The sequence below is a fragment of the Pantoea sp. GD03673 genome (assembly GCF_029844725.1).
Lineage (GTDB): Bacteria > Pseudomonadota > Gammaproteobacteria > Enterobacterales > Enterobacteriaceae > Pantoea.
The window spans coordinates 1-56,194 of sequence record NZ_JAOCKJ010000013.1 but is presented as its reverse complement, the minus strand read 5'-3'; the positions used below and the strand labels follow the sequence as shown (position 1 = coordinate 56,194).

Below are 56,194 nucleotides of genomic sequence, written 5' to 3'. Positions count from 1 at the left end.
GTCTGGTTCTTGATAAAGTAACCTATCCCCAGAATGACCAGCCAGACCGGAATCAGCCAGACAGAGATCGCCATGCCCGGCGTGGTTGCCATCAGCACCAGAATCGCCGCCAGGAAGATCAGGCAAATCCAGTTACCCGCAGGATAGAGCAGCGCTTTAAAGCGGGTGGTTACGCCCTGCTGATCTTTCTTACGGCGGAACTTGAGGTGCGCCAGGCTAATCATCGCCCAGTTGATCACCAGCGCGGAGACCACCAGTGACATCAGCAGGCCAAACGCTTCACCTGGCATCAGGTAGTTGATCAGCACGCACAGCGCCGTGGCCACAGCCGAGACCAGAATGGTTAACACCGGCACACCACGACCGTCGACTTTCAGCAGCGCTTTTGGTGCATTGCCCTGCTGGGCCAGACCAAACAGCATGCGGCTGTTGCAGTAAACGCAGCTGTTATAGACCGACAGGGCCGCTGTCAGAATCACCACGTTCAGCGCATTCGCCACCATGGCATCGCCTAATTCGTGGAAGATAAAGACAAACGGGCTGACTTCTGACGTAACACGGCTCCACGGCATCAGAGACAGCAGCACCGCCAGCGAACCAATGTAGAAAATCAGGATACGCCACAGCACCTGGTTGGTGGCTTTTGGAATGCTCTCTTCCGGGTTATCTGCCTCTGCAGCGGTGATACCCACCAGCTCCAGTCCGCCAAACGAGAACATGATAATCGCCATGACCGCGACAAGACCGCCGATGCCGTGCGGGAAAAATCCGCCCTGTTCCCACAGGTTGCGTACGGTCGCCTGCGGACCTGCGTGACCGCCGAACAGCAGCCAGCCACCGAACAGGATCATACCGATTACCGCGACCACTTTGATAATGGCGAACCAGAACTCCATCTCACCAAACACTTTCACGTTGGTCAGGTTGATGGCGTTGATCATCACGAAGAAGATGGCGGCTGAGGCCCAGGTTGGAAAGTCTGGCCACCAGAACTGGATATATTTACCGACGGCGGTAAGTTCTGCCATCGCAACCAGCACATAAAGCACCCAGTAGTTCCAGCCTGAGGCGAAACCGGCAAAGTTACCCCAGTATTTATACGCGAAGTGGCTGAAGCTGCCTGCAACCGGCTCCTCAACCACCATTTCTCCCAGCTGGCGCATGATTAAAAAGGCAATAAAACCGGCAATCGCATAACCCAGAATAACGGCCGGTCCGGCGGATTCAATGACCGATGCGCTGCCCAGAAACAGCCCGGTTCCCACTGCACCACCCAGCGCGATGAGCTGAATATGGCGGTTCTTGAGACCACGTTTCAGCGCTTCGCCTTGCTGTTGTTCCATACAAACCTCGTGATGTTTTTATTCTTCGTTCGCAGCGCAGTCCGCTGTAATGAAGTAGTTACAATAACGTATTGATTATTTTACGGTATCCGGCGTGATGAATGCTGCCCGCTGCTACCCTGGCGACAAGAATAGTGATAAGCGAATCGCTTTGCACCTGCTTTCGCCTTTCGTGCTAAGAGTTGGCTGAAAAAACGCCGTCGCCGTCACGTCTGTCCCTGCAAACTTCTGCCATGAAATGCCATTAATGACGAATAGCATTCACTTATGGTTACCGCTGCGCCCGGGCACTGAGCGGGTGTAAGGTTTGGTAAAAGTGCATTTATTTAACATTTACAAGAACGCGGATTTTTCATTTTTTTAACCGCGAGTTAGCGCCAGCACAGGCTTGCAGGGGAGGGGAATGTCGCAGACACCATATAGACACAAGGTGAATACTTTGTTACTTTACCGGCACCTCTTTGCAATTGGTATTACCAATTTACTCCGGACGATTGGTTTAATAAGAAGGGATGATGGCTTACAGTAAGATTCGCCAACCTAAGCTCTCCGACGCTATCGAGCAACAGCTCGAATCCCTGATCATGGAAGGGACCCTGCGTCCGGGGGAGAAGCTGCTCCCTGAGCGCGAACTCGCCAAACAATTTGATGTCTCACGTCCGTCTCTCCGCGAAGCTATCCAGCGCTTAGAAGCTAAAGGATTATTGCTGCGCCGACAGGGTGGCGGAACGTTCGTACAGGAGAATCTCTGGCAAAGCATGAGCGATCCCCTTGTTGAGCTTCTTGCCGACCATCCGGAATCACAGTTTGATCTGCTGGAAACACGTCATGCCTTAGAAGGCATCGCCGCCTATTACGCGGCACTGCGCGGCACCGAGGAAGACCTGCTGCGCATTCGCGACTGCCATGTCAATATCCAGCAGGCGCAGGACAGCGGCGATTTAGACGCCGAAGCGGACGCAGTGATGCAGTATCAGATCGCTGTCACAGAAGCAGCCCATAATGTCGTGCTTTTACATTTGCTACGCTCAATGGGCCCTATGCTGGAACAAAACGTCCGTCAGAATTTCGAATTGCTCTACTCGCGCCGGGAAATGCTGGCAAAAGTGAGCGGTCACCGCGCCAGAATCTTTGAGGCGATTGTGGCCCGTGAGCCAGAAAAAGCGCGCGAGGCTTCACACCGTCACCTGGCGTTCATAGAGGAAATCTTGCTGGACAGAAGTCGGGAGCAGAGCCGTCGAGAACGCTCCCTGCGTCGTTTACAGCAACGTAAGGAATAACGTGCGACAAAGATCGTACGGACATGTGCGACGAGCCTGCCTGCAACTGCTTTAACAGGCTCCCGATTATTCAACGTATTAGACACAGATAAGGAACACACCCATGTCAGAACGTTTACACAATGACGTGGATCCGATTGAAACTCGTGACTGGCTACAGGCGATCGAATCGGTCATCCGTGAAGAAGGTGTTGAACGTGCACAGTATCTGATTGATCAGGTACTGGGTGCAGCCCGCAAAGGCGGCGTAAAAGTGGCTGCAGGATCGTCTGCAATCAGCAACTACATCAACTCTATTGCCGTTGAAGATGAACCCGATTATCCGGGCAACACCTCTCTTGAACGTCGTATCCGTTCCGCAATTCGCTGGAACGCCATCATGTCGGTGCTGCGCGCATCGAAGAAAGATCTGGAACTCGGTGGTCACATGTCCTCCTTCCAGTCTTCCGCGACGATTTATGAAGTGTGCTTTAACCACTTCTTCCGCGCGCGCAGTGAGAAGGATGGCGGCGATCTGGTCTATTTCCAGGGCCACATCTCACCAGGCATCTATGCCCGTGCGTTCCTTGAAGGTCGCCTGACTGAAGATCAGATGAACAACTTCCGTCAGGAAGTTGACGGCAAAGGCCTCTCTTCTTATCCGCACCCGAAATTAATGCCGGAATTCTGGCAGTTCCCGACCGTATCAATGGGTCTGGGTCCATTGTCAGCGATCTATCAGGCGAAGTTCCTGAAATATCTGGAACACCGTGGCCTGAAAGATACTTCAGCGCAGACCGTTTACGCCTTCCTGGGTGACGGCGAGATGGATGAGCCAGAATCCAAAGGGGCGATCACCATCGCAACCCGCGAAAAACTGGATAACCTGGTCTTCATCATCAACTGCAACCTGCAGCGTCTGGATGGTCCGGTAACCGGTAATGGCAAGATCATCAACGAGCTGGAAGGCATCTTTGCCGGTGCTGGCTGGGAAGTGATTAAAGTCATCTGGGGCGGTCGCTGGGATGAGCTGCTGCGCAAAGATACCAGCGGCAAACTGATTCAGCTGATGAACGAAACTGTTGACGGTGACTACCAGACCTTCAAATCCCGTGATGGTGCCTATGTGCGTGAGCACTTCTTTGGCAAATATCCGGAAACCGCGGCGCTGGTTAAAGATTTGTCCGATGATGAAATCTGGGCACTGAACCGTGGCGGCCACGATCCGAAGAAAATCTATGCGGCGCTGAAAAAAGCGCAGGATACCAAAGGCAAGCCTGTACTGATCCTGGCGCATACCATCAAAGGTTATGGTATGGGCGACACCGCGGAAGGCAAAAACATTGCCCACCAGGTGAAGAAGATGAACATGGATGGCGTACGCTATATCCGTGATCGCTTCAACGTGCCGGTTGCTGACGATAAAATCGAAGAACTGCCGTACGTCACGTTCGAGAAAGGCTCAGAAGAGCACGCCTATCTGCACGGTCAGCGTGAGAAGTTAGGCGGCTACCTGCCAACGCGTCAGCCGAAGTTCACTGAGAAGCTGGAAATGCCAGCGCTCGAAGAGTTCAGTGCGCTGCTGGATGAGCAGAACAAAGAGATCTCAACCACCATCGCCTTTGTGCGTGCCCTGAACGTGATGCTGAAGAACAAGTCGATCAAAGATCGTCTGGTTCCGATTCTCGCCGATGAAGCGCGTACCTTTGGTATGGAAGGTCTGTTCCGTCAGATTGGTATCTACAGCCCGAACGGTCAGCAGTACACCCCGCAGGACCGCGAGCAGGTTGCTTACTACAAAGAAGACGAGAAAGGCCAGATTCTGCAGGAAGGGATCAACGAGCTGGGCGCAGGTTCATCCTGGCTGGCTGCGGCGACCTCTTACAGCACCAACAACCTGCCGATGATCCCGTTCTACATCTATTACTCGATGTTCGGCTTCCAGCGTATCGGCGATCTGATGTGGCTGGCGGGCGACCAGCAGGCACGCGGCTTCCTGGTCGGCGGTACCTCCGGTCGTACGACGCTGAACGGCGAAGGTCTGCAGCATGAAGATGGTCACAGCCACATTCAGTCTCTGACTATCCCGAACTGTATCTCTTACGATCCTTCTTACGCTTATGAAGTCGCTGTCATCATGCATGACGGTCTGGTGCGTATGTATGGTGAAGCGCAGGAGAACGTGTACTACTACATCACCACGCTGAACGAAAACTACCATATGCCAGCCATGCCGCAGGGCGTGGAAGAGGGTATCCGTAAGGGTATCTACAAGCTGGAAACGGTAGAAGGCAGCAAAGGCAAAGTGCAGCTGCTGGGCTCAGGTTCTATCCTGCGTCACGTGCGTGAAGCAGCGCAGATTCTGGCGAAAGATTATGGTATCGGCTCTGATGTCTACAGCGTCACCTCGTTCACCGAACTGGCACGTGATGGCCAGGATTGTGAGCGCTGGAACATGCTGCATCCGACAGAAGAAGCCCGTGTACCTTACATCGCTCAGGTGATGAACGACGCGCCTGCTGTCGCCTCAACCGACTACATGAAACTGTTCGCTGAACAGGTTCGTAGCTACGTCCCGGCCAGCGATTATCGCGTACTGGGTACTGATGGCTTTGGTCGCTCTGACAGCCGTGAGAATCTGCGTCATCACTTCGAAGTTGATGCATCTTATGTGGTGGTTGCCGCGCTGGGTGAGCTGGCTAAACGCGGCGAGATCGAGAAGAAAGTGGTGGCCGACGCGATCACCAAATTCAATATCGATGCCGATAAAGTTAACCCGCGTCTGGCTTAAGAGGTAATAGAGTAATGGCTATCGAAATTAAGGTACCGGATATCGGGTCTGACGAAGTTGAAGTCACCGAGATTCTGGTGAAAGTTGGCGACAAGGTGGAAGCCGAGCAGTCGCTGATCACCGTGGAAGGCGACAAAGCCTCAATGGAAGTGCCGTCGCCACAGGCTGGCGTAGTGAAAGAGATTAAGATCTCTACCGGTGACAAAGTTGAGACTGGCTCACTGATCATGGTGTTTGATGCTGAAGGTGCTGCTGAAGCGGCACCGGCACCTGCCGCAGAGAAAAAAGCGGACGCGGCGCCTGCGCCAGCCGCTGCTGCGGCGACGGCCAGCAAAGAAGTGGCTGTTCCCGATATCGGCGGTGATGAAGTTGAAGTTACTGAGATTCTGGTTAAGGTTGGCGACAAAGTCGAAGCCGAACAGTCACTGATTGTGGTGGAAGGTGACAAAGCGTCAATGGAAGTTCCGGCTCCGTTTGCGGGTGTGGTCAAAGAGATCACCATTGCGACCGGCGACAAAGTCAGCACCGGTTCAGCCATCATGGTCTTTGAAGCAGAAGGCGCAGCACCGGCCTCTGATGCGAAGCCAGAAGTGAAAGAAGAAGCGGCATCGGCCCCGGCCGCTGCGGCGGGCGCAAAAGAAGTTAACGTCCCGGATATCGGTGGTGATGAAGTTGAAGTCACTGAGATCCTGGTTAAAGTTGGCGACAAAGTTGACGCTGAGCAGTCACTGATCGTGGTTGAAGGCGATAAAGCCTCAATGGAAGTCCCTGCGCCGTTTGCGGGTACGGTCAAAGAGCTGAAAGTCGCGACCGGCGATAAAGTCAGCACCGGCTCACTGATTATGGTGTTCGAAGTCGAAGGTGCGGCTCCGGCTGCTCCTGCGGCAGCGAAGCAGGAAGCTGCACCGGCGCCTGCTGCCAAATCTGAAGCGAAAGCCGCGGCACCCGCTGCAGCGAAAGCAGAGAGCAAAGGCGAGTTCGCAGAGAACGACGCTTACGTTCACGCGACGCCGGTGATTCGTCGCCTGGCGCGCGAGTTCGGTGTTAACCTGGCGAAAGTCAAAGGGACTGGCCGCAAAGGCCGCATTCTGAAAGAAGACGTGCAGACCTACGTGAAAGACGCCGTGAAACGCGCTGAAGCAGCTCCGGCTGCAGCAAGCGGCGGTGGTCTGCCAGGTATGCTGCCATGGCCGAAAGTTGATTTCAGTAAGTTTGGCGAAATCGAAGAAGTCGAACTGGGCCGTATCCAGAAAATTTCTGGCGCGAACCTGAGCCGTAACTGGGTGATGATCCCGCACGTTACGCATTTCGACAAAACCGATATCACCGATCTGGAAGCCTTCCGTAAGCAGCAGAATGCGGAAGCAGAGAAGCGTAAGCTGGATGTGAAGTACACCCCTGTGGTGTTCATCATGAAAGCGGTCGCGGCGGCCCTTGAGCAGATGCCTCGCTTCAACAGCTCGCTGTCTGAAGATGCGCAGAAGCTGACGCTGAAAAAATATATCAACATCGGTGTGGCGGTTGATACGCCAAATGGCCTGGTGGTTCCGGTCTTCAAAGACGTGAACAAAAAGGGCATTACCGAGCTGTCGCGTGAACTGATGGCCATTTCCAAAAAAGCGCGTGACGGTAAGCTGACAGCGGGCGACATGCAGGGCGGATGTTTCACCATCTCCAGCCTTGGCGGCCTGGGAACCACACACTTCGCGCCGATTGTTAACGCGCCGGAAGTGGCTATCCTGGGTGTCTCTAAATCGGCGATGGAGCCGGTGTGGAACGGTAAAGAGTTTACGCCGCGTCTGATGATGCCGATTTCTCTCTCCTTCGACCACCGCGTGATCGACGGTGCTGATGGTGCGCGATTCATCACCATTATCGGCAATATGTTGTCTGACATTCGTCGTTTAGTTATGTAAATGTAAAGAAGGCCGGCGGATGCCGGCCTTCCTTTAACGATTCGTCGCGCCGCGGTTGGCAGTTTGTTAACAATTCTGTAAACTCTTGCGGTGAAAGTCCCGGTGGAACAAGGGCATTATAAGAACGTCTGACCCGCCGGATATCAATTAAGAGGTCATGATGAGTACAGAGATTAAAACCCAGGTCGTGGTACTTGGGGCAGGTCCTGCAGGTTACTCTGCAGCCTTCCGTTGTGCGGATTTAGGTCTGGAAACCGTACTGGTAGAGCGTTACAGCACCCTGGGCGGTGTTTGTCTGAACGTCGGTTGTATCCCATCTAAAGCGCTGCTGCACGTTGCTAAAGTGATTGAAGAGGCGAAAGCCCTTGAAGAGCACGGCATTGTGTTTGGCCAGCCATCTACTGATATCAACAAGATTCGCAGCTGGAAAGAGAAGGTTATCAACCAGTTGACTGGCGGCCTGTCAGGTATGGCAAAGGGTCGTAAGGTCACTGTGGTTAACGGTCTCGGCAAATTCACCGGTGCTAATACCCTGGTGGTTGAAGGAGAAGGCGGCGCGACCACTATCAACTTCGATAATGCCATCATCGCTGCGGGTTCACGCCCAATCGAACTGCCATTTATTCCACACGAAGATCCGCGTGTCTGGGATTCTACCGATGCGCTGGAACTGAAAGAAGTGCCGAAGCGCCTGCTGGTTATGGGCGGCGGCATCATCGGTCTGGAAATGGCGACGGTGTATCACGCGCTGGGTTCAGAGATTGATGTGGTTGAGATGTTCGACCAGGTTATCCCGGCTGCGGATAAAGACGTGGTCAAAGTCTTTACCAAAAAAATCAGCAAGAAATTCAACCTGATGCTGGAAACCAAAGTGACCGCCGTTGAAGCAAAAGACGATGGCATTTACGTTTCTATGGAAGGCAAGAAAGCACCAGGCGAAGCGCAGCGTTATGACGCCGTGCTGGTAGCCATTGGTCGTGTGCCGAACGGTAAAGGTCTGGATGCGGGTAAAGCGGGCGTGGAAGTGGACGATCGCGGTTTCATCCGCGTCGACAAGCAGATGCGCACCAATGTGCCACACATTTATGCCATCGGCGACATCGTTGGTCAGCCAATGCTGGCGCACAAAGGTGTGCATGAAGGTCACGTTGCGGCAGAAGTGATCTCGGGTCTGAAGCACTACTTCGATCCGAAAGTGATCCCTTCTATTGCTTACACTGAGCCAGAAGTTGCCTGGGTCGGTCTGACCGAGAAAGAAGCGAAAGAGAAAGGCATCAGCTACGAGACGTCTACCTTCCCGTGGGCTGCCTCTGGCCGTGCTATCGCTTCTGATTGTGCAGACGGTATGACCAAACTGATTTTCGACAAAGAGACGCACCGTGTAATCGGTGGCGCAATTGTCGGCACTAACGGCGGCGAGCTGTTAGGCGAAATCGGTCTGGCAATTGAGATGGGTTGTGATGCGGAAGATATTGCGCTGACCATCCACGCTCACCCGACCCTGCATGAGTCAGTCGGTCTGGCGGCAGAGATCTTTGAAGGCAGCATCACCGATCTGCCTAACGCGAAAGCGAAGAAGAAGTAAGTTTCTGCTGCTGTTAAAGAGAAAGCTCCCGATATGGGGGCTTTTTTTTGGTCTGAATTTGGTGGTTGATGTTTTGTGTGTATTTGGGGTGGCAGGGGTAAGATCTGGTGGAATTTTAGTGGATAAAAAAGATTATACTAATCAATAGGATGAATTTATGGTGTTTCCGGCGTAAGCGGGGATAAACCGGAATCACTATGTCTCAGACTGTTTATTTTCAGGTGTTTCCCGCGTAAGCGGAGATAAATCGCGGCCCATAGTTCTGCCAGGGGATCAAAATAGTGTTCTCCGTGCCAGCGGGGATAAACCTGTATGTATTTACGCGGTCATTTTATTACAACTCCCTGCGCCAGCGGGGGCAAATCGACACAGCCTTTCCGGCTGTCATTCTCCCCGTTGTCTTCCCCGCGTAAGTGGGAATAAACCAGTCACCATCAAGGAGGATCCGATTGAGTTCATATGTTCCCCGCGCCAGCGGGGATAAGCCTGTATCATTAAAATCGATATTCCACATCGTAATGTCCTTTTATTGCCTATTCGCTACGAGTGAAACATGACATTTGTAGTTGCCTGGAAAGAAGGCTAAATTAAATTTAGCAACAAAATTTTCACATTATTATTCCACCACATTAAAAATTCATTGAGTTAATTTTATCTTCCTGTCTATCTGTTATAACACTGCCGTCCAAAAAATGAATCTAAATCAAAAAAGATACAAACAAATCTAAAAAATGTTTGATTTTCCTTTTGAAAGTGTATTTTAGGAAAGGGTATAAGGAGTTACATGAATAAGGAATGTTTATGGTATTGGCGAAGGATGATCTTTACCGATATTGGGGAAAGGCAAATTGTGGCAATGAGAACATCCTGACGGAATCTCATTTGTTACCTTATCACTGCCTGGATGTCGCTGCTGTAGCAGCCTACTGGTGGGATCATGCTCCTGCATTAAGAAAACAGTTTACTCAGGGAGAGAGCGAAGCAGAATATCGCGGCTGGCTACTTTTTTTTATTGCACTGCATGATTTGGGTAAATGGGATATACGATTCCAGGTTAAATGCTGGAGTGCCTGGGAAGCATTAAATAGCGCTCCCTCAGGCAAAAATGCGATTGGTAAAACGTGGGATCACGGGCAGGGTGGTCTCTACTGGTTCAGGCAAGATTTTGATGCAGATACGCATTATGACAGCGCTTTTATTACGCACGATGTGCATCCGAAAGAGCAGTGGTTTCCCTGGATGGAAGCCGTCGCAGGGCATCATGGTTATATTCATCAACATATCGATCTTATAGCATCGGAATTAGCGCTGCACTTTCAATTAAAGCCACTGGGAGAGAGAGATAAGCAGGCTCGCCTCGCCTGGCTTGACGCGCTGGCAGTCCTGTTCCTGCAACCGGCAGGACTATCACTTGATGATGATCCGCCATCCTGCTCACCTTTGCTGGCGGGTTTCTGCTCGATATCAGACTGGCTGGGTTCCTGGAGTACTGAAGAGACGTTTCAATTCCAGTCAGCGCCTGAACCTTTGCATGATTATTATACGCGCCGCTATGCTGTTGATGCACCAACAGTAATGCAGCGAAGTGGCTTATTAAGCGCGATTAATCGCTGGGGTGGAATAGCAGCCCTCCTCGATACGGGCTATCAGCCACGCCAGCTTCAGACACTGGTCGATGAGTTACCGGATGAGCCGGGCCTGACAATTATTGAGGCTCCGACAGGGTCCGGGAAAACGGAAACGGCACTGGCCTATGCCTGGCGACTATTAGCCAGTGGCTACGCCGACAGCATCATCTTTGCACTTCCCACCCAGGCAACCGCCAACGCGATGCTTAACCGGCTGGACAAGCTGGCTTCAACGTTATTTGATCAGCCTAACCTGATTCTTGCTCACGGCAACTCCCGCTTTAGCACCGATTTTAGAGCCATTAAATCACGTAGCCAAAGTGTGCAGGAAGAGGAAGCCTGGGCTCAATGCTGCGAATGACTGAGTCGTAGTAATAAACGCGCTTTTCTGGGACAAATTGGCGTCTGCACCATCGATCAGGTGCTGATTTCTGTATTACCGGTCAGGCACCGCTTTATTCGCGGTTTTGGTGTTACCCGTAGCGTACTGCTGGTTGATGAAGTCCATGCTTATGACACCTATATGCACAGCCTGCTGGAGGAGGTATTACGACAGCAGGCGAAGGCCGGGCAAAGTGCACTACTGTTATCTGCTACTTTGCCTGCATCACTGAAACAGCGCTTACTCAAAACTTACGGTAACTCAGCGACGTCATCCCCATCAGATGAGTATCCTCTGGTCATCTGGCAACATCAGGATCGCCATCTTTGCTTCGATCTCAGCGCGACTCCTGAACATTTACCGCCCGTCGTTCAGCTCAATATTGAGTGCTGTTATCTCAATGAAATGGAGCCGGATGCTGGCCTGCTTGAGCAGATGATCGTTGCCGCTGAGGCGGGCGCTCAGGTCTGTCTGATCTGCAATCTGGTTGATGTTGCTCAGCGGGTTTATCAGCAGTTGCGCGCCAGCACAGCGCTCGAAATCATCCTGTTCCATTCACGCTTCACCTTAATCGACCGGTCTCATAAAGAAGATTTGACGCTGCGCTATTTTGGCGCGTCAGGTGACCGCAGTGTCGGGCGTATTCTGGTGGCGACTCAGGTCGTGGAACAGTCTCTGGATGTTGATTTCGACTGGCTTATAACGCAGCTTTGCCCGGTAGATTTGCTGTTCCAGCGTGCCGGACGACTGCATCGTCATTCCCGTCAGTGCAGACCTGAAAGCTATCAGCAGCCGAAACTGACCGTACTGCTTCCCACCAATCATGATTACGGCAAGAGTCATTACGTTTACACCAATACGCGCGCAATGTGGCGTACTCAACAGCGGCTTGAGCAACTGGGTCAGTCAGCTCTCTGCTTCCCACAGGCATACCGGCTCTGGATTGACGATGTCTATCGTGATGAAACGGACGAGCCGGAACCTGACTGGGTTACAGAGGGACTGGAACGCTTCGAATCTGCTGAACAATCAAAACGTTATAACGCCAGGCTTTCATTGAACCAGGCAACACGCGTAACACCCTTTACCGATGACGATGTCCATATTCGCGCAGTCACTCGTGATGGTGAAATGAGCCTGCCACTCATTCCTTATGTAGAAACTGCCCGTGGAAAGCAGCTTTGCGACAGACAATATCTTAGCCAGCTATCTGAGTTTTCCCTGCCAGAGGCGCTGGCGCTTAACCGCGTTAATGTGCCGGAAGGATGGCAACGGAGATTCAGGCTTGAGCCAGATGACGAGGGTGTGGTGTGGGTAGGTGGAACGTTACACGAAGAACAGTGGATAGCAGAGACGGCTGATTACCGTCTGGTTTATTCAAAGGAAGTGGGGATGAGCATCATCCCCACTTCAACCCAAAAAGATTTGGGAACATTTGACCGCTAAGCACATATACGGTTTATCCCCATGAAGGAGGGGAACAGGTGAAGTCTAGTTGATGTTAAAAGCTGCATCAAGATTTACCTATAAGCATATATACTTCAACTTTTTTTGACTTGGATAGGATAGGTTTCTAATATGCTTAGAAATCCATCACATCGGAAGTGCATCTATGTCTCAAAAAGGCCTGCTAAACCTGTTGAAATGCATAAAAAGTATGACGCTGATTGGGATCACTACTCTGGCGTTGTTGGTTGCTATGATGGCATTGGGAATAGCTTATGTTGCTTTAACGGCCTGAAAACCAGAAGTTTTAATGAATAGTGTAAACATCAGGGAGGAACGCAATGAATTTACTCACGGATCGATGGATCCCGTCTAAACCAGTTACTGGTAATGGCGTTGAGCAGATAAGTTTAGAAACATTGCTATGTGAACCGCAGCTACGATCACTCTCTCTCCCGCGTGATGATATGGAAATGGCAGCCTGCCAGCTCCTGATTTGCATCGTGCAGTTACTCTGGCCTCCAGAGAACAGGGAACACAGTATCCAGCGCATTCAAAAACCGCTAACGAGAGAGGAATTTTTAGCAGGACTTACTGGCTGGGAAGAGAGTTTTGACTTGAACCATCCTGATCATCCATTTATGCAGGTTAAAGGTGTCGTTGCTAAAGAGACCACCGGCATGGATAAGCTCATGGTTGGCCTGACCGGTTCCACCAGCTGCGCCTTTATGAACGAACCCGGGCAGGGTGAGGCACTTTGCGGCGGATGTGCTGCCATCGCCCTGTTCAATCAGGCCGGTAATGCGCCTGGATTTGGCGGTGGTTTTAAGAGTGGTTTACGGGGCGGGGCACCTATAACCACGCTGATTCAGCAGCGGTGCCTGCGCTCCACAATATGGGCTAACGTACTCAACGCTGAGAGCCTGGAAAGGAACTACCCTGACTGGCAGAAACAGCGCTATCAGGCTTTTACCTGGCAAAAACCGATTGTCAGTAATGAAAAGATTCCGGCGCACAGTATCGGCTTGTCACGTGGTCTGTTCTGGCAGCCTGCACATATTGAACTGTCATCCCCCTCATCTGGTGGACAGTGCAGTGCCTGCGGTTCGCTGGTTTATAAACGCTACCAAAGCTTCCTTAAAGCCAAATTTAACTACACCATTGAAGGATTCTGGTTGCATCCTCATTCTCCCAGCGTTGAACAGACGAAAAAGGGAATAGCTGAAAAACGTCACATCGGTTTCACATTATCAATCCCTTGCTGGACACAGGTGGGAAGATTATTAATCTCTCAGCAGTTAGAAAAAAATCAGGAAGGCCGTCGTCCGGCACTGGTAATTGAACAAGCGCGACAGCTTGCCAACGGTAAACCTCTGTATATGAGTATTGGGGGTTATCGTAATAATCAGGCGGCCATAGTTGAGCGGCGGCATGAGGTGATGGTATTCAGCCAGGGCTGGGATCGTCATCACGATGTTATTAATGAGATTATTAATATTGGTCAGGGATATCGGCTTGCACTACGTAAAGCGCTTTATCTTTTTGTTGAGGGAATGAAGGATAGCGAAATTATCGGTTCTGGTATCCCGGTGCATGATGTGACTGAACGTCGTTTTTACCGGGAAAGCGACATCTGTATTACCCGGTTGCTGGCGACGATAAATTATGAACAGCCTTTAAAAGAACTGGAAGCGCTGCATCTTTACCTTTCTGATTTATGTAAAACGTTGTTTGAAACCGCTACCCATCCCTATGCACATCATCTGAAACTGATACAGGCTCTGGCAATTGCCCGTCGCGTATTATTCACACAGTTATCTGCTTTAAAAATGCAAGGAGAGCAAGCTGATGATCCCACCCAATGAAGCTCTAGCGCTATATAAAGCCTGGTCCAGGCTGGATAAGGGCATTCAGGCTAAATTAAGACGTGCTGACTCACCGGATAAATTACTGGGAATCCCTGATTTTTACGTATTAGCCAGCAAGTTTGGCTGGCCTGAAGAACGTTATGCATTGCAAAGAATGATCTATTGCCTTGCCACTGGCGCAATTAAACACAGTGATGATGAATCACTTACCCTGGGTAAGTCGCTGGCACAAAGTAAAAAAATATCATTAATGCGTGTAATGCAGCTTGTCCGGCAGGACTATCCCAACGATATGTTACAGCTAAGACGTATGTTAATTCATGCGGAACCTGTATTGCATTGGCCTGCGCTGGCGGCGCAACTGCAATGGTGGGGTAAACGCGAACGCCGCATGCTCATTGAAAGTTTTGTTCTCTCTTCCCCAAAAAAATAACCGTGTAAGGATACCCGATGAATAATTTTATTAACTTTCATGTTTTGATTTCTCATAGTCCATCCTGTCTTAACCGCGATGATATGAATATGCAGAAGGATGCGGTATTTGGCGGCAGGCGGCGTGTACGCATCTCCAGCCAGAGCCTGAAAAGGGCAATACGCAAAAGCGACTATTACCAACGCCATATTGGTGACTCCAGCATCCGGACTATTCACCTGGAACTGCTGCGGGATGTTGTGCATCAGAAGCTGTCAGAAAAATATCCTGCTGAAGTTATTAACACCACGCTGAGTCTGCTCAGCGGTAAAAATATTACTCATGAGGAAAAAATTGACGGCGGGGCCGTTTCGCCGTGGGTCATGGATGAAATTGACTGGTTTTGTCAGCAAATCAATGCCCCGGAAAACAGTGCACTGGGTACCGATGAAAAAAAATGGGCAAAAGCGTTAAAAGATCAGATCACAGGGTTACGCGCCACACTTGGCAGTGCGGTAGACATCGCGTTAAGTGGCCGGATGGCGACCAGTGGCCTGATGAGCGAGTTGGGTAAAGTTGATGGTGCAATGTCCCTGGCACATGCCATTACTACGCATGTTGTTGACTCTGATATTGACTGGTTCACTGCCGTTGATGATCTGCATGAAGGTACCGGTGCAGCGCACCTCAATACTCAGGAGTTCTCTTCAGGCGTTTTCTACCGTTATGCCAGTCTGAACCTGTCCCAGCTTCAGGAGAACCTTGGCGGTGCCACACGTCAGCAGGTGCTGGAGATTGCTGCTCATCTTGCCCACATGCTGGCAACAGAAATACCAGGTGGTAAGCAGCATAGCTTTGCGGCTTTCAACCCAGCGGACATGGTAATGGTTAACTTCTCTGATTTGCCTGTTTCTATGGCAAATGCCTTTGAAAAACCGGTACCTGCCAGCAAAGAGGGATTCCTGCGTCCTTCCCTTGAAACCTTTAACACCTACTGGACGAAGGTATCTCGTGGTTACGGTCTGGATGGGCCAGCGGCCCAGTTCGTGCTGGATGACGTAGTGCCAGCAGAAAGTGTAAAGCAGATGCCCAATTTGAATGCGCTGAAGCAATGGATAGGTAATAACGGCGAGGTCTGAGATGCAGGATTATTTGATTTTGCAGCTAAGCGGGCCGATGCAATCATGGGGATTGCCGACCTTTGAGGGCATCCGGCCGAGTGCGCCTTTTCCTGGCCGCAGTGGGTTGCTGGGATTACTCGGTGCCTGCCTGGGTATTAAACGCAACGATCACACATCACTGCAAAAGCTTGCCACAGGCACACGCTTTGCCGTTCGTTGTGATAACCATACTGGCTACCACTGCGTAAACATATCCGATTTTCATACCGTTAAGGACGCCAGAGAAAAGCCGGGAAGCCTTAAAATGAACGATACAATTATTACCCGACGTGAATATCTGTATGACGCCAGCTTTACGGTTGCAGTATGGACCCCGGTTTCACAGGCACCATACTATACATTGTCAGACCTTATCGACGCGGTTCAGCGCCCTCGTTATACCCCCTATCTTGGAAGACGGTGCTGCCCCCTTTCCCACCCACTTTTTGGTGCTGTTCAGCAGGCTAAAAATCCTGTTGCAGCTTTAGCTGAAGCGGCACCTGGAAGTGGGGCTATTTACAGTGAGGAGCCATTAACCGGTGATGAACGTTGTTTGTCGGTGCGTGATGAGCCCATCATCGATCTACCCCGACAGTTCGCCAGACGATCGTGGTTTGTGATTCAGGGAGACGACAATGTTCCTGAGTAAAGTGCTTGTCAGCTGGCGCTGGGCTAAAGATCCCTACCAGCTTCATCGCGCGCTCTGGCAGTTGTTTCCTGATCGTCCTCAGGATCAGCGTGACTTTCTGTTCAGAGTTGTAAGCGGTGAAGCCAGACAAGGTCTCAATGTATTGCTGCAATCGTCTCTTTTACCGCAGCAGGCAAAGGCGGCCACGGTGCTGGCAACGAAATCCTTTAGTCCGGTTTTACCGCATGGCAGATATTGCTTCCGGCTGCGAGCCAATCCTATCAGAAGCATTAAAGATGAGCAGGGACGCTTGAATGGCCGAGGGGAAATAAAAACCTGTCGGGTTCCGTTGTCCGGAGATGAAGAGTGCATGAAATGGCTGGTGCGTAAACTGGCTCCTGCAGCACAACTGGAATCTGCTCAGGTGGTTAAAGAACCGGTAGTGCTGTTCCATAAAAAAGGGATGAGCGGCAAAATTCAGACCGTCTGTTTTGATGGCGTGCTCATCATCAGAGACGCAGAGGCATTCGCTTCGCTGATCCACTCTGGCATTGGCCCTGCTAAAAGTATGGGGTGCGGATTACTCTCTCTTGGTCGGGTTTAAAACAAGGATAAAGCGGCGCGCAGCCGCTTTTACAGGATGTAATAATGACTTATGTGCCTCTGGTTCCACTTCCTCTTAAAGACCGTATTTCCCTGATTTTCCTTAAATATGGGCAGGTTGACGTCCTTGATGGTGCCTTTGTATTGGTTGATGCGTCTGGAGTGCGTACTCATATCCCGATAGGTAATGCGGCCTGTATTATGCTTGAGCCGGGAACCCGGATTTCACATGCTGCGATAAAACTGGCCGCGATGGTCGGTACATTGCTGGTATGGGTCGGCGAAGCAGGTGTACGGTTATATGCCTCAGGGCAGCCAGGAGGTGCACGTTCCGATAAGCTCCTTTATCAGGCGCGTCTTGCACTCGATGAAAATCTGCGGCTTAAAGTTGTCCGCAAAATGTTTGAACTTCGTTTTGGTGAAGAGGCCCCGTCCCGACGTTCTGTTGAGCAATTACGGGGTATTGAGGGCGTCCGCGTTAAGGGCATTTATCAGCTTCTGGCGAAGCAGTATGGCATCAGATGGCAGGGACGCCGCTACGATCCTAAAGACTGGGAGAAAGGAGATATTATTAATCAGTGCATCAGCGCGGCGACGGCCTGTCTTTATGGCATTACTGAAGCCGCGGTACTTGCCGCTGGATATGCGCCCGCGATTGGATTTGTGCACAGCGGCAAACCACTCTCATTTGTCTATGACATTGCCGATATCATTAAATTTGAAACTGTTGTACCCGCCGCATTCGAGATTGCAGCCCGCCGTCCCCAGGATGTAGAAAAACAGGTCAGGCTGGCCTGCCGTGATCTCTTCCGTACCAATAAAACTGTCGGCAGACTTATTCCTTTAATTGAGGATGTGCTTTCTGCTGGTGGTATTTCACCTCCACTACCTCCTCAGGACGCTCAGCCAATAGCAATCCCTGAATCGACTCCTTTTGGGGATGCCGGACACCGGAGTGCATGATCATGAGTATGTTGATGATCGTCACTGAAAATGTACCACCCCGGTTAAGAGGCAGGTTGGCTATCTGGTTGCTGGAAGTACGTGCAGGGGTTTATGTGGGTGATGTTTCCCGTCGCACCAGAGAGATGATCTGGCAACAGATTAGTAAGTTATCCGAAACGGGCAATGTCGTAATGGCATGGGCAAGTAATAATGAGTCTGGTTTTGAGTTTCAGACATTAGGTGAAAACAGGCATCTGCCGGTGGAGATGGATGGTATCCGGTTAGTTTCTTTCCGACCTGTTGATAATCAATAAGTTATAGCTCTTTAAAAATGTAGATAATTTGGTGGAATTTTTAATGGTGAAAAAACTATTATAATTCAGTTATATACATTTAGCGTGTTCCCCGCGCCAGCGGGGATAAACCGATACGATCGAGGTTGCCTATCTGGACGGACAGGTGTTCCCCGCGCCAGCGGGGATAAACCTCGATGCGAATGAGTCATGGCACGCTGAAGGCCGTGTTCCCCGCGCCAGCGGGGATAAACCGATTGGCGATTGCTGTCTGGCGCTCTAATGGGAGTGTTCCCCGCGCCAGCGGGGATAAACCGCAAAAGCGGCCAGTGCTGCGGATGTGCCGGTTGTGTTCCCCGCGCCAGCGGGGATAAACCCAGCTCAATGCCATATATCGCCGCGATGCGATTGTGTTCCCCGCGCCAGCGGGGATAAACCGTTAAACGGTCGATCACGGACGTTGAAAACCACCGTGTCCCCCGCGCCAGCGGGGATAAACCGCATTACCGGTGATGACTCTGCAATATTTGGCTGTGTTCCCCGCGCCAGCGGGGATAAACCGGCGATAACACCATTCAGGCCTGTTCCCGGAATGTGTTCCCCGCGCCAGCGGGGATAAACCGTTAAACGGTCGATCACGGACGTTGAAAACCACCGTGTCCCCCGCGCCAGCGGGGATAAACCGCATTACCGGTGATGACTCTGCAATATTTGGCTGTGTTCCCCGCGCCAGCGGGGATAAACCGGGCGACAACCTGAAAATCTGGCGCAATGTAATGTGTTCCCCGCGCCAGCGGGGATAAACCGCAGCCGATGTTAACGGTGATGCATCATGAGTGGTGTTCCCCGCGCGAGCGGGGATAAACCGGATGGAGTGGTGGAACCGCACGAACGCGAGATGTGTTCCCCGCGCCAGCGGGGATAAACCGATGGTTTTTATACCAACAAACTGGATCCCGACGTGTTCCCCGCGCCAGCGGGGATAAACCGGATTTGTTGGTTGCCTGGCAGGATCTGACGTTGTGTTCCCCGCGCCAGCGGGGATAAACCGGTCAGCTGTATTTCTGGGCTGAAAAGTATTTGGTGTTCCCCGCGTCAGCGGGGATAAACCGACAATCGTAATGACCATTCTGGCCTCTGATAAGTGTTCCCCGCGCCAGCGGGGATAAACCGAACTGTCATCGTCGTATCAGTACGTCGCTGACGTGTTCCCCGCACCAGCGGGGATGAACCGGGGAACGTGTGAATCATTGTTTGCGTATAATGGTGTCCCCCGCGCCATCTAAGTTAAATTCCTCCGTTCTGTCACCCACCCACCTGCTTCTCCTGTACCACCCGTTCCACAAACATCTGCGCCAGTGCTGCAATCGCGCTGTTGCCGGGCAGCCTCTCTTCATTGATAGACATCACCAGGGTACTACTGCGTCGGCGGCCCTGAAGCAGCGGCAGGGGACGGAGTTCACCGCTCTTTAAGAGCGCGGCGATATTCTGTTCCGGCAGCCAGCCATAACCTAACTGATGCTGGACGGCTTCAATCGCTGCCGAAAGCGTCGTGAATGACCAGTTCTCCGCCTGATTGCCACTCACCTCGGACTGCTGCTGTTGCTGACGATCCAGAATGGTAATGCAGGGCCAGCGAGCCAGCGTGGCAGCATTAAGCGGGGCGGGTTCACTGTGCAGCGGGTGGTCGCGATGAGCGACGGCGACGAAATCGACACTCATCAGGCTTTCGCCAGCTAACGGCTCATCGCCATATTGCGCCACCAGCCAGAGATCGGCCTGTTGTTCTGCCAGCCGGTCTGGCGTTTCGCTTCGGACAATTTCGCTGAACCAGATGCGCACATGTGGATAGCGTTGCTGAAAAACAGAAAGCACATCAAACAGCACAGGCTTAGGAAAGGTGGCATCTACCATCAAATCGATGCGCGAACGCTCACCCCGTTGCAGGGCGCTGGCCCGGGCTTCAAGAGCGCTGAATCCCTCCAGCAGTGGACGTACCTGAGCAAGTAACTGATGTCCTTCAGCGCTCAGAATGGCACGACGTCCCACCTGCTCCAGCAGTTCCATACCCAGCCGCTGTTGAAGCAGGCCAAGCTGATAGCTCAGTGAAGACTGGCTGCGGTTGTTCCTCTCTGCTGCCAGTGCAAAGCTCCCCTCCCTGACCACGGCGTCGAGCAGATACCACTGTTCCAGCGTTGTTTTGTACATGGTTACTCATCTAAAAATTGAATGATTTAGTGCTAAAAATAGCGTTATTAATCGCTTTTGTAACGCGCAATAATCTTTTCATGGAAAGCAAATGAGGAATTAACCATGAGCACTTTTGATAAACATGACCTGTCTGGCATCGTTGGCAAACACCTGGTTTACACCTATGACAACGGCTGGAATTACGAGCTCTACATTAAAAATGCCAGCACCATCGACTATCGCATTCACAGTGGCATGGTGGGTAATCGCTGGGTTAAAAACCAGCACGTTTACGTCGTTCGTCTGGCGCAGGATGTTTATAAAGTTTCCTGGACTGAACCAACCGGCACCGATGTCAGCCTGGCCGTTAATCTGGCGGATAAAATTTTCCACGGCACCATCTTCTTCCCGCGCTGGGTCATGAACAATCCGGAAAAAACCGTCTGCTTCCAGAACGATCATCTGGAAGAGATGGCAAACTTCCGCGAAGCGGGCCCGGCTTATCCAACTGAAGTCATTGATGAGTTTGCAACGCTGACCGTGATTCGGGATGTGGGCGAAAACAATGAAAGCGTGATTGACTGCCCGCCCGATCAGCTGCCCGCCAATTTTCCGGACAACCTGAAAAATTAAGCATGAACAGAAGAGGCCATGACGGCCTCTTCTGAATGACTGTTTCTGACTTACAGCGTCTGATGTGTCACTGATGAGGACGGAAAACGGATCAATCCGCAAAGGTGTTTATCGGCGGTGATCAGCACAGCGGTTTCAGTGCCAGTTCCGCCATTATCATGGACGGGGAGGGCGATATTGATCGACAACCGGTTCACCCCAGAATGCGCATCGGTTAGTCGCTTAAATGATTAACACCAGCCTCAGCCGGAACGCATCGCGATGATGCCTCTGCATCCCACTCATTTTCCGGGGCCTGAAGTGACAACATCTGTCTTTGCGGATGCTGAAATCTTCAGTGCGAGCAGGGGCGCACAACAGGAGACGCTCTGGCTAAAAGGGCAGCAGAGTTTACCCGCACCTCTGTCCGCGGTGTCATTAAGACGCGGCATAAGGTCAGCAACAGCAAGGCGCGTGCAGCCGATGGTACGAATCTGTCCCGGCCTGCCCGTGAAAGTCTGCCTCGCCCACAGTGCCAGAATTCTGAAAGATCGCGCCGTCTGGCCGGAATCTCTGCAGGAAATGAAAACCAGGCTGTAATCATCTTACGCGTAAATCACACCAGGGGGATGTACTGCCTGGCCTTGATATCTCCCTGAACGCATCTCTGCTGTAAACCCGACGCCCGCGACTTTCTATTCCTGCCAGTTATCTATTTCACTGAATCAATTCACTAAAACTGCGCCAACGCTGACCTGACCCCGCCGCTGTTTCTGTCAGATACGGTACGCTGCAAAGAGACCGGTTCAGCCGGGTCAGCTGGCTGAACCGGTATGATAAGCGGGCAGAATGGACGCAGTTGATTATGTTGTATTTTTGTAAACAGATTAACAAACAGACGAAATCCTGCTATTCTGCCCTCCGCGAAACCGGGCACCTCAACCTGGACGAGAAAGGGAAGTTTGTTCTCCATAAGTGAGCAAGGTGGTCGGAAAGCCCTACATAATGAGAGCGAGGATAACGTCGTGCTAGAAGAATACCGTAAGCACGTTGCCGAGCGTGCTGCCCAGGGAATTGTACCTAAGCCTTTAGAGGCTTCCCAGATGGCCGCGCTGGTTGAACTGCTGAAAAATCCACCTGCGGGTGAAGAAGAATTTTTGACCGATTTATTGGTCAACCGAGTCCCACCTGGCGTCGATGAAGCGGCGTATGTTAAAGCCGGTTTCCTGGCGGCTGTCGCGAAAGGCGAAGCAACCTCTCCTCTGATATCTCCTGAAAAAGCGGTTGAACTGCTCGGCACTATGCAGGGCGGTTACAATATTCATCCGCTGATTGAAGCGCTGGACGATAGCAAACTCGCCCCCATCGCGGCGAAAGCCCTTTCACACACGCTGCTGATGTTCGACAACTTCTATGATGTCGAAGAGAAAGCCAAAGCGGGTAATGAATACGCGAAGCAGGTCATGCAGTCCTGGGCTGATGCGGAATGGTATCTGTCACGCCCTGAGCTGGCTGAGAAGATCACCGTCACGGTGTTCAAAGTCACTGGCGAAACCAACACCGACGACCTCTCTCCGGCCCCGGATGCCTGGTCCCGTCCGGACATCCCACTGCACGCCCTGGCGATGCTGAAAAATGCCCGCGAAGGTATTGAGCCGGATGAGGCAGGCAATATCGGCCCGATTAAACAGATCGAGGCACTGAAAACCAAAGGCTTCCCGCTGGCGTATGTCGGTGACGTTGTCGGAACCGGTTCTTCACGTAAATCCGCCACCAACTCGGTGCTGTGGTTTATGGGCGACGACATCCCGAACGTGCCGAATAAAAAAGGGGGCGGCGTGGTACTGGGCAGCAAAATTGCGCCAATCTTCTTCAACACCATGGAAGATGCAGGCGCACTGCCGATTGAAGTAGACGTCAACGACCTGAACATGGGCGATGTCATCGACATCTATCCGTTCAAAGGCGAAGTCCGCAACCACGAAACCAGCGAACTGCTGGCCAGCTTCGAACTCAAAACCGAAGTGCTGATTGACGAAGTACGCGCCGGTGGCCGTATTCCGCTGATCATCGGCCGTGGCCTGACCACCAAAGCGCGCGAGTCGCTGGGTCTGCCGCACAGCACTGTGTTCCGTCACGCGAAAGATGTTGCGGAGAGCACCCGTGGCTTCTCCCTGGCGCAGAAAATGGTGGGCCGTGCCTGTGGCGTCGCCGGTATTCGTCCGGGTGCGTATTGCGAACCGAAGATGACCTCGGTTGGCTCGCAGGATACCACCGGTCCGATGACCCGTGACGAGCTGAAAGATCTGGCTTGCCTGGGCTTCTCTACCGATCTGGTGATGCAGTCCTTCTGCCACACCGCTGCGTATCCTAAGCCGGTCGATGTGAACACGCACCACACGCTGCCAGACTTCATCATGAACCGTGGCGGTGTCTCACTGCGTCCGGGCGACGGCATTATCCACAGCTGGCTGAACCGTATGCTGCTGCCGGATACCGTGGGCACCGGTGGTGACTCGCATACCCGTTTCCCTATTGGTATCTCTTTCCCGGCGGGTTCAGGCCTGGTGGCGTTTGCGGCTGCGACAGGCGTGATGCCACTCGACATGCCGGAATCCGTGCTGGTGCGCTTCAAAGGTAAGATGGAGCCAGGTATCACCCTGCGCGATCTGGTTCACGCCATTCCGCTGTATGCCATCAAACAGGGTCTGCTGACCGTTGAGAAGAAAGGTAAGAAAAACATCTTCTCTGGCCGTATCCTGGAGATTGAAGGTCTGCCGGATCTGAAAGTTGAGCAGGCGTTTGAGCTGTCCGATGCGTCAGCAGAACGTTCCGCGGCGGGCTGTACCATCAAGCTGGATAAAGCGCCGATTATCGAATACCTGAACTCCAACATCGTACTGCTGAAGTGGATGATTGCAGAAGGTTACGGCGATCGCCGTACGCTGGAGCGCCGCGTTGAAAGCATGGAGAAATGGCTGGCCGATCCTCAGCTGCTTGAGCCGGATGCCGATGCTGAATATGCCGCCGTGATCGAAATCGATCTGGCCGACATTAAAGAGCCGATCCTCTGTGCGCCAAACGATCCGGACGATGCACGTCTGCTCTCTGACGTTCAGGGCGAGAAGATTGACGAAGTGTTCATCGGCTCATGCATGACCAACATTGGTCACTTCCGTGCTGCCGGTAAACTGCTGGATAGCCACAAAGGCCAGCTGCCAACCCGTCTGTGGGTGGCTCCGCCAACCAAGATGGATGCGGCACAGCTGACCGAAGAGGGCTACTACAGCGTATTCGGCAAAAGCGGCGCGCGTATCGAAATCCCGGGCTGTTCACTCTGCATGGGTAACCAGGCACGTGTGGCTGATGGTTCGACGGTGGTTTCCACCTCGACCCGTAACTTCCCGAACCGTCTGGGAACCGGCGCTAACGTCTATCTGGCCTCTGCAGAGCTGGCAGCAGTGGCGTCACTGTTAGGCCGTCTGCCAACACCGGATGAGTATCAGCAATTCATGGCGCAGGTCGATAAAACGGCCAGCGACACCTATCGCTATCTCAACTTCGACCAGCTGGCGCAGTACACCGATAAAGCTGACGGCGTGATTTTCCAGACAGCAGTCTGATTCTTCACCTGGCAGCACTGAACAAGGGGCGATGATTCGCCCCTTTTTTTACGCCTGTGCATGGGGACAGAGACGATCAAAAGCTGGATTTCGCCAGACAGCCTGTAATAATGCGCGACGTGTCACACTTTACTGCGAAAACAGCGCTGACACTCTTGAGAAACGCGACGACGTTAAGAGGAACGGGCGATGGAATATGAATTTTTACGCGATGTGACCGGACAGATTAAGGTTCGTATGTCGATGGATCATGAAGCGGTCGGCCACTGGTTCAACGAAGAGGTGAAAAACGATCCAGGATTGCTGGATGAAGTGGAAGCCGCTATCGAAGACGTCAAAGGCAGCGTGCGTCAGTGGCAGCGCATCGGCAGCGAGTACACCATCCTGCTGGATGAGGAAGAGGTGATGATTCGCGCCAACCTGCTGGCACTGGAAGATGATGGCATGGAGGAGGGGATGAATTACTACGACGAAGAGAGCCTCTCATTCTGTGGCATTGAAGATTTTCTGCTGGTTATCGCCGCTTATCGCCAGTTTGTGAATCAGTACGGCAAGCCTTTACGGTAGTACCGGCCGGGCAATCTGAACCGCCCGGCCTGTTGTTCAACTCAGCGATGCACCGCCGCACATCACCAGCTGCTGGCCGGTGATCGCAGCCGCAGCAGGCGAGAGCAGGAAACCGACCAGCCCGGCCACTTCCTGCGGCTGAATGTAGCGGCCTATCGGTGGCAGACGGGGCGGTGAACTGGCCCGGCCTGGCTGTTGCAGCATCGGCGTTTCGGTGGCGCCAGGCGCGACAACATTGGCCGTAATACCGCGCGGTGCCAGCTCTGCGGCCCAGCTGCGTACCATGCCGATCATTGCTGATTTGGTCGCCACATACTGACTGCGACCTGACGCGCCGCCCGAAGTGCGACTGCCCAGCAGCACAATTCTGCCGCCCGCGCTCATCCGGGGCGCAAAATGATTCGCCAGCTGTTCAGCGGCGGCAATATGCAGTTGCCACAAGCGTGCGCTGATATTCAGATCCAGCTCCCCGAGCGGCGCGGCCTGCATCATCCCCGCAGCATGAATCACCGCCTGCGGCACCGGTAGCGTATCCAGTAAAGCCTGCAGTGCCGCGCTGTCGCTGATATCGATCTGATGGCTCTGCCAGCCCGCTCCAGCCCGGTTTATCGCCGAGCGACTCAGGCCGGTAACCTGCCAGCCCTCATTCAGCAGGTGGTTCACAATCGCCTGGCCGATGCCGGAACTGGCCCCGGTCACCAGCGCCATCCGCTCTGTCATGCATCTCCTCCCTGCACCCACGACTCCCGGACCCGCACATATTTAATGGCCTGGCGATACCAGGTGTAGGCGATATGCAGTTCGCCATTCACGCCCTGTTTGATGCTGGGATAGGAGAACTCGCGGTTGAGTTTCTGCCGGGAGTTATTGGTCATGCAGTAACCGTCGCCTTCGTCCAGATTGCGCTGCAGCGGCCAGCTTTTGCCGCCATCCGTTGAGATAGCCAGCGTCATTGGCGCACGGGGTGCGCCCCAGAAGGCGGTGCGACCGCTATGCACCACCGGCTCGGCGGCAACCGCAACGTCATCGTCCTCTTCATCATCTTCAATTTCGTCATACAGCGACAGACGCCGTTCGCTGGCCCCTTCGGCGCTCATGGCATTGAAAACCAGCGCCAGATGTCCGTTGCGCAGCGTCGTGACCTGAATAGAGGAGTTATTGTTGGGCAGCGACAGCGGCTCAGGTGCGCTCCAGCTTTCGCCCTGATCAAACGAGCGGCTCTGGTAAATGTGATCGGCCCAGCGACTGCGGTAGAGCGCCAGCAGCGAGCCATCATCCAGCAGCGTGACGTTCATATGAACGCAGCCGGTGCTTTCAGGCACGCTGACATCACGCCAGCTCTGGCCTTTATCGTCTGAGATTTTTACCGCGCTGACGTCATAGCTGCCAACCCACTTTTCGCCGGGCTGCGTCAGACAGTAAAACACCGGCAGTAACCAGTTGCCGTTGGGCAGCACGACAATCGGCTGGCGAATAAAGGTGCCGGGCTTATCCAGCAGGGTTTTGATCTCGCCCCAGCGCTTGCCGAAATCGTGAGACTGGCGATAGCGCACAATCGCGGTGTCCTGATTGCCTGATTTCTGCGCTGTCCACAACAGCCACAGCACCTGGTCCGGGTCGAGAAACAGCACCGGGTTCTGCTCTGAACGATCCGGGTCGTCAGAGAGTTTCTGTGCTTCGCTCCAGCGATTACTGCCTGCTGGCAGCCGTGAACACCAGACCGAGATATCCGCAATGCCTTCCTGCGTGCCGCCAAACCAGACGCAAAGCAGATCGCCATCGGGCAGCGGCAGCAGGTTAGCCGCGTGGTTTTGCGGGCAGGAGGAGGGCAGCATCGCAACCTGCTGCGCACTGTCCTGCGGGTGCGGCGCAAGCAGGCCGGTGCGTTCTGCGGTGACGGTTTCCTGAGTCATATTAGGCTCCACTGTTTTGTGCATTGTGTTGCGGTTGAGGCTGCGACTGGCGTGACGGGATACAGCGGTCAATCACCATAACGATGGCTGGCGTGATCAGCGCCACATACATGTTGTCGATACCGAACGGGTTACCCATCAGGAACCAGACGGAAGTGACCACGCAGGCACCAATCAGACCGGCATTGGCACCGCGTGTGCTCTTAAACCACGGCAGGTAGAACGCCATAATCGCCACCACGGTAATCGACAGCCGAATCGCGCGGGTAAAGAAGGAGAGCTTCAGCACTTCCGGGAAGAACAGGACAAACAGCAGCGGGAAGAAGCCGATACCAATTGAGATCCAGCGCGTCACTTTGAATTCGCGCTCCGGGGTCGGCTTACGGTAAGGCACGTAAAAATCTTTCACCACCAGCGAGGCGATGGCCAGCGCAACGGTACCAACGCTGACGAAAATTGAGGCCACCAGCGAGGTGGTGACAATGCCCGCCAGCCACGGTGACATATCCTGCAGAAACACCGGCAGCGCATAGAGGCTCTTAATATCGGGATGCGCAAATTTTGCCGCCACGCCAATCAGCGCCATCGCCAGACCGATAGGCAGGCAGAAGAAGAAGGCGACCCAGGTGGCGCGCTTCGCGGACTTCACATCTTTGGTGGATGAGATTGCCTGGATCACAAACTGCGTACAGAAGATCGACCCCACGGTCCCGATAAGCCAGGCCACAATGGTACTGGCCCCGACGTGACCATCCCACGTCCAGTAGAACGCCGGCATTTTCTCTATCATCGGGGCAACGCCGCCGGTCATCTTCAGCGCCACATAGAGGATGATCAGAATCCCGATGTATTTGATAGCGCTGTGCAGCAGCGTGACCCAGGCCACGCCTTTCATGCCGCCAAACGCAAAGTAAAAGGTACTGACCACTGCGGTAATAAAGGCCGCCTGCGTCAGGTCGATCTTCAGAACGGTAGATATCGCTGCTGCGCCGCTGATGTAGTTACCAACATTCACCAGCAGCAGCGCATAGATCATGATCAGCGAGATAATGTTCTTGGTCGAGCTGCCATATTTCTCCGCGATAGCGCCAGAGATCGTGATCTTTCCGGTGTTATAGATGCGTTTAACCAGAATCAGGCCAAACAGCGGGAAACCAATCGCGGCGCCAATCACCGACCACGAGGCGGCGAAGCCATCTTCAAAGGCCGCCTGTGCGGTGCCGATGGTTGATTTTGCCCCGATATACTCAGACATCAGCATGATGCCGACAATAAAGGCGGGCATGGCGCGGGAGCCTTCCATGAAGTCGCCGCTGGTTTTACTGCGCAGCCGCCAGGTCAGCCAGGTGGTGAACAGGATATAGGCGACCACCATGCCGACGATCAGTAAGGTGCTCTCAGTTGAAAATGCTTTCATCATGACCTCGATTGTTCTGGCAGATGGCGACCATCAGGTTCGTTCTCATCTGACCGATAGGGTACAAAGGCGATGGACGTTATTGCAGATAGTGGTTCACGATTTGACGGATCTGCTGCTGCTCGTCGGCGCTGAACTGCACCGCATAGCGGCTTTCACCGACGTCAAAGCCCTGCAGGCTGACCGCTTTTTTCACGGCGGCCGGTGAGAAACCGATACTGTAGAGCGCGGTACGCAGGCCGGTGACGTTCTCCTGTGCCTGATGCGAACCGGCAATATCGCCGGTACTGAAGCGCGCCCAGATGGCGTTAATCGCTTCGGGAGCCACGTTTGCCAGCCCGGAAATCGACGCGGAGCAGCCGTCAACGAATCCCTGGTGAATCAGTGAGTCGGGACCGTTCAGCACAGCAAAGTGCTCACAGTCGGCGGTGGCCTGCAGAAATCCGCGCAGGCTTTCATAACTGCCTGCTGAATCTTTAATGCCGATGATGTTCGGGTGTGCGGCCAGGGTACGAACGGTCTCTGGCTGCAGGGTATTGCCGGTACGCGCCGGGATGTTGTAGAGGAACAGCGGCACCGTCAGTGCGTCAGCCACGCGCTGATAGTGGTCGATCAGCTCCTGCTGTTTCAGCGGCACAAACCACGGCGTGATCGCTGAGACGGCATCCACGCCAAGGCGGCCAATCTGTTTGCCAAGCCGGATTGTTTCACGGGTCGAAATCTCACCGATGTGCGCCACCACCGGTGCCTGGCCGCTGACTTCATCGACGCAGGTGGCGGTGACGGCAATCTTCTCCTGCTCGTTGAGCACAAAGAATTCGCCGTTGGTGCCGCCGCAGAAGATGCCGTTTCCGGCGCTGATCTGGCGTCTGACCTGCTTACGCTGCCTCACCGGGTCAAAGGCACCTTCACGGTCAAAGGTGGTAACGATGGCGGTCAGTACGCCGTTGATTTTTTTATTCATGACAATCCTCATTACGCCTGGCAGGAAGGGAACAGTGTCAGATAGACGGCACGTACATCGTCGGCGGTGACCGTCATCGGCACGTTTTTCATCAGGCGCTGCACATCCAGCGCCGCCTCCACTAACCCGGGAAGCTGATCCGGGCCGATGCCCAGCGCTTCCAGGCTGGCAGGCAACTGCAGCCGCGCCACCAGCCCGGTGAAGTAGTCGACCAGCGCGTGTGATTTCTCCTCATCGCTTAAACGAACGTCGGCGTCAGGCAGCAGGTCATAGGCCTGAGCGAATTTGCTCACCGCTGCCGGACGGACAAAGCGCATGCAGGGTGCCAGCAGAATGGCGTTGGCGACGCCGTGCGGCAGATGATATTTGCCGCCGAGCGGATAGGACATCGCGTGTACCAGATGTGTCCCGGCATGAGCAATCGCTGCGCCGCCATAATAAGAGGCCCAGAGCATCTCCAGCCGCGCCTGCAGATTCTCTGGCTCGCGCAGGGTGGTTTCGAGACTGGCGAACAGCTTCTTCATCCCAATCAGCGCATAGTTGTCGCTGACCGGGTTGGCGACGCTGGCGGTGAAGCACTCAATCAGGTGGCAAAGCGCATCAATGCCGGTTGACGAGGCGATGTGCGGCGGCATGCTGGTGGTGAGTTCCGGCACCAGCGCCACGACATCCGGCAGCATCACCGGTGAAATAATGCCGGTTTTGGTCTCTTTCTCCGGGATCGCCAGAATCGCATTGGGTGTCGCTTCAGAGCCGGTGCCCGCTGTGGTCGGGATAAGCATTGAGCGGGTGCGGCGCTGCGGTTTTTCGCCTGCCAGCAGTGCGTCCAGCGACGGGGCAGCGTCGATGCAGAGCACGGAAAGCAGCTTCGCCACATCCAGCACACTGCCACCGCCAATGCCAATCACCATGTCGGCCTGGCGCTGCGAGAGCGCTGCCATAATGGCTGCCACATCATGCTGGGATGGCTCCGGCGGGACGCTGTTGACCACGCTGATACGCGGAATCTGATCCCGGAGCTGCCCCATCAGCGCCTGTACCGCCGGAATTGCCTCAATATTCCGGTCAGTGACCACAACCGCTGTCGATATCCCCTTCAGCAGATAGCGCATGTCGTGTAGCGCCTGATAACCGCTGATCACCGTGCTGTTAATGTTCATGTCATACCCTTATTTCTGTCGTGTCTGAGCAGATGATTAAGTTTGCTCAGCGCAATGCGAAGTCAGTCACTCTCTGTGGCTAATTTTATAAGGCATATCGATTTCGATTAATTTGAACTTGCTCACATATAATCAATCATGATTGAATATAATCAAATGCAGTGGCATTAGCCTGACAGGAGTAAGGATGGGCTCATCAAGATGGAAAACCCCGGTACTGGTCATCGCCGATGATTTCACCGGTGCCAACGACGCAGGCAGCGGACTGGCACAGGCCGGAGCCCGTGTGCATGTGTTATTTGGCACCGGGACGCCGTTGCCCGACGAGACGGCAGATGTGCTGGTGATCAGCACTGACAGCCGGGCTGTCAGTGCCAGCCAGGCTGCAGAGCGTGTGACTCAGGCAGTGCAGCATTACGCGGCCCAGCTTCAGCAGGGCTGGCTGTTTAAAAAGATCGACTCCACGCTGCGCGGCAATACAGGTGCTGAAACCGTGGCTGCGCTGCAGGCCAGCGGCAAAACGCTGGCACTGGTGGCACCTGCCGTGCCGCGGCTGGGCCGCACCACGCGCGACGGCAGCGTGTGGGTTAATCAGCGTTTACTGACGGATACCGAATTTGCCAGCGATCCGAAAACGCCGATCCTCAGTGCCCGCGTGATTGATCAGATGCAGATCGACGGCACGGAGATCGATCTCGCCACGCTGCGCAGCGATCGGCTGGATGCGGTATTAGCGGCGGCGCACGGCGTGGTGGTGGTGGATGCTGAAAATGAAGAAGACCTGGCGCGACTCATCGCTGCTGCGTCCCGGCTGGCAGAGAAGCCTCTGCTGGCAGGGGCCGCCGGATTAAGCGATGCGCTGGGCGCAGCGCTCTCTGTTCGCCCGTCGCGGCCCGTGCTGGCCGTGGTGGGATCGATGAGTCATCAGGCCGGGCAGCAGATCGCAGCACTGCGCAGACATCATGCTGTAGAGATTGACGACGTCGATATCCGTCAGCTGTTTCAGCAGCCCGCCTGGCCTGACCGGGCGTGCTGGATCGCCCAGGTGGCGGCTGCACTGCGTGCGGGTCGCCACACGGTGATCCGCACCTGCCAGCATGAATCCCAGCGTCACGAGATCGATCATCTCTGCCAGCAGCACAGCGTGACGCGCCAGCAGCTGGGCGAGGCAATCTGCCAGCAGCTGGGCGACATGACCTTTCACCTGTGCCGGGCACAGCTGCCGCATGCGCTCTATCTGTCAGGCGGCGATGTGGCGATTGCCGTCGCCCAGGCGCTGGGGGCCAGCGGCTTTAAAATTCAGGGTCTGGTGGCGGGCTGTGTTCCGCACGGGGTTCTGCTTAACAGTGAATTTACTCTGCCGGTGATGACCAAAGCGGGTGGCTTTGGTGATGAAAATACGCTGGTAGCAGCCATTGGTTTTATTGAGGAGAAGTCGAGTGAGTAAAATTATTGCGATCACCATGGGCGATCCGGCGGGCATCAGCCCGGAAATCATCATCAAAGCGCTGTCTGAAGGTGAGCTGAACGGCATCCCTGCCGTGGTAATTGGCTGCGCCAGCACGCTGCGCCGCATTATGGCGATGAACATTACGCCTCAGGCCGAACTGCGGGTGCTGGACCGGGTAGCCGATGCGCGTTTTGCACCCGGCATCATTAATGTGATCGATGAACCGCTGGCCGATCCCGACGCGCTGAAACCTGGCGTGGTGCAGAAAGAGGCGGGCGATCTGGCGTGGCGCTGCGTGAAGCGTGCCACTGAGCTGGCGCTGGCGGGCGAAGTGCATGCGATTGCAACCGCGCCGCTGAACAAAGAGGCGATGCACGCGGCAGGCCATCTCTATCCGGGGCACACCGAACTGCTGGCGCACCTTACCGACACCAAAGATTACGCTATGGTGCTCTACACCGATAAGCTGAAAGTCATTCATGTCACGACCCATATTGCGCTGCGTAAGTTCCTCGACACGCTGAATCAGACCCGGATTAAAACGGTGATTGGTATGGCGGACACGTTCCTGCGTCGCGTCGGTTATCAGGCTCCGCGTATCGCCGTGGCGGGGGTCAATCCGCACGCCGGTGAGAACGGCCTGTTTGGCGATGAGGAGATCACCACTGTCGCCCCCGCGATTCAGGCGATGAAAGCGCAGGGAATAGATGTCTCCGGGCCGTGTCCGCCTGACACGGTGTTCCTGCAGTGCCAGGAGGGGCTGTATGACATGGTGGTGGCGATGTATCACGATCAGGGGCATATCCCGCTCAAACTGCTGGGCTTTTATGATGGGGTAAACATCACCGCAGGCCTGCCCTTTATCCGCACCTCTGCGGACCACGGCACGGCATTTGATATCGCCTGGACAGGTAAAGCGAAGTCTGACAGCATGGCGATCTCCATTAAACTCGCGATGCAGCTCGCATAGGGAAATATGAAGGTACAGAGCCGTCTTGACCAGATTATGGATTACCTGAAAAGCCATAATCTGGTGACTGTTGAGCAACTGGTCAGTGCGATTTCCGCCTCACCCGCCACGATTCGACGTGATTTAATTAAGCTGGATAACGAGGGCGTGATCAGCCGCAGTCATGGCGGTGTCACCCTGAATCGTTTCATTCCTGCCCAGCCGACTACGCTGGAGAAAATGCAGCGTAACCTGGCCGAGAAGCAGGCGATTGCGGAGTGTGCCGCCAGCTTTGTCCGGGCGGGAGATGCGGTCGTGCTGGATGCCGGCACCACCATGCTGGAGCTGGCACGTCAGCTTACGCATCTGCCGCTGCGGGTGATCACCGCCGACCTGCACATTGCGCTGTTTCTGTCTGAATTTAAGCAGATTGAAGTGACGATTATCGGCGGCAGGATAGATGATTCCAGTCAGTCCTGTGTGGGTGAACATGGACGGCGGTTGCTGCGCAGCATCAATCCCGATATCGCGTTTGTCAGCTGTAACTCCTGGAGCCTTGAGCGCGGCATTACCACGCCGACCGAGGAGAAAGCGGGACTGAAACACGATCTGCTGGCCAATGCGGCGCGCCGGGTTCTGCTGGCGGACAGCAGCAAGTATGGTTCCTGGTCGCTGTTCTGTGCGTCACCGGTAGATGATCTGACGGATGTGGTCACGGACAGCCGCTTAGATGACGCGGTCTGCCGCACGCTGCGCGAGCGCGGCATTGCGCTGGCCCTGACTGCCTGACACACACGCACAGGCTACCGGCGGTAACCTGTGCGCCTGGCGGTTACTGCGTTTTCAGACCGACAGAGGGGATATTTCTGCCGTAGTAGATCTCACGCATCTCTTTCCACAGCAGATCGGTAATCCGTTTATGCTCCTGCGGGCTGAGATCTTCCGGGCGGGTGTTAAACAGGTAGTGCTTCAGTTCAAACTCTTTCAGCAACATCTTGGTGTGGAAGATGTTCTCCTGATAGACATTCACATCCACCATGTCATACATCGCTTTCATATCGTCAGACATGAAGTTCTGAATGGAATTGATCTCGTGATCGATAAAGTGCTTCATCCCTTTCACATCACGGGTAAAACCGCGCACCCGGTAATCGACGGTAACAATGTCTGATTCGAGCTGGTGGATCAGGTAGTTCAGCGCTTTTAACGGTGAGATCACGCCACAGGTTGAAACTTCAATATCCGCACGGAAGGTGCAGAGTCCGCCTTCCGGGTGGCTTTCCGGATAGGTGTGTACGCAGATATGGCTTTTATCGAGATGAGCCACCACCGAGTTGGGCAGCGGGCCGGGATGCTCGGAGTTATCAATATCTTTCGGATCGATCGGTTCTTCGCTGACCAGAATCGTGACGCTGGCACCTTGTGGCTCATAGTCCTGGCGCGCAATGTTAAGCACGTTTGCCCCGATAATTGAGCAGGTCTCGGTCAGGATTTCAGTCAGACGGTTGGCGTTATATTGTTCATCAATGTAAGCGATATAACCATCGCGTTCAGCTTCAGTATTCGCATAGCAAATATCGTAAATACAAAAACTCAGGCTTTTAGTCAGGTTGTTGAAGCCATGTAGTTTTAGCTTTTGCAATTTCGTTCACCCCCTTAGAAAGGCACGATCAGCACGTGGCCGATAACGCATTCAACAGATATTGCGGCAGGGCAAAGCTGCCGGTATGGATTGCTGGCGTGTAATAACGGCAGGTCAGGCCAGCGGCCTCAAAACGCGCCTGCAGGGTCGCGGTGTCGAGCTGACGCAGCGCCGGATTATCGCTCGCCCAGGCAAAGGTCATGATGCCGCCGTAATAGGTGGGAATCGCCGCCTGATAGAAACTGACATCCGCAAAATAGTGGCTCAGCTTGCGATGGCTGTTAACGGCCTCGTCCTGTTGCAGGAAGCAGACGCCATTCTGCGCGACAAAGATGCCATTTTCATTAAGGGCCGCTTTGCAACCGGCATAAAATTCTGAGGTAAACAGACTCTCGCCCGGACCAATCGGATCGGTGCAGTCGGAGATGATGACATCAAACTTTTCCTGCGTCTGATTAACGAAGTTGACGCCGTCATCAATGACCAGCGTAAAGCGCGGATCGTCATAGGCGCCTGCGCTGTGGTTCGGCAGATACTGGCGACAAAAGGTCACCACGCCTGCATCGATCTCTACCATCGTAATCTTTTCGATTTCAGGATGACGTGACACTTCACGCAGCATTGCGCCGTCGCCGCCGCCGATGATCAGCACGCTCTTTGCCGCGCCGTGGGCCAGCAGCGGAACGTGGGTCATCATTTCATGGTAGATAAATTCGTCGCGTTCGGTGGTCTGCACCACGCCGTCCAGTGCCATTACGCGGCCCATTGCGGCATTGCTGAAAATGATCAAATCCTGATGCGCAGTCTTTTCACGGTACAGCACGTTATCTACCGTGAAATACTGGCCAAAACCGGCATGAAGGGTTTCATACCACGTCTCATTGTGGGCCATGGTGCTCTCCTCTGATGACATCGCCATGAAGATGGGCGGCACATGATAGCTAACACTGACCGTGGTTGCACGGTCAATGTCCGGCAGCAGAGGACAGAGTAATTACCTGACGTAGGCCAGCAGGCTCAGTGAATCGCGGGCCAGTGACTTGCACTTTTTGTCATTGGTGATGGCGATGCCGCTGAGATCGCGATAGCTGTCTTCACCCAGCGCCTTCATGTTGTAGTTGCTGTAGTTGCTTAAATCCCAGCGGTTCTGCTGAGCAAAAAAGACCAGCGCTTTGCGAATCTGCGCGTCCGGTAAATCCTGATAGCCACAATCATTTTTCAGATAAACGAAAACCGCCGTGAGATCGGCCAGATCTTCCGCTTCGGATTCGCTCAGGGCAAAGCTGGTGGAGGAGAAGCCAAGGAGTCCCGTCAGCAGCAGGATCTTGATGCTTTGCTTCATAGTCGTTCTCTTCAATGGATATTGCTCATGACGTTAGCACAGTTATTCTCAGGTTTTCGATTAATTTGGCGCTGTGGGCTGCTGCACCGCCTTTTTTCGTCAGATTCTCACGGCTAACACTTGACCTTCCCATAAGGTCAGGGTTTAGGCTGTGCGCTCTGATGCCACAAGGATGATCACCATGCAACGTCGCCATTTCCTGAAACTCACTGCCGCACTGAGTGCAGCCGGAGCGTTACCGCTCTGGAGCCGTTCGCTGATGGCAGCCACTCGTCCGCTGTTGCCGATTCCGTCACTGCTGGAAGCGGATGCCCGGGGCAGCTACAGCCTCACCGCGATGCAGGGCACCACGCAGTGGAACGGCAAAGCCGTGCCGACCTGGGGTTACAACGGCAGCCTGCTCGGGCCGGTGCTGAAGTTGCAGAGTGGCAAACCGGTGACGGTGAATATCCACAACCGGCTCCGTGAAGCGACCACCCTGCACTGGCACGGGCTGGAAATTCCCGGCGCAGTGGATGGCGGACCGCAGGCCGTGATAGCGCCCGGCACCTCGCGTCAGGTTTCTTTTACCCCTGACCAGCCCGCCGCAACCTGCTGGTATCATCCGCATCTGCATGGCAAAACCGGGCATCAGGTAGCCCAGGGACTCGCGGGGCTGATCCTGCTGGAAGATAAAGAGAGCGGCACGCTGCGACTGCCTTCGCAGTGGGGCGTGGATGATGTGCCACTGATTTTCCAGGATAAACAGCTGACAAACGATGGCAGCCGCATTGATTATCAGCTTGATGTGATGCGTGCAGCCGTGGGCTGGTTTGGCGACATGATGCTGACCAACGGCGTGCAGTATCCGCAGCATGCCGTGCCGCGCGGCTGGCTGCGTCTGAGGCTGCTCAACGGCTGTAACGCCCGCTCGCTGCACGTTGCCGCCAGTGATAAACGTCCTCTGTATGTGATCGCCAGCGACGGTGGCCTGCTGGCTGAGCCAGTGAAGATCGACGCGCTGCCTGTTCTGCCCGGCGAGCGTTTTGAGGTGATGATCGACACCGCCGACGGTAAGGCCTTTGATCTGGTGACGCTGCCAACGGAACAGATGGGCATGACGCTGCCGCCGTTTGATCAGCCGCTGCCGCTGGTGCAGATTCTGCCGCTGCGGGTCATGGCCAGCGCCACGCTGCCGGACAAGCTGGCGACGCTGCCCGCGCTGCCCGCTACGGAGGGACTGAACACCCGCTGGCTGCAGCTGATGATGGACCCGCAGCTGGACCAGCAGGGGATGCAGGCGCTGATGCAGCGTTACGGCGAGAAAGCGATGGGCAAGGGCGGGCATCACGCGATGCCACAGACGCCGGAGAAAACGACGTCAGAGCCGATGGAAAGCATGGATCACAGCATGCACGGTATGACGCAGCCCGCGGGTTACGATTTCCGCAACGGCAACAAAATCAACGGCCAGGCCTTTGATATGACGAAGCCGTCGTTTGCGGTGAAGCTGAGCGAGTACGAGAAGTGGACGATTTCAGGGGAAGGCGATGCCATGCTGCATCCGTTCCACATTCATGGCACGCAGTTCCGTATTCTTTCCGAAAACGGCAAACCGCCCGCCCCGCATCGGCAGGGCTGGAAAGATATGGTGAACGTCGACGGCTGGCGCAGTGAAGTGCTGGTGCGCTTCAACTACGTTGCTGCCGCCGAACACGCTTACATGGCCCACTGCCATCTGCTGGAGCATGAAGATACCGGCATGATGCTGGGCTTTACCGTGAGCTGACTAGGCCTGCTCCAGCGCCAGCCGGATGTCTTCAATCAGATCACCGGCGTTCTCGATGCCAATCGACAGCCGCACCGTGGCGTCAGTGATACCAATACGCTGGCGCACCGCCTGCGGCACGCCGGAGTGGGTGGTGCTGCCAGGATGGCTGGCCAGCGACTCGGTTCCGCCCAGACTCACCGCCTGTTTAAACAGCGACAGCGCATTGAGAAAACGAAACGCCGCAGGCTGGTCGCCGACAATATCGAACGAGAACGTCGATCCCGCGCCGCTGCACTGCTCGCGATACGTTTTCCCTTCTGCGCTCTCCGCATCCAGATAGGGCAGCCAGTGCAGCTTCGCGACCTTCGGGTGATCGCGCAGAAAGGCCGCGACCGCTTCCGCATTCTGCCAGGCTTTTTCCATCCGCAGCGACAGCGTCTCCAGTGAGCGGCTGAGCATCCAGCTTGAGTGCGGGTCCAGTTGCGTGCCGATTGCGCTGCGCAGGGCGCGTACTTTCGCCATCAGCGCTTTACTGCCCATCGCCGCACCCGCAATCAGGTCAGAGTGACCGCCAACATATTTGGTCAGCGAGTAGAGCGACAGATCCGCGCCCAGCGTCAGCGGCTGCTGGAACAGCGGGCCGAGCAGGGTGTTATCACAGGCGATAATCGGTCGTGAACCCTGCTGCTGCTCAATCTCATCGGCAATGCGCGCCATCAGACGGATATTGACCAGGCTATTGGTAGGATTCGCCGGTGTCTCAATCAGAATCACCGCCACGCGGCCCTGGGCCATTGCCTGCTGAGCGGCGTCCCGGACTTTGGCTTCATCATTGCCGTCGCTGAAACCGACAGCCTGAATATCCAGATTGTGCAGCGTCTTGCTGAGCAGCGTCTCGGTGCCGCCATAGAGCGGCTGGGAGTGCAGGATCACCTCACCCGGACGGGCAAAGGTCAGCAGGGCAGTGGAGATGGCAGCCATACCGGAAGAGAACAGCGAACAGCTTTCTGCCTGCTCATAGACCGCCAGCCGGTCTTCCACAATTTCGCTGTTCGGGTGGTTAAAGCGGGAATAGACCAGTCCGCCCGATTTGCCTTCCGGCGGCTCACGACGACCAGAGACGTAGTCAAAGAAATCCCGCCCCTCTTCAGCGCTGTTAAAAACAAAGGTTGAGGTCAGGAACACGGGCGGCTTTACCGCACCTTCAGAGAGGCGGGGATCATAGCCATAGTTCAGCATCTGGGTTTCCGGATGCAGCGGTCTGTCGCCGATATGCGTCTTTTTGCTTGAAGATGAAGTCATTGTGATCTCCGGCCAGCGGCGCGAGTAGGGTAACGATCTGTTGGATAAAGGCTACCACGCAGCAAATCATGCTAGTAAATGCCAGAATGTTCTAAGGTAATGCGCATTTCAGCCAACCGCAGAGCGTAGGCAATAATTTTCGCGACGTAATCGTTTGCTTAGGGTGCGGCACAGCCGTCGTGGCTGCGTCTGTGGTAGACTTCGGGGCTTTTCTGACGTAACCGGGCTGAACGCAATGAAACACACTGTTGAAGTGATGATCCCTGAACAGGCAATCGCCACGCGCATCGCTGAACTGGGCAAAGAGATTAACGAGCACTACCGCGACAGCGGCAGCGATATGGTGCTGGTGGGGCTGCTGCGCGGCTCCTTTATGTTCATGGCTGATCTCTGTCGCGCCATTGATGTGCCGCATGAAGTCGACTTTATGACGGCTTCCAGTTACGGCAGCGGCATGTCCAGCACGCGTGATGTGAAAATCCTGAAAGATCTGGATGAAGACATTCGTGGCAAGGATGTGCTGATCGTCGAAGATATCATCGACTCCGGCAACACCCTGAGCAAAGTGCGTGAGATTCTGCAGCTGCGTCAGCCAAAATCACTGGCAATCTGTACCCTGCTGGATAAGCCCGAGCGTCGTGAAGTTGACGTGAATGTTGAGTATGTCGGCTTTGCGATTCCGGATGAGTTCGTGGTGGGCTTTGGTATCGACTATGCTCAGCACTATCGCCATCTGCCTTATATCGGCAAAGTGGTGCCGCTGGAGTCCTGATTCTGCTCTGACCGCACATTCTTCCAAGGCCTGCACCCGTTGCCTGGTGTAGGCTATGTCGCGCTTTACGCCGCGATTGACTCAGGCCTCGCCGTTCATCTGCAGATTCGCAATGCCCTGACGGTAGCGCTGTTCGAGGATCTCCCGGCTGTTTGCCGTGACATCCAGGTTACGCAGGCAGCCGTCCTGAATGCCGTAAACCCAGCCGTGCAGGGAGACATCCTTGCCACGTTTCCAGGCAGATTGCAGAACGGTCGAGTGCCCCAGGTTATAGACCTGTTCAATAACGTTGATTTCGCACAGTTTGTCCAAGCGCTTATCCGGCGGGAGTTCCCCCAGCAACACGCTATGCTTGTACCAGAGGTCGCGGATGTGCAGCAGCCAGTTGTCGATTAATCCCAGCTCCGGATTATCCATCGCCGCCTGCACGCCGCCGCAGCCGTAGTGGCCGCACACGATAACGTGTTCCACTTCCAGCACTTCGATAGCGTACTGCACCACGGACAGACAGTTCAGATCGGTGTGGATCACCAGGTTGGCAACGTTGCGGTGAACAAAGAGTTCGCCCGGTTCCAGTCCGGTCAGCCGTTCGGCGGGGACGCGGCTGTCAGAGCAGCCAATCCACAGGAAGCGCGGTTTTTGTGCCTGGGCGAGCCGCTCAAAAAAGCTGGGATCTTCTTCAACCAGTAATTTTGACCATTCGCGGTTGTTTCTGATCAGGGTATTGATGTCTGTCATGGCGTTGAGCGACCGGTTACTGCGCAAAGTGCGCGCGCGTACTATATGCCAGGGCCTGATAAATTTAAACGGCATTGCAATGCCATCAAAACAGGGTATGGATGCAGAATGACTTATGCACTGGAACTTTCCCGGCTGACTAAGACCTATCCCGGCGGCGTGCAGGCGCTGAAGGGCATCGATCTTAACGTTGAAGCGGGTGACTTTTATGCGCTGCTGGGGCCAAACGGTGCCGGTAAATCGACCACCATCGGGATCATCAGTTCGCTGGTGAACAAATCCGAGGGCAGCGTGCGGGTGTTTGGCTACGATCTGGAAAAAGATGTCGTGAATGCCAAGCGCCAGCTCGGCCTGGTGCCGCAGGAGTTTAACTTCAACCCGTTTGAGACGGTGATGCAAATCGTTGTAAACCAGGCGGGTTACTACGGCGTTGAGCGTCGTGAAGCCAATGCGCGTGCGGAGAAGTATCTGAAGCAGCTCGACCTGTGGGGCAAGCGCACTGAGCGTGCGCGCATGCTCTCCGGCGGGATGAAGCGCCGCCTGATGATCGCCCGTGCGCTGATGCATGAGCCGAAACTGCTGATTCTGGACGAACCGACAGCCGGGGTTGATATCGAACTGCGGCGCTCAATGTGGGTGTTCCTGAAAGATCTCAATGCCAAAGGCACCACCATTATTCTCACCACCCACTATCTGGAAGAAGCCGAGATGCTGTGCCGCAACATCGGCATTATTCAGAGCGGTGAGCTGGTGGAGAACACTTCGATGAAAGCACTGCTTTCCAAGCTCAAATCAGAAACCTTTATCCTGGATCTGGCACCCCGCAGTCCGCTGCCTAAGCTGGAAGGGTTCCAGTACCGGCTGACCGATACCTCAACACTTGAAGTCGAAGTGCTGCGTGAGCAGGGCCTGAACAGCGTCTTCAGCCAGCTGAGCGCGCAGGGGGTGCAGGTGCTGAGTATGCGCAACAAAGCCAACCGTCTGGAAGAGCTGTTCGTTGGCCTGACGACGCAGGGAAAAACAGGAGCAAAAGCATGACACATTTGTACTGGGTGGCGCTGAAGAGCATCTGGGCCAAAGAAGTTAACCGTTTCGCCCGCATCTGGATCCAGACGCTGGTGCCGCCGGTAATCACCATGACGCTCTATTTCATTATCTTTGGCAACCTGATCGGGTCGCGCATTGGTGAGATGCACGGCTTCAGCTATATGCAGTTTATTGTGCCGGGCTTGATCATGATGGCGGTAATCACCAACGCCTATGCCAACGTCGCCTCGTCGTTCTTCAGTGCCAAGTTTCAGCGCAACATTGAAGAGTTGCTCGTCGCACCCGTGCCGACTCACATTATCATTGCTGGCTATGTCGGCGGCGGCGTGGCGCGTGGTGTCTGCGTCGGTGTACTGGTCACCGCGATTTCGCTGTTCTTTGTGCCGTTCCACGTCCACTCCTGGACGATGGTGGCGGTTACGCTGCTGCTGACGGCGATTCTGTTTTCACTGGCTGGCCTGCTGAACGCCGTCTTTGCACGCACCTTCGACGACATCAGCCTGATCCCGACCTTTGTGCTGACGCCACTGACCTATCTGGGCGGCGTATTCTATTCGCTGAGTCTGCTGCCGCCAATCTGGCAGGCTGTCTCTAAACTGAACCCAATCGTTTATATGATTAGCGGATTCCGTTATGGCTTCCTGGGCATCAACGATGTGCCCCTGGTGTTTACGCTTTCGGTACTGGTTGCCTTTATTGTGGTGTTCTACGGGCTGGTCTATGCGCTGATTCAGCGCGGACGCGGACTGCGCACCTGACATGACGTTGAATGGTAAGAGCCACGCTGCGATTAGGGCGTGGCTTTTTTCTGGCTGGATGAAAAAACTACCCTGACTGTGGTTACGTCTGGTCTTAAAAGTCACCTTAAAACCCGCTTTATCACTCTTTTTTAGCCTCTGAAGCCGCACGCCGCCTCGCTTACATCCTTTCTCACAAAAAGTAACCCTAAGCATTATCTGATAATAATCAGACATCTTCCTCTATCTTAATGATTCTTAACTGTTAAATATTTTTTAAGAATAGCCTTAAGCTCAGGCTGTTGTGTATTTCATTCTGGATTATCAAAATACTGCCGGAATAAGGTTATTCCTCTGCTCAGGGATGAAAAGGTGGGTGTGGGGTGTGTTCAATAAAAAAATGGCATCGAAATCAGTGCCAGATTTTAATAAAAGGCAGGAAAAGATGAATCGTATAACGTGGATCGATAATCTGCGGGGATTGAGTATTCTCGCAATAATTTTTTTGCACAGCACTATTGCCGTACATAATAATGCCGGACATTTTACCGCCTTCAGCAGCCTGTTAAATGAGATGCTGGCACCGGTAAGACTGGGATTAATGTTCTTTGTTTCAGGTCTGTTTGTCGATGCCGGATTAAGAAAAGGCCTGGGTCCTTTTTTTAATAACAAAGTACGCAGTATTCTCTATCCGTTTGTGGTCTGGGTCGCGGTCTACGGCGGGTTAAAGATTCTGTTCAGCTCAATGGCCAATACGCCGCAGTCACCCATGAATATTATTCTCTCCCACCTGACCGGCGGCGGGGATATGACCTGGTTCCTGCACTCGTTATTTATCTTCTTTATTGTGATTATCTTTGCCCGTCATCTGCCGTTTCTGCTGGTCTTCGCCATCTGTATGGCGCTGAGCTGGGCACTGCCTGCTATTGATCCGGATGGCGTATTTGCCAGCTTCGACAATACGCACATCAACAAATCGCTTTATCTGTTTGTCTTTTTCTATCTGGGCGATTACGTGGTGCGTAAGCAGGTGGATATCGCAGAAAAAGTGCAGCATGGTCCGACTCTGCTCATTTCGGTGGCCAGTTTTGTGCTGCTCTCCTGCCTGAATCTTTTTGTACTGGAGCGTCATTCTCAGGCATTACTGTCACCACTGGCACTATTATCGGTTCCGTTCTTTGTCTGGATTGCGCTGAAGCTTAAGTCTGAACTGGTTTATTATATTGGCGTGAATTCTATCGTCTTCTACCTGTCGCATTATCTGGCGATTCAGTTCTTCAGTAAGATCGTGAAATTTGAAAGTCCGTCAGCCTGGGTTAACGATCTGAAGTTTATTTCGGCATTTCTGGTGGCGCTGGCGTTGCCCTGGACGCTCTGCCTGATGAGAAAGCGCGGCTGGTTTAATTTCCTCTTTACGATGAAAAAATCGTCGAAGCCGATGGCAGCCAAACCGGTTTAACGGCAATAACAGCAAAGAAAAAGGGCCAGCCGTTTAACGGGCGGCCCTTTTTTGTCAGGCTGGCGGTTAATCAGGCGATCTGCACCGGCAGCGCTTTTGCCAGACGCTTCATCTGGTTGTCACCTTCAAAATAGGCAACTTTAGGCTGCCACTGACGCGCTTCTGCATCCTCTACCTGTACATAGGAACAGATAATTAAAATATCGCCTTCGCAGGCGCAGCGGGCAGCAGCACCATTGACCGAAATAATTTTCGAGCCACGCTCAGCCGCGATAGCGTAGGTGGAAAAGCGCTGACCGTTAGTGACGTTATAAATATCGATCGCTTCATATTGCAGAATGCCGGACGCCTCCAGGAAATCCTGATCGATAGCGCAGGAGCCTTCATAATTGAGGTCCGCCTGTGTCACTTTAACGCGGTGCAACTTGCCTTGCAGAACTGTGCGAATCATAGCCAGAAACCTTGTCAGAGAAATAAAATAACCTGCAGCGGGCGTACTTACAGCGTCAGGTCAACAGTTTGATTATCAATCAGGCGGGCGTTGCCCAGCCAGGCGGCCATCAGGACCACCGCACGCTGGCTGTCTACCGTCAGCGGCTGCAGCGTTTCTGCATCACAGATTGCCAGGCCATCTGGCCGTAATCCCTGCGCCAGCAGTGCCTCACTGGCGGCCTCCAGGATCTCTTCAACATGACGCTCGCCGTTTTCCAGCCGTGTCGCCATCTGATGCATCACCTGGCTCAGCACCGGTGCCAGTTTACGCTCATCGTCTGTCAGGTAGCCGTTGCGCGAACTCAGCGCCAGGCCATCTTTCGCCCGTACCGTTGGGACGCCAACAATCTCAATGTCGAAGCCCATATCAGCCACCATCTTACGAATGATAGCCAGCTGCTGAAAATCCTTTTCACCGAAACAGGCAATATCGGGCTGGACCAGATTAAACAGTTTGCTGACGATGGTCGCCACGCCGCGAAAATGGCCCGGACGCGTTGCCCCTTCCAGCAGGGAAGAGAGCACCGGCACCTCAACAAAGGTCTGATTCTGCGCACCCTGCGGATAGACCTCAGCCGGTGAGGGGGCAAAGACCACGTCAACCTGGTGGCGGTTCAGCTTTTCACAATCTTCCTGCAGCGTGCGCGGGTAGCGCGCCAGATCATCAGCACGATCGAACTGCATCGGATTAACAAAGATCGAGACAATGACGATGTCGCCACGCGACCGGGCTTCATCCACCAGCGTCAGATGGCCTTCATGCAGGTTGCCCATTGTCGGCACCAGCGCAATACGTTTACCCTGCTGACGCCAGCGACGAACTTCCTGGCGCAGCATCAGCAGCGTTTCAATGATCAACACGGTGACTCTCCTGAATTACTGGAAACTGTGCTCTGCCGCCGGATAGGTTCCGGCTTCAACTTCGGCGATGTAGTGGCGAATCGCCGCGCGAACGTCGCCGGTCTCCGCCAGGAAATTTTTGGCAAATTTGGGAATGTGGCCGCCGGTCACGCCCAGCGCGTCATGCATCACCAGAATCTGCCCGTCGGTGACGTTACCGGCACCGATGCCGATCACCGGGATGGTCAACGCGTCAGTAATCCGCTGTGCCACCGATACCGGCACGCATTCCAGCACCATCAGCTGTGCGCCTGCCGCTTCCAGCGCCAGTGCATCGGCCAGCAGCCGATCGGCACCAGCGTCATCACGACCCTGCACTTTATAGCCGCCAAAGATATTCACTGACTGCGGTGTCAGGCCGAGATGACCACACACCGGCACGGCCCGTTCTGTCAGCATCTGCACGGTCTCAGCCAGCCAGCTGCCGCCTTCCAGTTTCACCATGTTGGCACCGGCACGCATCAGCTGTGCGGCACTGTCAAAGGTCTGCTCTGGCGTGGCGTAACTCATAAAGGGCAGGTCAGCCAGCAGCAGCGCCTGGGGCGCACCACGGCGCACGGCAGCAGTGTGATAGGCGATGTCGCTGACCGTGACCGGCAGCGTGGAATCGTGCCCCTGCACCGTCATCCCTAAAGAATCACCAACCAGCAGTACCTGAATGCCTTCATCGGCAAACAGGCGGGCAAAACTGAAATCGTAGGCGGTCAGCGTCGCGAATTTTTTACCGCTGGCTTTCGCCTGACGCAGATGTGAAATCGTGGTGGGTTTCATGGCGCTCTCAACTCAGGAATTCTGATGGGCGCAGTTTACTGGATAGCGTGAAAGAGCGGAATCAGAGATGTGCGTTTGTCTGATCAGCCGTGCCACAGCGTGATGCTGCGACTGTCGAGCGTGGCCAGAATGGAGCTCAGCGCCCGGCCATCAGGCAGGCGTGCGTGCGGCGCAATCGCCAGCAATGGCACCAGCATAAACGCGCGATTCAGCAGATCATAGTGCGGCACAATCAGCCGTTCGGTGTTGATCACCTCATCGCCAGACAGCATCACATCGATGTCCAGCGTGCGGGGCCCCCAGCGTTCTGCCTTGCGCACCCGGCCATGATCCCGCTCAATCTGCTGGGTATGGTCAAGCAGGGCTTCTGCGCTGAGATCGGTCTCCAGCGCCACGGCAGCATTCAGAAAGTCGGGCTGGTCCGGCGGGCCGTAAGGGGGCGTGCGGTAGAACGGGGAGGTGGCAATGCGTTGCGTCTGCGGCAACGCATCAAGGGCGCGAAGCGCTGCATCAACCTGATGCAGCGGATCGGCCAGATTACTGCCTAACGCGAGATAAACCCGTGTCATGACACGTTTTGATTGTCACGACGTGGCGCGGAAGAGCGGCGGCGCGGACGACGTGATCTGTTGCGTGGCACCGGATCATCGCCCAGGTTATTCAGCATGTTTTTCTGATGCGGCGGCGCAGCGACCTGGAATTCACCCCACCACTGGCTCAGACGCAGCAGCTCAGGATTGTTTTCCACGTCTGCCCGCAGCGCCAGCAGGTCGTAAGCGGCACGGAATTTCGGATGCTCCATCAGTTTCCAGGCGCGTTTACCGTGACGGCGCGACATGCGTAACTGCAACAGCCAGATGTCGCGGATCAGTGAGGTAATACGTTTTGGAATCGCCAGCGCACGGCAGGCTTCATCCAGCGTATCGTTCATCGCCATTGCAAAGGCTTCGAAGTAGGTCAGGCCACTTTCCTGCGCAATGCGTTCAGCCGTTTCAAGCTGTGGATACCAGAACATCGCGGCAAACAGGAACGCCGGATTCACGCGCATGTCGTTTTGAATGCGGTTATCGGTGTTTTTCAGCACCTGAGCCAGCATCCGCTCCATGTAGCTGTCACTGTTTTCCGTGAAGTTGCGCGCCAGCGTCGGGAACAGCGGCTGGAACAGCTGATATTCACACAGCTTGAGATACGTACTGTAACCGTAGCCAGCCTGTAACAGTTTTAGCGACTCTTCAAACAGGCGTGCGGGCGGAATATCACGCAGCAGCGAGGCCAGACGTGGAATCGGCTCGGCAGTTTCCGGCGCAATGCTCATATTGAGTTTGGCGGCAAAGCGAGCGACGCGCAGCATGCGCACCGGATCTTCACGGTAGCGGGTTTCGGGGTCGCCAATCAGGCGAATGATGCCCTGTTCCAGATCGCTGATGCCGCCAACGTAGTCGCGCACGCTGAAATCAGCCACGCTGTAATAGAGGCTGTTGATGGTGAGATCGCGACGCTGGGCATCATCTTCGATAGAGCCGAAAATGTTGTCGCGCAGCAGCATACCGCTTTGCGCACGCTGCGAACTGTTGCGATCTTCTGCGATCTCTTCAACCTGATGATGACCACGGAAGGTGGCAACTTCGATCACTTCCGGGCCAAACATCACGTGCGCCAGACGGAAACGACGACCCACCAGGCGACAGTTGCGGAACAGCTTACGCATCTGCTCAGGCGTGGCATTGGTGGTCACGTCGAAATCTTTCGGTTTTTGCCCCAGTAGCAAATCGCGCACGCCACCGCCTACCAGATAGGCTTCATAACCGGCTTTATTAAGGCGATAGAGCACTTTGAGGGCATTTTCGCTGATGTCTTTACGTGAGATGGTGTGGCTTTCTCGAGGGATGACGGTCATCAGACGTTCTGGTTCAACCTCTGCAGGGGCTTCCTCTTCATCACGCTTCAGGACTTTCCGGCAAAAATTAGCTACTCGGGTAAAAATGGGACACCTCGACAGTGGCAATTAGGGTGTAGGTAAAATCAGCGGCTAATCATAGCCTGTTGAGAACCGTTTGAGAATGCTGTTGTCTACGCATCCGGTTTCAGGGCGTTCTGTTGCGGCATCAAAGCGATATTCCACTGCGACACCGCATCCGACAGCAGTTTGTCCTGCGTTAAGTCCTGCCAGCCACTGGAAACTGGCTGTCCGAGAAAGCGTAATGCTGCCACCAGCAGCGGTCTGGCATCGCCATCGGGCAGGGAAGGGGCATGATTTTGCTTCGACAACTTGTTACCGTCGTGGTTAAGCGCCAGCGGCAGGTGCAGCCAGGCAGGCACCGGCCAGCCAAACTGCTGATAAAGCGCAATCTGCCGCACCGTCGGCTCAATTAAATCTGCGCCGCGCACCACTTCGGTAATGCCCTGAAAATGATCGTCGACCACTACCGCCAGGTTATAGGCAAACAGGCCATCACGACGGTGAATAATAAAATCTTCCTGTGCCAGCCGTCTGTCTGCCTTCACATGCCCGCGCAGGCGATCGTCAAACGCAAAGACCGGCGCATACTGGCGTAAACGCAGCGCGGCATTCTCCGGTCCGCGTTGCCGTTCCCGGCAGTAGCCATCATAGAAACCGCCCATCTGCTGAATGCGGCGTCGGGGGCAGGTGCAGAAATAGCTCTGACGATGCGCCTGCAGCCAGGCCAGCGCCTCACGGTAGGCCTCATGGCGTTGTGACTGCCATAAAACGTCGCCATCCCACGTTAAACCGTAATGCTCAAGCTGATGCAGGATACGGCTGGCGGCACCCGGCACTTCCCGTGGCGGATCAATATCTTCAATTCTTACCCGCCAGATGCCGTTTTGTGCACGTGCGCTCAGGTAACTGCCCAGGGCAGCAATCAGCGAGCCAAAATGAAGTTCACCAGAGGGAGAAGGGGCGAAACGACCAATACAGGAGGATGACATAAGATTCAGAAGTGACCACGCAGCGGACAAAACAACGGGTGTTCCACTGCGTGGTAACAGGCTGGACGCGGCATCAGCCGGCCATTTGTTTCTCACGAATTTCTGCTAACGTCTTACAGTCGATGCAGAGATCGGCGGTAGGACGCGCTTCGAGACGGCGAATACCAATCTCTACGCCACAGGAATCGCAATAGCCGAAGTCGTCATCTTCAACTTTCTTCAGCGTCTTCTCGATCTTTTTAATCAGTTTACGTTCGCGATCGCGGTTACGCAGCTCCAGGCTGAACTCCTCTTCCTGCGCGGCACGGTCTACCGGGTCCGGGAAGTTAGCAGCTTCATCCTGCATGTGCGATACGGTGCGATCGACTTCGTCCCGCAATTGATTACGCCAGGCTTCCAGAATCTTGCGAAAATGGGTCAGCTGCGCGTCGTTCATATACTCTTCGCCAGGCTTAACCTGATAAGGCTCAACGCCAGCGATAGCGAGAATACTCAGGGACGATGTTTTACGGTTTTGACCTTCTTGCATGTTGCTTCTCCTGGATAACACGCACTATACCCTCTGACTTACGTCCCGCAGGGGCGTTGCTGCCGGCCTGCATCTGACGTTTGCGGGGTACATCGATCCCCCATTGGGGAAAAAAACAGGCCGCTATAAATAACAGAAGCAGTCAGGGTTGGCAATTCTTCATGAACACACCTTGACAAGCCTGTGAGGAACAGCGTAATCAGCCCTTAGCTCAGAACATTCTTACCACATAAAATTGCAAAAGATATTACAAGGTTACGTTGATCGGCGATTTAAGAAACATCCCCTCTGCCGATAAGTCTGCCTGATACGCTAAAATCTCTACGCCTTCCCGTTGCGCCTGAGCCAGTTGTTCTGCATACGCCGCATCAATGTGACGTGCCGGGGAAACGTCCTCAATCCCCGAGTGCAAAACGGCAAACAACATAACGGCCCGATGACCTTCTGCCGCAACTGTTGCCAGTTCGCGCAGGTGTTTCTGTCCTCGAATCGTCACCGCATCCGGAAAATAGCCTTTACCTTCATGTAAAAGGGTTACGGATTTCACCTCAATATAGCAGTTGCGCCGGGCCTCTGCTTTGAGCAGGAAATCAATTCTGCTTTTTTCATTGCCATATCTGACTTCCGCCTGCCGGTGGGAATAACCGGTCAGTTCTGCTATCCGGTCCTGAACCAGCGCTTCGGCGACCAGCTGGTTCGCGCGCAGGGTATTGACGCAGATCCAGTGGCCCTGTTGCGTTTCGGTCAGCTCCCAGCTGTGGGGATATTTGCGCGTCAGGCTGTCGGAGGTCGAATACCAGACGGTATCACCCGGCGTGGCACAGCCGGTCATGGCACCGGTGTTGGCGCAGTGAATCGTCAGCACCTCGCCCTCAGGCGTCTCAACATCGGCCAGAAAGCGTTTGTAACGGGCGATCAGGCGGGCGGGTTTAAGGGGCGGAGAGAAGTGCATGCGGATCCTGAGATGGTAAGGGCCAACTGGCCAGCGCGCGATAACGGGTACGGCCCCGGTTGTATTCCGAGGCGAACAGCGAAAAGGTGGAGACGTGAAAACGCCAGTGAAAACCGCGTGGCGGTAGCGCCACCGGCTGCGTGGCATGGCGCAGCAGCGTGATGTGCGGATGAAACGGCTGTGGGCTCTGAAAACAGCCATGTCGGGCGGCCTGCGCCCGCAGCAGGCTGGCGAGCTGCAGCAGACCGCGTGGCGCACGCTGGCAGCCGAGCCAGACCACGCCAGGGCGCGGCCAGTGTCCGGCATCATCCAGGTCGAGATCAAAACCGGGCTGAACAATGCGCGAGGCCAGCGTCTGCAGACGCCGGGAGGTCTCAGCGGTGACCTCACCCAGAAACGCCAGCGTCAGGTGCAGATTCGCTGCGACCACAGGCGTACCCGCCTCTGCAGGAAAGGTGTCGGCCCGCCAGCGCACCAGCTGTTGCTGCATCTCGTCAGGCAGGCTGATGGCAAAAAATAAGCGTTGTGTTGCCATGGCGCTCTCCGGCAAATATCACGTGCTACAATGCGCGCCATCTTAGCACAGGCAGAAGCGGAGTTTGCTGTGAGCGATTTACCGGTCAGCGCGGTACTGCCTGACATCCTGACGGCGCTGCGTGACGCCTCTCAAATCCTGCTGGCCGCGCCCACCGGCGCGGGAAAATCGACCTGGCTGCCGCTGCAACTGTTACAGCAGGCGGCGCTGCCGGGACGGATCATCATGCTGGAGCCACGCCGTCTGGCGGCGCGAAATGTGGCGCAGCGGCTGGCTGAGCAGCTTGGCGAGCAGCCGGGTGCCACGGTGGGTTTTCGTATGCGTGGCGAAAGCTGCGTCGGACCAGAGACCCGACTGGAAGTGGTGACCGAAGGGATGCTCACGCGCATGCTTCAGCACGATCCGATGCTGGAGGGCGTGTCGCTGGTCATCCTCGATGAGTTTCACGAGCGCAGCCTGCAGGCGGATCTGGCTCTGGCGCTGCTGCTTGATGTGCAGCAGGGGTTGCGCGACGACCTGAAAATCATGCTGATGTCCGCCACGCTGGACAATGCCCGGCTGGCGGCGCTGCTGCCGGATGCGCCACTGATCGTGTCAGAAGGGCGCAGCCATCCGGTTGAGCGGCGTTACGCGTCGCTGAATCAGAACGTGCGCTTTGAGGAGGCGGTGGCACGTGAAGTTGCCCAGCTGCTGCGCGATGAAGAGGGGTCGCTGCTGCTGTTTCTGCCGGGCGTGGCTGAGATCGAGCGGGTGAAGCGCGAGCTGGAATCCCGCATCAGTGACGATGTGGATCTGACGCCGCTCTACGGCGCACTGCCGCTGGCGGCGCAGCGCCAGGCAATTTTACCCGCCGCCGCCGGACGCCGCAAAGTGGTGCTCGCCACCAATATCGCCGAAACCAGTCTGACCATCGAGGGGATTCGCCTGGTGGTCGACAGTGCGCTGGAGCGCAGCGCTCTGTTTGACGCCCGTAGCGGCGTGACGCGCCTGCAGACTCAGCGAATCAGCCAGGCATCGATGATTCAGCGGGCAGGCCGCGCCGGGCGACTGATGCCGGGCATCTGCCTGCATCTGCTGCCGCAGGAGCAGGCATCACGTGCGGCGGCGCAGAGCGAACCGGAAATCGCTAACAGCGATCTCTCGTCGCTGTGGCTGGACCTGCTGCAGTGGGGCTGTACCGGGCCGCAGCAGCTGCAGTGGCTGGATCAGCCACCTGCAGGAAATCTGGATGCTGCGCAACATCAGCTGGCCCGACTGGGGGCGCTGGACAGCAACGGCCTGCTCAACACTTTGGGGCGGCGCATGGCGCAGCTGGGCTGCGATCCCCGGCTGGCTGCTATGCTCTGTGCCGCGGGCGATGAGCCGGATGCGGTCGCCAGCGCCGCGCTGCTGGTCGCGATTCTGGAGGATCCTCCGCGCAGCGGCAGTGCCGATCTGCGTGATGCCCTGTATCGGCCTCAGGCGCAATGGCAGCGGCGGGCGAAGCAGTGGCAGCAGCGGCTGAACATCCGTGGCGGCCGGGTCGATGACGATCGTTTTGCCAGCCTGCTGGCGGTAGGTTTTGGTGATCGTCTGGCGCGACGACGCGACCAGAGTGGCCGCTATCAGCTGGCCAACGGGCTGGGTGCCAGACTCGATGAACAGGATGGTCTGACACGCAATGAATGGCTGATTGCGCCTGCGCTGTTACAGGGCAGTGCCACGCCGGATGCCCGGATAGTGCTGGCACTGCCGGTCACTATTGAAATGCTGTGTCAGCAGCAGCCTGCACTGGTTGAGCGCCGGACCGAAGTGGAGTGGGACGAAGAGAAAGGCACGCTGCGCGCTTTAAGACGTGAGCAGATCGGCGCGCTGATCCTGAAGACCCAGCCGATGGCGCGGCCGGACCCAGAGGTGCTGCACGCGGCCATGCTGCGCTGGATCGCCGAAAAGGGGCTGTCTGTACTGGGCTGGACGCCGGATGCCGAGCAGCTGCGACTGCGCATCCGGTGTGCGGCGCAGTGGCTGCCTGAAGAGAGCTGGCCTGCCATGGACGATGAAAGCCTGCTGGAGAGCCTGCCGCAGTGGCTATTGCCGCAGATGTCCGCCGTGCGCGATCTGCGCAGCCTGCAGGCGGTGAACCTGACGACAGCGCTATTACATTTACTCACATGGTCACAACGTCAGCGGCTGGATACTGTGCTGCCAACTCATTACACTGTGCCGACCGGAAGCCGGCTGCCAATCCGCTACGATGCGGACAAGCCGCCCGCGCTGGCGGTCAGGATTCAGGAGATGTTTGGCGAAGCGCAGAATCCCACCGTGGCGGAAGGACGTATTCCGCTGGTGCTGGAGCTGTTATCACCCGCTCAGCGGCCGTTGCAGATCACCCGCGATCTGGCGGCGTTCTGGCGCGGTGCCTGGCCGGAAGTCAGGAAAGAGATGAAGGGACGTTATCCCAGACACCTCTGGCCTGAGGATCCGGCCACCGCCTTGCCAACAAGGCGAACCAAAAAAATGTCCCCGCAGGGTTGAGTCCGCTGGATCGAATTCAGAGGGTTCTGCCATGCGGCACGCGAGAAAGCAGTTAGAGTAGCGGCGCTGCCGTAAGCACTGCCTGGAGAAGAAAAGTAATGTCTGGGAACGATCGCGAACCAATAGGGCGCAAAGGTAAACCGTTGCCGCCGCGCAGCAGTGCGGGCCGGGGACGACGCAGTGATATCGAACAGGATATCGACCAGGACGATTTTAATGATGACGAGGAGGAAGCGCCGGTGCCACGTAAAGGTAAAGGTGGAAAACCGCCGCGCGGCAAACGCCGTTGGCTGGGATGGATAATCAAACTGTTCCTGGTGTTTGTGGTGGTTATGGCCGCGTGGGGCATCTACCTCGACTCGGAAATTCGCAGCCGGATTGACGGTAAAGTGTGGCAACTGCCTGCTACCGTTTATGGCCGCATGGTCAGCCTGGAACCGGGCATGGCCTACAACAAAAGTGAAATGGTGGCGCTGCTGGAAGGAACGCAGTATCGCGAAGTTTCCCGCATTACCCGCCCTGGCGAGTTTTCGGTGAAGGGCAACACCATCGATCTGCTGCGTCGCCCGTTTGATTTCCCCGACAGTAAAGAGGGGCAGATCCATGCGCGCATGAGCTTTACGAAAGATGAGCTGAGCGAGATTAAAAACCTCGAAACCGGCCGTGATTTTGGCTTTTTCCGCCTCGATCCGCGCCTGATCACCATGCTGCAGTCGCCGAATGGTGAACAGCGGCTCTTCGTGCCGCGCACCGGTTTCCCGGATCTGCTGGTCGATACGCTGATCGCCACCGAAGATCGCCATTTCTATGAGCATGATGGCATCAGCCCTTATTCGATTGGTCGCGCCTTCCTGGCGAACATCACGGCCGGAAAAGCGGTACAGGGCGGCAGTACGCTGACGCAGCAGCTGGTGAAGAACCTGTTCCTGACCAACGAGCGTTCGCTGTGGCGTAAAGCGCGTGAAGCCTATATGGCGGTGATCATGGATGCGCGCTACAGCAAAGATCGCATCCTGGAGCTCTACCTGAACGAGGTCTATCTCGGTCAGGCGGGCAGCGATCAGATCCGCGGTTTCCCGCTGGCGAGCCTCTATTACTTTGGCCGTCCGGTTGATGAACTGAGCCTGGATCAGCAGGCAATGCTGGTTGGTATGGTGAAAGGTGCGTCGCTCTATAACCCGTGGCGTAACCCGAAACTGGCGCTGGAACGCCGCAACCTGGTGCTGCGCCTGTTGCAGCAGCAGAAAGTGATCGACCAGGAGCTGTATGACATGCTGTCGGCCCGTCCGCTGGGCGTGCAGCCAAAAGGCGGCGTAATCACGCCGCAGCCTGCCTTTATGCAGATGGTGCGTAATGAGCTTCAGGCGAAACTGGGCGACAGGATTAAAGATCTCTCCGGCGTGAAAATCTTCACCACGCTGGATCCGGTGTCGCAGGATGCAGCCGAAAAAGCGGTGGTTGAGGGTATTCCGACGCTGAAAAAACAGCGTGGCCTGAAAGATCTGGAAACCGCAATGGTCGTGGTTGACCGCTTCAGCGGCGAAGTCCGTGCCATGGTCGGCGGTGCCGATCCGCAGTACGCCGGTTATAACCGTGCGCTGCAGGCACGCCGCTCTATCGGTTCACTGGCGAAACCGGCCACCTACCTCACCGCGCTGAGCCAGCCAAACAGCTACCGGCTGAACAGCTGGATAGCCGATGAGCCGATTGCGCTGAAGCAGCCAAATGGCTCTATCTGGAAACCGATGAACGACGACCGTCGCTTCAGCGGCAAGGTGATGCTGGTGGATGCGTTGACCAACTCCATGAACGTGCCGACGGTGAACCTGGGCATGACGCTGGGGCTGGATGCGGTGGTGGAGACCTGGAACAAACTGGGCGTGCCGAAAGACCAGCTGCATCCGGTGCCGGCAATGCTGCTGGGTGCCCTGAACCTGACGCCGGTTGAAGTGGCGCAGGCGTTCCAGTCGATCGCCAGCGGGGGGAACCGTGCGTCACTGTCTGCGGTGCGTTCCGTGATCGCGGAAGATGGCAGTGTGCTCTATCAGAGCTATCCGCAGGCGCAGCGCGTGGAACCGGCGCAGGCCGCTTATCTGACGCTCTACACCATGCAGCAGGTTGCTGACCACGGTACTGCCCGTGCGCTGGGTGCGCGTTTCCCGAATGCCCATCTGGCCGGGAAAACGGGTACGACCAACGATCTGGTCGACAGCTGGTTTGCCGGTATTGATGGCAAAGAAGTGGCGATCACTTGGGTGGGACGCGACAACAACCAGCCGACCAAACTGTACGGTGCCAGCGGCGCGATGCAGCTCTACCGTCGTTACCTGGACAATCAGGCACCGATGCCGTTGCAGCTGACGCCGCCGGAAGATGTCTCACTGATGAATGTGGATTCGGCCGGTAACTTTGTCTGCGGCTCGGGCAGCAGCACCTGGCGTTCGCTGCCGGTGTGGGCGCTGGATCCGAATGCGCTGTGTCAGCAACAGCAGCAACAGGTTCAGCAGCAGCAGCAGCTGTTTGATCAGCAGCAACAGCAACAGCAACAGCAACAGCAGCAACAGCCGCAACAACAACCGACCCAGCAACCGCAGGAGCAGAAAGACAGCGACGGCGTAGCGGGATGGATTAAAGACATGTTTGGCAAATAAATCAGTCA

General features: G+C 55.1%; 47 protein-coding genes and 1 CRISPR repeat array. Of the genes, 26 read left to right on the top strand and 21 right to left on the bottom strand.

The features are described from left to right. On the bottom strand, nt 1-1,343 hold a 1,343-nt coding region (gene aroP / locus N5J69_RS20170; protein ID WP_279772409.1), incomplete at its 3' end, for an aromatic amino acid transporter AroP. Between the two features lie 515 nt (nt 1,344-1,858). On the opposite strand from aroP, the gene pdhR reads away from it, so the two are divergent. From pdhR to cas2e, 13 genes are all read left to right on the top strand, one after another. Beyond that, nucleotides 1,859-2,623 (top strand): pyruvate dehydrogenase complex transcriptional repressor PdhR, encoded by a 765-nt coding sequence (gene pdhR, locus N5J69_RS20165; protein WP_279772408.1) that lies wholly within the window; start codon nt 1,859-1,861, stop codon nt 2,621-2,623. A 103-nt stretch (nt 2,624-2,726) separates the two neighbouring features. Then, complete coding sequence (gene aceE, locus N5J69_RS20160; protein ID WP_279772407.1) at nt 2,727-5,393, top strand: pyruvate dehydrogenase (acetyl-transferring), homodimeric type; 2,667 nt, start codon at nt 2,727-2,729, stop codon at nt 5,391-5,393. Between the two features lie 14 nt (nt 5,394-5,407). Further along, nucleotides 5,408-7,309 (top strand): pyruvate dehydrogenase complex dihydrolipoyllysine-residue acetyltransferase, encoded by a 1,902-nt coding sequence (gene aceF / locus N5J69_RS20155; RefSeq protein ID WP_279772406.1) that lies wholly within the window; start codon nt 5,408-5,410, stop codon nt 7,307-7,309. A 160-nt stretch (nt 7,310-7,469) separates the two neighbouring features. Then, complete coding sequence (gene lpdA / locus N5J69_RS20150; protein WP_253422113.1) at nt 7,470-8,894, top strand: dihydrolipoyl dehydrogenase; 1,425 nt, start codon at nt 7,470-7,472, stop codon at nt 8,892-8,894. Between the two features lie 795 nt (nt 8,895-9,689). Next, nucleotides 9,690-10,883: a CRISPR-associated endonuclease Cas3'' gene (locus tag N5J69_RS20145; protein WP_279772405.1), complete on the top strand. Its 1,194-nt coding sequence runs from the start codon at nt 9,690-9,692 to the stop codon at nt 10,881-10,883. Beyond that, complete coding sequence (gene cas3, locus N5J69_RS20140; protein ID WP_279772411.1) at nt 10,884-12,350, top strand: CRISPR-associated helicase/endonuclease Cas3; 1,467 nt, start codon at nt 10,884-10,886, stop codon at nt 12,348-12,350. It abuts the gene before it with no gap. Between the two features lie 341 nt (nt 12,351-12,691). Continuing rightward, nucleotides 12,692-14,215: a type I-E CRISPR-associated protein Cse1/CasA gene (casA, locus tag N5J69_RS20135; RefSeq protein WP_279772404.1), complete on the top strand. Its 1,524-nt coding sequence runs from the start codon at nt 12,692-12,694 to the stop codon at nt 14,213-14,215. Beyond that, complete coding sequence (casB, locus tag N5J69_RS20130; protein ID WP_279772403.1) at nt 14,199-14,651, top strand: type I-E CRISPR-associated protein Cse2/CasB; 453 nt, start codon at nt 14,199-14,201, stop codon at nt 14,649-14,651. Before casA ends, casB begins: the two co-directional genes overlap by 17 nt. A gap of 17 nt (nt 14,652-14,668) precedes the next feature. Then, complete coding sequence (cas7e, locus tag N5J69_RS20125) at nt 14,669-15,769, top strand: type I-E CRISPR-associated protein Cas7/Cse4/CasC (RefSeq protein ID WP_279772402.1); 1,101 nt, start codon at nt 14,669-14,671, stop codon at nt 15,767-15,769. A 1-nt stretch (nt 15,770) separates the two neighbouring features. Continuing rightward, nucleotides 15,771-16,439 (top strand): type I-E CRISPR-associated protein Cas5/CasD, encoded by a 669-nt coding sequence (gene cas5e / locus N5J69_RS20120; RefSeq protein WP_279772401.1) that lies wholly within the window; start codon nt 15,771-15,773, stop codon nt 16,437-16,439. After that, nucleotides 16,426-17,022: a type I-E CRISPR-associated protein Cas6/Cse3/CasE gene (cas6e, locus tag N5J69_RS20115; protein WP_279772400.1), complete on the top strand. Its 597-nt coding sequence runs from the start codon at nt 16,426-16,428 to the stop codon at nt 17,020-17,022. Before cas5e ends, cas6e begins: the two co-directional genes overlap by 14 nt. Nucleotides 17,023-17,066: 44 nt before the next feature. Next, nucleotides 17,067-17,984, top strand: coding sequence for a type I-E CRISPR-associated endonuclease Cas1e (cas1e, locus tag N5J69_RS20110; RefSeq protein ID WP_279772399.1), 918 nt, complete (start codon nt 17,067-17,069; stop codon nt 17,982-17,984). Between the two features lie 2 nt (nt 17,985-17,986). Then, nucleotides 17,987-18,280 carry a type I-E CRISPR-associated endoribonuclease Cas2e gene (cas2e, locus tag N5J69_RS20105; RefSeq protein ID WP_279772398.1) on the top strand — a complete coding sequence of 98 codons (294 nt, stop codon included), beginning with the start codon at nt 17,987-17,989 and terminating at the stop codon, nt 18,278-18,280. 84 nt (nt 18,281-18,364) lie between these two features. Then, nucleotides 18,365-19,493: a CRISPR direct-repeat array (repeat unit 28 nt; unit sequence GTGTTCCCCGCGCCAGCGGGGATAAACC). A gap of 71 nt (nt 19,494-19,564) precedes the next feature. On the opposite strand, the gene N5J69_RS20100 is transcribed toward cas2e, so the two are convergent. Then, nucleotides 19,565-20,467 carry a LysR family transcriptional regulator gene (locus N5J69_RS20100; RefSeq protein WP_279772397.1) on the bottom strand — a complete coding sequence of 301 codons (903 nt, stop codon included), beginning with the start codon at nt 20,465-20,467 and terminating at the stop codon, nt 19,565-19,567. A gap of 105 nt (nt 20,468-20,572) precedes the next feature. Between N5J69_RS20100 and N5J69_RS20095 the strand changes: the two genes are divergently transcribed. The 3 genes from N5J69_RS20095 (at nt 20,573) to yacL (ending at nt 25,251) form a co-directional block, all read left to right on the top strand. Then, entirely contained in the window at nt 20,573-21,082 is a 510-nt protein-coding gene (locus N5J69_RS20095) for a phenolic acid decarboxylase (RefSeq protein WP_279772396.1), read from the top strand. A 1,004-nt stretch (nt 21,083-22,086) separates the two neighbouring features. Further along, nucleotides 22,087-24,684: a bifunctional aconitate hydratase 2/2-methylisocitrate dehydratase gene (gene acnB, locus N5J69_RS20090; protein ID WP_279772395.1), complete on the top strand. Its 2,598-nt coding sequence runs from the start codon at nt 22,087-22,089 to the stop codon at nt 24,682-24,684. Between the two features lie 189 nt (nt 24,685-24,873). After that, on the top strand, nt 24,874-25,251 hold the full coding sequence (yacL, locus tag N5J69_RS20085) for a protein YacL (protein ID WP_279772394.1): 378 nt from the start codon (nt 24,874-24,876) through the stop codon (nt 25,249-25,251). 36 nt (nt 25,252-25,287) lie between these two features. Here yacL and N5J69_RS20080 read toward each other — a convergent pair whose 3' ends face one another. From N5J69_RS20080 to N5J69_RS20060, 5 genes are all read right to left on the bottom strand, one after another. Further along, nucleotides 25,288-25,971, bottom strand: coding sequence for an SDR family oxidoreductase (locus tag N5J69_RS20080; RefSeq protein ID WP_279772392.1), 684 nt, complete (start codon nt 25,969-25,971; stop codon nt 25,288-25,290). Continuing rightward, complete coding sequence (locus tag N5J69_RS20075; RefSeq protein ID WP_279772391.1) at nt 25,968-27,164, bottom strand: exo-alpha-sialidase; 1,197 nt, start codon at nt 27,162-27,164, stop codon at nt 25,968-25,970. The genes N5J69_RS20080 and N5J69_RS20075 overlap by 4 nt, the downstream gene beginning before the upstream one ends. A gap of 1 nt (nt 27,165) precedes the next feature. Beyond that, nucleotides 27,166-28,581, bottom strand: a complete 1,416-nt coding sequence (locus N5J69_RS20070) for a sodium:solute symporter family protein (RefSeq protein WP_279772390.1) — start codon at nt 28,579-28,581, stop codon at nt 27,166-27,168. Nucleotides 28,582-28,660: 79 nt separating this feature from the next. Next, on the bottom strand, nt 28,661-29,545 hold the full coding sequence (locus N5J69_RS20065; protein ID WP_279772389.1) for a dihydrodipicolinate synthase family protein: 885 nt from the start codon (nt 29,543-29,545) through the stop codon (nt 28,661-28,663). Between the two features lie 11 nt (nt 29,546-29,556). Next, a complete protein-coding gene (locus N5J69_RS20060; protein ID WP_279772388.1) occupies nt 29,557-30,705 on the bottom strand; it encodes an iron-containing alcohol dehydrogenase in 1,149 nt (382 codons plus the stop codon). A 187-nt stretch (nt 30,706-30,892) separates the two neighbouring features. On the opposite strand from N5J69_RS20060, the gene N5J69_RS20055 reads away from it, so the two are divergent. The 3 genes from N5J69_RS20055 to N5J69_RS20045 are packed head-to-tail and all read left to right on the top strand — an operon-like array spanning nt 30,893 to nt 33,893. Further along, nucleotides 30,893-32,152, top strand: a complete 1,260-nt coding sequence (locus N5J69_RS20055; RefSeq protein ID WP_279772387.1) for a four-carbon acid sugar kinase family protein — start codon at nt 30,893-30,895, stop codon at nt 32,150-32,152. Then, the gene (locus tag N5J69_RS20050; RefSeq protein WP_279772385.1) at nt 32,145-33,125 is read left to right on the top strand and encodes a D-threonate 4-phosphate dehydrogenase; all 981 of its coding nucleotides are present in this window, start codon (nt 32,145-32,147) and stop codon (nt 33,123-33,125) included. Before N5J69_RS20055 ends, N5J69_RS20050 begins: the two co-directional genes overlap by 8 nt. Nucleotides 33,126-33,131: 6 nt before the next feature. Continuing rightward, entirely contained in the window at nt 33,132-33,893 is a 762-nt protein-coding gene (locus tag N5J69_RS20045) for a DeoR/GlpR family DNA-binding transcription regulator (RefSeq protein WP_279772384.1), read from the top strand. Between the two features lie 43 nt (nt 33,894-33,936). Here N5J69_RS20045 and speD read toward each other — a convergent pair whose 3' ends face one another. From speD to N5J69_RS20030, 3 genes are all read right to left on the bottom strand, one after another. After that, nucleotides 33,937-34,746: an adenosylmethionine decarboxylase gene (gene speD / locus N5J69_RS20040; protein WP_279772383.1), complete on the bottom strand. Its 810-nt coding sequence runs from the start codon at nt 34,744-34,746 to the stop codon at nt 33,937-33,939. 28 nt (nt 34,747-34,774) lie between these two features. Further along, entirely contained in the window at nt 34,775-35,638 is an 864-nt protein-coding gene (speE, locus tag N5J69_RS20035) for a polyamine aminopropyltransferase (protein ID WP_279772382.1), read from the bottom strand. 102 nt (nt 35,639-35,740) lie between these two features. After that, a complete protein-coding gene (locus tag N5J69_RS20030; RefSeq protein WP_150010759.1) occupies nt 35,741-36,088 on the bottom strand; it encodes a YacC family pilotin-like protein in 348 nt (115 codons plus the stop codon). Nucleotides 36,089-36,269: 181 nt separating this feature from the next. On the opposite strand from N5J69_RS20030, the gene cueO reads away from it, so the two are divergent. Further along, nucleotides 36,270-37,856, top strand: coding sequence for a multicopper oxidase CueO (gene cueO / locus N5J69_RS20025; protein WP_279772381.1), 1,587 nt, complete (start codon nt 36,270-36,272; stop codon nt 37,854-37,856). Here the strand turns inward: cueO and N5J69_RS20020 are convergent, their stop codons facing one another. Continuing rightward, a complete protein-coding gene (locus tag N5J69_RS20020; protein WP_279772380.1) occupies nt 37,857-39,140 on the bottom strand; it encodes a cystathionine gamma-synthase family protein in 1,284 nt (427 codons plus the stop codon). It abuts the gene before it with no gap. A gap of 235 nt (nt 39,141-39,375) precedes the next feature. On the opposite strand from N5J69_RS20020, the gene hpt reads away from it, so the two are divergent. Next, entirely contained in the window at nt 39,376-39,912 is a 537-nt protein-coding gene (hpt, locus tag N5J69_RS20015; protein WP_008925605.1) for a hypoxanthine phosphoribosyltransferase, read from the top strand. Between the two features lie 81 nt (nt 39,913-39,993). Here hpt and can read toward each other — a convergent pair whose 3' ends face one another. Further along, on the bottom strand, nt 39,994-40,650 hold the full coding sequence (gene can, locus N5J69_RS20010) for a carbonate dehydratase (RefSeq protein WP_279772379.1): 657 nt from the start codon (nt 40,648-40,650) through the stop codon (nt 39,994-39,996). Between the two features lie 108 nt (nt 40,651-40,758). On the opposite strand from can, the gene N5J69_RS20005 reads away from it, so the two are divergent. The 3 genes from N5J69_RS20005 to N5J69_RS19995 all read left to right on the top strand — a co-directional run bounded on the left by N5J69_RS20005 (nt 40,759) and on the right by N5J69_RS19995 (nt 43,893). Continuing rightward, nucleotides 40,759-41,688: an ABC transporter ATP-binding protein gene (locus N5J69_RS20005; protein WP_279772378.1), complete on the top strand. Its 930-nt coding sequence runs from the start codon at nt 40,759-40,761 to the stop codon at nt 41,686-41,688. Then, nucleotides 41,685-42,455: an ABC transporter permease gene (locus N5J69_RS20000; RefSeq protein WP_279772377.1), complete on the top strand. Its 771-nt coding sequence runs from the start codon at nt 41,685-41,687 to the stop codon at nt 42,453-42,455. Before N5J69_RS20005 ends, N5J69_RS20000 begins: the two co-directional genes overlap by 4 nt. A 424-nt stretch (nt 42,456-42,879) precedes the next feature. Then, nucleotides 42,880-43,893, top strand: coding sequence for an acyltransferase family protein (locus N5J69_RS19995; RefSeq protein WP_279772376.1), 1,014 nt, complete (start codon nt 42,880-42,882; stop codon nt 43,891-43,893). A gap of 70 nt (nt 43,894-43,963) precedes the next feature. On the opposite strand, the gene panD is transcribed toward N5J69_RS19995, so the two are convergent. The 9 genes from panD to thpR form a co-directional block, all read right to left on the bottom strand. Beyond that, nucleotides 43,964-44,344 (bottom strand): aspartate 1-decarboxylase, encoded by a 381-nt coding sequence (gene panD / locus N5J69_RS19990; RefSeq protein WP_279772375.1) that lies wholly within the window; start codon nt 44,342-44,344, stop codon nt 43,964-43,966. A gap of 47 nt (nt 44,345-44,391) precedes the next feature. Beyond that, on the bottom strand, nt 44,392-45,246 hold the full coding sequence (gene panC / locus N5J69_RS19985) for a pantoate--beta-alanine ligase (RefSeq protein WP_279772374.1): 855 nt from the start codon (nt 45,244-45,246) through the stop codon (nt 44,392-44,394). Between the two features lie 15 nt (nt 45,247-45,261). Then, the gene (gene panB / locus N5J69_RS19980) at nt 45,262-46,056 is read right to left on the bottom strand and encodes a 3-methyl-2-oxobutanoate hydroxymethyltransferase (protein WP_279772373.1); all 795 of its coding nucleotides are present in this window, start codon (nt 46,054-46,056) and stop codon (nt 45,262-45,264) included. A gap of 83 nt (nt 46,057-46,139) precedes the next feature. Then, nucleotides 46,140-46,625 (bottom strand): 2-amino-4-hydroxy-6-hydroxymethyldihydropteridine diphosphokinase, encoded by a 486-nt coding sequence (folK, locus tag N5J69_RS19975; RefSeq protein ID WP_279772372.1) that lies wholly within the window; start codon nt 46,623-46,625, stop codon nt 46,140-46,142. After that, nucleotides 46,622-48,040, bottom strand: a complete 1,419-nt coding sequence (gene pcnB, locus N5J69_RS19970) for a polynucleotide adenylyltransferase PcnB (protein ID WP_279772410.1) — start codon at nt 48,038-48,040, stop codon at nt 46,622-46,624. The genes folK and pcnB overlap by 4 nt, the downstream gene beginning before the upstream one ends. 86 nt (nt 48,041-48,126) lie before the next feature. After that, nucleotides 48,127-49,005, bottom strand: a complete 879-nt coding sequence (gluQRS, locus tag N5J69_RS19965; RefSeq protein ID WP_279772370.1) for a tRNA glutamyl-Q(34) synthetase GluQRS — start codon at nt 49,003-49,005, stop codon at nt 48,127-48,129. 73 nt (nt 49,006-49,078) lie between these two features. Then, complete coding sequence (dksA, locus tag N5J69_RS19960; protein WP_008925615.1) at nt 49,079-49,534, bottom strand: RNA polymerase-binding protein DksA; 456 nt, start codon at nt 49,532-49,534, stop codon at nt 49,079-49,081. 247 nt (nt 49,535-49,781) lie between these two features. Next, the gene (gene sfsA / locus N5J69_RS19955) at nt 49,782-50,486 is read right to left on the bottom strand and encodes a DNA/RNA nuclease SfsA (RefSeq protein WP_279772369.1); all 705 of its coding nucleotides are present in this window, start codon (nt 50,484-50,486) and stop codon (nt 49,782-49,784) included. Beyond that, entirely contained in the window at nt 50,464-51,021 is a 558-nt protein-coding gene (gene thpR / locus N5J69_RS19950) for an RNA 2',3'-cyclic phosphodiesterase (protein ID WP_279772368.1), read from the bottom strand. Before thpR ends, sfsA begins: the two co-directional genes overlap by 23 nt. Before the next feature lie 30 nt (nt 51,022-51,051). Here thpR and hrpB point away from each other — a divergent pair, with 30 nt between their 5' ends. Together hrpB and mrcB are read left to right on the top strand one after the other, a co-directional pair. After that, nucleotides 51,052-53,535 (top strand): ATP-dependent helicase HrpB, encoded by a 2,484-nt coding sequence (hrpB, locus tag N5J69_RS19945; RefSeq protein WP_279772366.1) that lies wholly within the window; start codon nt 51,052-51,054, stop codon nt 53,533-53,535. Nucleotides 53,536-53,633: 98 nt separating this feature from the next. After that, a complete protein-coding gene (gene mrcB, locus N5J69_RS19940; protein ID WP_279772365.1) occupies nt 53,634-56,186 on the top strand; it encodes a bifunctional glycosyl transferase/transpeptidase in 2,553 nt (850 codons plus the stop codon). Nucleotides 56,187-56,194: the final 8 nt, after the last annotated feature.

Coding starts and splice junctions, on each gene's coding strand:
- pdhR (WP_279772408.1), top strand. CDS start 1,859: ATGGCTTACAGTAAGATTCGCCAACCTAAGCTCTCCGACGCTATCGAG.
- aceE (WP_279772407.1), top strand. CDS start 2,727: ATGTCAGAACGTTTACACAATGACGTGGATCCGATTGAAACTCGTGAC.
- aceF (WP_279772406.1), top strand. CDS start 5,408: ATGGCTATCGAAATTAAGGTACCGGATATCGGGTCTGACGAAGTTGAA.
- lpdA (WP_253422113.1), top strand. CDS start 7,470: ATGAGTACAGAGATTAAAACCCAGGTCGTGGTACTTGGGGCAGGTCCT.
- N5J69_RS20145 (WP_279772405.1), top strand. CDS start 9,690: ATGTTTATGGTATTGGCGAAGGATGATCTTTACCGATATTGGGGAAAG.
- casA (WP_279772404.1), top strand. CDS start 12,692: ATGAATTTACTCACGGATCGATGGATCCCGTCTAAACCAGTTACTGGT.
- casB (WP_279772403.1), top strand. CDS start 14,199: ATGATCCCACCCAATGAAGCTCTAGCGCTATATAAAGCCTGGTCCAGG.
- cas7e (WP_279772402.1), top strand. CDS start 14,669: ATGAATAATTTTATTAACTTTCATGTTTTGATTTCTCATAGTCCATCC.
- cas5e (WP_279772401.1), top strand. CDS start 15,771: ATGCAGGATTATTTGATTTTGCAGCTAAGCGGGCCGATGCAATCATGG.
- cas6e (WP_279772400.1), top strand. CDS start 16,426: ATGTTCCTGAGTAAAGTGCTTGTCAGCTGGCGCTGGGCTAAAGATCCC.
- cas1e (WP_279772399.1), top strand. CDS start 17,067: ATGACTTATGTGCCTCTGGTTCCACTTCCTCTTAAAGACCGTATTTCC.
- cas2e (WP_279772398.1), top strand. CDS start 17,987: ATGAGTATGTTGATGATCGTCACTGAAAATGTACCACCCCGGTTAAGA.
- N5J69_RS20100 (WP_279772397.1), bottom strand. CDS start 20,467: ATGTACAAAACAACGCTGGAACAGTGGTATCTGCTCGACGCCGTGGTC.
- N5J69_RS20095 (WP_279772396.1), top strand. CDS start 20,573: ATGAGCACTTTTGATAAACATGACCTGTCTGGCATCGTTGGCAAACAC.
- yacL (WP_279772394.1), top strand. CDS start 24,874: ATGGAATATGAATTTTTACGCGATGTGACCGGACAGATTAAGGTTCGT.
- N5J69_RS20080 (WP_279772392.1), bottom strand. CDS start 25,971: ATGACAGAGCGGATGGCGCTGGTGACCGGGGCCAGTTCCGGCATCGGC.
- N5J69_RS20075 (WP_279772391.1), bottom strand. CDS start 27,164: ATGACTCAGGAAACCGTCACCGCAGAACGCACCGGCCTGCTTGCGCCG.
- N5J69_RS20070 (WP_279772390.1), bottom strand. CDS start 28,581: ATGAAAGCATTTTCAACTGAGAGCACCTTACTGATCGTCGGCATGGTG.
- N5J69_RS20065 (WP_279772389.1), bottom strand. CDS start 29,545: ATGAATAAAAAAATCAACGGCGTACTGACCGCCATCGTTACCACCTTT.
- N5J69_RS20060 (WP_279772388.1), bottom strand. CDS start 30,705: ATGAACATTAACAGCACGGTGATCAGCGGTTATCAGGCGCTACACGAC.
- N5J69_RS20055 (WP_279772387.1), top strand. CDS start 30,893: ATGGGCTCATCAAGATGGAAAACCCCGGTACTGGTCATCGCCGATGAT.
- N5J69_RS20045 (WP_279772384.1), top strand. CDS start 33,132: ATGAAGGTACAGAGCCGTCTTGACCAGATTATGGATTACCTGAAAAGC.
- speE (WP_279772382.1), bottom strand. CDS start 35,638: ATGGCCCACAATGAGACGTGGTATGAAACCCTTCATGCCGGTTTTGGC.
- N5J69_RS20030 (WP_150010759.1), bottom strand. CDS start 36,088: ATGAAGCAAAGCATCAAGATCCTGCTGCTGACGGGACTCCTTGGCTTC.
- cueO (WP_279772381.1), top strand. CDS start 36,270: ATGCAACGTCGCCATTTCCTGAAACTCACTGCCGCACTGAGTGCAGCC.
- N5J69_RS20020 (WP_279772380.1), bottom strand. CDS start 39,140: ATGACTTCATCTTCAAGCAAAAAGACGCATATCGGCGACAGACCGCTG.
- hpt (WP_008925605.1), top strand. CDS start 39,376: ATGAAACACACTGTTGAAGTGATGATCCCTGAACAGGCAATCGCCACG.
- can (WP_279772379.1), bottom strand. CDS start 40,650: ATGACAGACATCAATACCCTGATCAGAAACAACCGCGAATGGTCAAAA.
- N5J69_RS20005 (WP_279772378.1), top strand. CDS start 40,759: ATGACTTATGCACTGGAACTTTCCCGGCTGACTAAGACCTATCCCGGC.
- N5J69_RS20000 (WP_279772377.1), top strand. CDS start 41,685: ATGACACATTTGTACTGGGTGGCGCTGAAGAGCATCTGGGCCAAAGAA.
- N5J69_RS19995 (WP_279772376.1), top strand. CDS start 42,880: ATGAATCGTATAACGTGGATCGATAATCTGCGGGGATTGAGTATTCTC.
- panD (WP_279772375.1), bottom strand. CDS start 44,344: ATGATTCGCACAGTTCTGCAAGGCAAGTTGCACCGCGTTAAAGTGACA.
- panB (WP_279772373.1), bottom strand. CDS start 46,056: ATGAAACCCACCACGATTTCACATCTGCGTCAGGCGAAAGCCAGCGGT.
- folK (WP_279772372.1), bottom strand. CDS start 46,625: ATGACACGGGTTTATCTCGCGTTAGGCAGTAATCTGGCCGATCCGCTG.
- gluQRS (WP_279772370.1), bottom strand. CDS start 49,005: ATGTCATCCTCCTGTATTGGTCGTTTCGCCCCTTCTCCCTCTGGTGAA.
- dksA (WP_008925615.1), bottom strand. CDS start 49,534: ATGCAAGAAGGTCAAAACCGTAAAACATCGTCCCTGAGTATTCTCGCT.
- sfsA (WP_279772369.1), bottom strand. CDS start 50,486: ATGCACTTCTCTCCGCCCCTTAAACCCGCCCGCCTGATCGCCCGTTAC.
- thpR (WP_279772368.1), bottom strand. CDS start 51,021: ATGGCAACACAACGCTTATTTTTTGCCATCAGCCTGCCTGACGAGATG.
- hrpB (WP_279772366.1), top strand. CDS start 51,052: ATGCGCGCCATCTTAGCACAGGCAGAAGCGGAGTTTGCTGTGAGCGAT.
- mrcB (WP_279772365.1), top strand. CDS start 53,634: ATGTCTGGGAACGATCGCGAACCAATAGGGCGCAAAGGTAAACCGTTG.